Annotated in this window: 65 protein-coding genes, 2 tRNA genes and 2 pseudogenes (1 of these 69 only partly in view); 24 read left to right on the top strand and 45 right to left on the bottom strand. The window is 65.9% G+C overall.

Going from position 1 to position 55,287, the window contains the following annotated elements; translation table 11 throughout:
* The 3 genes in view from A9W95_RS19795 to A9W95_RS19785 are tightly spaced (at most 4 nt apart) and all read left to right on the top strand, a layout consistent with a single transcriptional unit that may run on beyond the window.
* A protein-coding gene (locus A9W95_RS19795) for a dienelactone hydrolase family protein (RefSeq protein ID WP_067416597.1) crosses the window boundary here: on the top strand, positions 1–49 show its end. The gene continues 791 nt to the left of window position 1, outside the view; 49 of the gene's 840 nt are visible here — the last part of the coding sequence; its start codon lies off the left edge, out of view; its stop codon occupies positions 47–49.
* A 4-nt stretch (positions 50–53) separates the two neighbouring features.
* A complete protein-coding gene (locus A9W95_RS19790; RefSeq protein WP_067416594.1) occupies positions 54–404 on the top strand; it encodes a nuclear transport factor 2 family protein in 351 nt (116 codons plus the stop codon).
* 2 nt (positions 405–406) lie between these two features.
* Complete coding sequence (locus A9W95_RS19785; protein WP_067416591.1) at positions 407–1,450, top strand: LLM class F420-dependent oxidoreductase; 1,044 nt, start codon at positions 407–409, stop codon at positions 1,448–1,450.
* Positions 1,451–1,453: 3 nt separating this feature from the next.
* Here the strand turns inward: A9W95_RS19785 and A9W95_RS19780 are convergent, their stop codons facing one another.
* The 10 genes and pseudogenes from A9W95_RS19780 to A9W95_RS19735 all read right to left on the bottom strand — a co-directional run bounded on the left by A9W95_RS19780 (position 1,454) and on the right by A9W95_RS19735 (position 10,281).
* A complete protein-coding gene (locus tag A9W95_RS19780; RefSeq protein ID WP_067416588.1) occupies positions 1,454–2,773 on the bottom strand; it encodes a hypothetical protein in 1,320 nt (439 codons plus the stop codon).
* Positions 2,774–2,775: 2 nt separating this feature from the next.
* Positions 2,776–3,090: a type VII secretion target gene (locus tag A9W95_RS19775; RefSeq protein WP_067416585.1), complete on the bottom strand. Its 315-nt coding sequence runs from the start codon at positions 3,088–3,090 to the stop codon at positions 2,776–2,778.
* Positions 3,091–3,131: 41 nt separating this feature from the next.
* Positions 3,132–4,469: a phosphoglucosamine mutase gene (gene glmM, locus A9W95_RS19770; RefSeq protein ID WP_067416582.1), complete on the bottom strand. Its 1,338-nt coding sequence runs from the start codon at positions 4,467–4,469 to the stop codon at positions 3,132–3,134.
* 129 nt (positions 4,470–4,598) lie between these two features.
* Positions 4,599–5,060, bottom strand: a complete 462-nt coding sequence (gene rpsI, locus A9W95_RS19765) for a 30S ribosomal protein S9 (protein WP_082983210.1) — start codon at positions 5,058–5,060, stop codon at positions 4,599–4,601.
* Complete coding sequence (gene rplM, locus A9W95_RS19760; protein ID WP_067416579.1) at positions 5,057–5,500, bottom strand: 50S ribosomal protein L13; 444 nt, start codon at positions 5,498–5,500, stop codon at positions 5,057–5,059. The genes rpsI and rplM overlap by 4 nt, the downstream gene beginning before the upstream one ends.
* Before the next feature lie 221 nt (positions 5,501–5,721).
* A complete protein-coding gene (locus A9W95_RS19755) occupies positions 5,722–6,018 on the bottom strand; it encodes a WXG100 family type VII secretion target (protein WP_067416576.1) in 297 nt (98 codons plus the stop codon).
* 16 nt (positions 6,019–6,034) lie between these two features.
* Complete coding sequence (locus A9W95_RS19750) at positions 6,035–6,343, bottom strand: WXG100 family type VII secretion target (protein ID WP_082983209.1); 309 nt, start codon at positions 6,341–6,343, stop codon at positions 6,035–6,037.
* 44 nt (positions 6,344–6,387) lie between these two features.
* Positions 6,388–7,536 carry a type VII secretion-associated protein gene (locus tag A9W95_RS19745; RefSeq protein ID WP_067416632.1) on the bottom strand — a complete coding sequence of 383 codons (1,149 nt, stop codon included), beginning with the start codon at positions 7,534–7,536 and terminating at the stop codon, positions 6,388–6,390.
* Positions 7,533–9,761, bottom strand: a pseudogene (gene eccCb / locus A9W95_RS19740) (type VII secretion protein EccCb); the annotation flags it as partial. The pseudogene eccCb and the gene A9W95_RS19745, both read right to left, overlap by 4 nt.
* 334 nt (positions 9,762–10,095) lie before the next feature.
* The gene (locus A9W95_RS19735; RefSeq protein ID WP_067416567.1) at positions 10,096–10,281 is read right to left on the bottom strand and encodes a hypothetical protein; all 186 of its coding nucleotides are present in this window, start codon (positions 10,279–10,281) and stop codon (positions 10,096–10,098) included.
* Between the two features lie 435 nt (positions 10,282–10,716).
* On the opposite strand from A9W95_RS19735, the gene A9W95_RS28455 reads away from it, so the two are divergent.
* From A9W95_RS28455 to A9W95_RS19705, 5 genes are all read left to right on the top strand, one after another.
* Positions 10,717–10,902, top strand: a complete 186-nt coding sequence (locus tag A9W95_RS28455; protein WP_067416563.1) for an excisionase family DNA-binding protein — start codon at positions 10,717–10,719, stop codon at positions 10,900–10,902.
* Between the two features lie 244 nt (positions 10,903–11,146).
* Positions 11,147–11,470, top strand: a complete 324-nt coding sequence (locus tag A9W95_RS19725; protein WP_067416560.1) for a hypothetical protein — start codon at positions 11,147–11,149, stop codon at positions 11,468–11,470.
* Between the two features lie 454 nt (positions 11,471–11,924).
* Entirely contained in the window at positions 11,925–12,737 is an 813-nt protein-coding gene (locus A9W95_RS19715) for a site-specific integrase (protein ID WP_082983208.1), read from the top strand.
* Positions 12,738–12,801: 64 nt separating this feature from the next.
* Positions 12,802–12,875 (top strand) — tRNA-Leu (locus A9W95_RS19710).
* A 5-nt stretch (positions 12,876–12,880) separates the two neighbouring features.
* Positions 12,881–12,954 (top strand) — tRNA-Leu (locus A9W95_RS19705).
* Here A9W95_RS19705 and A9W95_RS19700 read toward each other — a convergent pair.
* Positions 12,955–13,692: a TIGR02391 family protein gene (locus A9W95_RS19700; RefSeq protein WP_067416551.1), complete on the bottom strand. Its 738-nt coding sequence runs from the start codon at positions 13,690–13,692 to the stop codon at positions 12,955–12,957.
* Positions 13,693–13,780: 88 nt separating this feature from the next.
* Between A9W95_RS19700 and A9W95_RS19695 the strand changes: the two genes are divergently transcribed.
* Complete coding sequence (locus A9W95_RS19695) at positions 13,781–14,401, top strand: hypothetical protein (RefSeq protein WP_067416548.1); 621 nt, start codon at positions 13,781–13,783, stop codon at positions 14,399–14,401.
* A 5-nt stretch (positions 14,402–14,406) separates the two neighbouring features.
* On the opposite strand, the gene A9W95_RS19690 is transcribed toward A9W95_RS19695, so the two are convergent.
* The 16 genes from A9W95_RS19690 to A9W95_RS19630 all read right to left on the bottom strand — a co-directional run bounded on the left by A9W95_RS19690 (position 14,407) and on the right by A9W95_RS19630 (position 25,852).
* The gene (locus A9W95_RS19690; RefSeq protein ID WP_156746299.1) at positions 14,407–14,922 is read right to left on the bottom strand and encodes a hypothetical protein; all 516 of its coding nucleotides are present in this window, start codon (positions 14,920–14,922) and stop codon (positions 14,407–14,409) included.
* 24 nt (positions 14,923–14,946) lie between these two features.
* The gene (locus A9W95_RS19685; protein ID WP_067416543.1) at positions 14,947–15,630 is read right to left on the bottom strand and encodes a DUF433 domain-containing protein; all 684 of its coding nucleotides are present in this window, start codon (positions 15,628–15,630) and stop codon (positions 14,947–14,949) included.
* Positions 15,631–16,656: 1,026 nt separating this feature from the next.
* Positions 16,657–16,974 carry a hypothetical protein gene (locus A9W95_RS19675; protein WP_156746298.1) on the bottom strand — a complete coding sequence of 106 codons (318 nt, stop codon included), beginning with the start codon at positions 16,972–16,974 and terminating at the stop codon, positions 16,657–16,659.
* A gap of 141 nt (positions 16,975–17,115) precedes the next feature.
* Positions 17,116–17,508, bottom strand: a complete 393-nt coding sequence (locus tag A9W95_RS19670; protein WP_067416537.1) for an HNH endonuclease — start codon at positions 17,506–17,508, stop codon at positions 17,116–17,118.
* 10 nt (positions 17,509–17,518) lie between these two features.
* Complete coding sequence (locus A9W95_RS19665) at positions 17,519–17,989, bottom strand: hypothetical protein (protein WP_067416535.1); 471 nt, start codon at positions 17,987–17,989, stop codon at positions 17,519–17,521.
* Between the two features lie 9 nt (positions 17,990–17,998).
* Complete coding sequence (locus A9W95_RS28245; protein WP_256388921.1) at positions 17,999–18,121, bottom strand: hypothetical protein; 123 nt, start codon at positions 18,119–18,121, stop codon at positions 17,999–18,001.
* Between the two features lie 8 nt (positions 18,122–18,129).
* A complete protein-coding gene (locus tag A9W95_RS19660) occupies positions 18,130–18,540 on the bottom strand; it encodes a hypothetical protein (RefSeq protein WP_067416530.1) in 411 nt (136 codons plus the stop codon).
* Position 18,541: 1 nt separating this feature from the next.
* Positions 18,542–18,799, bottom strand: coding sequence for a hypothetical protein (locus A9W95_RS19655; protein ID WP_067416527.1), 258 nt, complete (start codon positions 18,797–18,799; stop codon positions 18,542–18,544).
* Between the two features lie 105 nt (positions 18,800–18,904).
* A complete protein-coding gene (locus tag A9W95_RS26975; protein WP_156746297.1) occupies positions 18,905–19,114 on the bottom strand; it encodes a hypothetical protein in 210 nt (69 codons plus the stop codon).
* Positions 19,115–19,267: 153 nt separating this feature from the next.
* A complete protein-coding gene (locus A9W95_RS19650) occupies positions 19,268–20,056 on the bottom strand; it encodes a hypothetical protein (protein WP_172826661.1) in 789 nt (262 codons plus the stop codon).
* 56 nt (positions 20,057–20,112) lie between these two features.
* The gene (locus tag A9W95_RS26970) at positions 20,113–20,280 is read right to left on the bottom strand and encodes a hypothetical protein (protein WP_156746296.1); all 168 of its coding nucleotides are present in this window, start codon (positions 20,278–20,280) and stop codon (positions 20,113–20,115) included.
* Complete coding sequence (locus tag A9W95_RS19645) at positions 20,277–20,474, bottom strand: hypothetical protein (RefSeq protein WP_067416522.1); 198 nt, start codon at positions 20,472–20,474, stop codon at positions 20,277–20,279. Before A9W95_RS19645 ends, A9W95_RS26970 begins: the two co-directional genes overlap by 4 nt.
* 498 nt (positions 20,475–20,972) lie before the next feature.
* Positions 20,973–22,100, bottom strand: a complete 1,128-nt coding sequence (locus A9W95_RS19640) for an AAA family ATPase (protein WP_067416520.1) — start codon at positions 22,098–22,100, stop codon at positions 20,973–20,975.
* Between the two features lie 709 nt (positions 22,101–22,809).
* Positions 22,810–23,160 (bottom strand): hypothetical protein, encoded by a 351-nt coding sequence (locus A9W95_RS26965; protein WP_156746295.1) that lies wholly within the window; start codon positions 23,158–23,160, stop codon positions 22,810–22,812.
* 5 nt (positions 23,161–23,165) lie between these two features.
* The gene (locus tag A9W95_RS19635) at positions 23,166–24,536 is read right to left on the bottom strand and encodes a recombinase family protein (protein ID WP_067416518.1); all 1,371 of its coding nucleotides are present in this window, start codon (positions 24,534–24,536) and stop codon (positions 23,166–23,168) included.
* The gene (locus A9W95_RS19630) at positions 24,482–25,852 is read right to left on the bottom strand and encodes an FtsK/SpoIIIE domain-containing protein (RefSeq protein ID WP_305799977.1); all 1,371 of its coding nucleotides are present in this window, start codon (positions 25,850–25,852) and stop codon (positions 24,482–24,484) included. The genes A9W95_RS19635 and A9W95_RS19630 overlap by 55 nt, the downstream gene beginning before the upstream one ends.
* A 122-nt stretch (positions 25,853–25,974) precedes the next feature.
* On the opposite strand from A9W95_RS19630, the gene eccD reads away from it, so the two are divergent.
* Both eccD and mycP read left to right on the top strand, forming a co-directional pair.
* The gene (gene eccD / locus A9W95_RS19625) at positions 25,975–27,297 is read left to right on the top strand and encodes a type VII secretion integral membrane protein EccD (protein WP_067416512.1); all 1,323 of its coding nucleotides are present in this window, start codon (positions 25,975–25,977) and stop codon (positions 27,295–27,297) included.
* Complete coding sequence (gene mycP, locus A9W95_RS19620) at positions 27,294–28,619, top strand: type VII secretion-associated serine protease mycosin (protein ID WP_067416509.1); 1,326 nt, start codon at positions 27,294–27,296, stop codon at positions 28,617–28,619. The genes eccD and mycP overlap by 4 nt, the downstream gene beginning before the upstream one ends.
* Here the strand turns inward: mycP and eccB are convergent.
* On the bottom strand, positions 28,587–29,954 hold the full coding sequence (gene eccB / locus A9W95_RS19615) for a type VII secretion protein EccB (RefSeq protein ID WP_067416506.1): 1,368 nt from the start codon (positions 29,952–29,954) through the stop codon (positions 28,587–28,589). The two genes, mycP and eccB, sit on opposite strands and share 33 nt — an antisense overlap.
* A gap of 120 nt (positions 29,955–30,074) precedes the next feature.
* On the opposite strand from eccB, the gene A9W95_RS19610 reads away from it, so the two are divergent.
* A complete protein-coding gene (locus A9W95_RS19610; RefSeq protein ID WP_067416503.1) occupies positions 30,075–30,905 on the top strand; it encodes a cutinase family protein in 831 nt (276 codons plus the stop codon).
* Positions 30,906–30,935: 30 nt separating this feature from the next.
* Entirely contained in the window at positions 30,936–31,586 is a 651-nt protein-coding gene (locus A9W95_RS19605; RefSeq protein ID WP_067416500.1) for a cutinase family protein, read from the top strand.
* Here the strand turns inward: A9W95_RS19605 and truA are convergent.
* The 8 genes from truA to infA all read right to left on the bottom strand — a co-directional run bounded on the left by truA (position 31,583) and on the right by infA (position 36,121).
* Entirely contained in the window at positions 31,583–32,473 is an 891-nt protein-coding gene (gene truA / locus A9W95_RS19600; protein WP_082983205.1) for a tRNA pseudouridine(38-40) synthase TruA, read from the bottom strand. The two genes, A9W95_RS19605 and truA, sit on opposite strands and share 4 nt — an antisense overlap.
* Positions 32,421–33,023: a 50S ribosomal protein L17 gene (gene rplQ / locus A9W95_RS19595; RefSeq protein WP_067416495.1), complete on the bottom strand. Its 603-nt coding sequence runs from the start codon at positions 33,021–33,023 to the stop codon at positions 32,421–32,423. The genes truA and rplQ overlap by 53 nt, the downstream gene beginning before the upstream one ends.
* Positions 33,024–33,051: 28 nt before the next feature.
* A complete protein-coding gene (locus A9W95_RS19590) occupies positions 33,052–34,095 on the bottom strand; it encodes a DNA-directed RNA polymerase subunit alpha (RefSeq protein ID WP_067416492.1) in 1,044 nt (347 codons plus the stop codon).
* An 84-nt stretch (positions 34,096–34,179) separates the two neighbouring features.
* Complete coding sequence (gene rpsD / locus A9W95_RS19585) at positions 34,180–34,785, bottom strand: 30S ribosomal protein S4 (protein WP_067416489.1); 606 nt, start codon at positions 34,783–34,785, stop codon at positions 34,180–34,182.
* Between the two features lie 10 nt (positions 34,786–34,795).
* The gene (gene rpsK, locus A9W95_RS19580) at positions 34,796–35,212 is read right to left on the bottom strand and encodes a 30S ribosomal protein S11 (protein WP_067416484.1); all 417 of its coding nucleotides are present in this window, start codon (positions 35,210–35,212) and stop codon (positions 34,796–34,798) included.
* A gap of 3 nt (positions 35,213–35,215) precedes the next feature.
* Positions 35,216–35,590, bottom strand: a complete 375-nt coding sequence (gene rpsM, locus A9W95_RS19575) for a 30S ribosomal protein S13 (protein WP_007167900.1) — start codon at positions 35,588–35,590, stop codon at positions 35,216–35,218.
* 163 nt (positions 35,591–35,753) lie between these two features.
* The gene (gene rpmJ / locus A9W95_RS26480) at positions 35,754–35,867 is read right to left on the bottom strand and encodes a 50S ribosomal protein L36 (protein ID WP_003886927.1); all 114 of its coding nucleotides are present in this window, start codon (positions 35,865–35,867) and stop codon (positions 35,754–35,756) included.
* A gap of 32 nt (positions 35,868–35,899) precedes the next feature.
* Positions 35,900–36,121 carry a translation initiation factor IF-1 gene (gene infA, locus A9W95_RS19570; protein WP_003418601.1) on the bottom strand — a complete coding sequence of 74 codons (222 nt, stop codon included), beginning with the start codon at positions 36,119–36,121 and terminating at the stop codon, positions 35,900–35,902.
* 242 nt (positions 36,122–36,363) lie between these two features.
* Here infA and A9W95_RS19565 point away from each other — a divergent pair, with 242 nt between their 5' ends.
* From A9W95_RS19565 to mmsB, 8 genes are all read left to right on the top strand, one after another.
* The gene (locus A9W95_RS19565; protein ID WP_067416481.1) at positions 36,364–37,215 is read left to right on the top strand and encodes an LLM class F420-dependent oxidoreductase; all 852 of its coding nucleotides are present in this window, start codon (positions 36,364–36,366) and stop codon (positions 37,213–37,215) included.
* Between the two features lie 30 nt (positions 37,216–37,245).
* Positions 37,246–38,106, top strand: a complete 861-nt coding sequence (locus A9W95_RS19560; protein ID WP_067416478.1) for an LLM class F420-dependent oxidoreductase — start codon at positions 37,246–37,248, stop codon at positions 38,104–38,106.
* A 10-nt stretch (positions 38,107–38,116) separates the two neighbouring features.
* Entirely contained in the window at positions 38,117–39,112 is a 996-nt protein-coding gene (rfbB, locus tag A9W95_RS19555) for a dTDP-glucose 4,6-dehydratase (RefSeq protein ID WP_067416476.1), read from the top strand.
* A 1-nt stretch (position 39,113) separates the two neighbouring features.
* Positions 39,114–39,728, top strand: a complete 615-nt coding sequence (rfbC, locus tag A9W95_RS19550; protein WP_067416472.1) for a dTDP-4-dehydrorhamnose 3,5-epimerase — start codon at positions 39,114–39,116, stop codon at positions 39,726–39,728.
* A gap of 555 nt (positions 39,729–40,283) precedes the next feature.
* Positions 40,284–41,726, top strand: a complete 1,443-nt coding sequence (locus A9W95_RS19545; RefSeq protein WP_067416469.1) for a PecA family PE domain-processing aspartic protease — start codon at positions 40,284–40,286, stop codon at positions 41,724–41,726.
* A gap of 120 nt (positions 41,727–41,846) precedes the next feature.
* Positions 41,847–43,367, top strand: a complete 1,521-nt coding sequence (locus A9W95_RS19540; RefSeq protein WP_067416467.1) for a CoA-acylating methylmalonate-semialdehyde dehydrogenase — start codon at positions 41,847–41,849, stop codon at positions 43,365–43,367.
* Between the two features lie 7 nt (positions 43,368–43,374).
* Positions 43,375–44,544, top strand: a complete 1,170-nt coding sequence (locus A9W95_RS19535) for an acyl-CoA dehydrogenase family protein (protein WP_067416464.1) — start codon at positions 43,375–43,377, stop codon at positions 44,542–44,544.
* A gap of 10 nt (positions 44,545–44,554) precedes the next feature.
* Positions 44,555–45,439 (top strand): 3-hydroxyisobutyrate dehydrogenase, encoded by an 885-nt coding sequence (gene mmsB, locus A9W95_RS19530; protein ID WP_067416461.1) that lies wholly within the window; start codon positions 44,555–44,557, stop codon positions 45,437–45,439.
* A gap of 3 nt (positions 45,440–45,442) precedes the next feature.
* On the opposite strand, the gene A9W95_RS19525 is transcribed toward mmsB, so the two are convergent.
* The 6 genes from A9W95_RS19525 to secY are packed head-to-tail and all read right to left on the bottom strand — an operon-like array spanning position 45,443 to position 50,058.
* Complete coding sequence (locus tag A9W95_RS19525) at positions 45,443–45,943, bottom strand: MarR family transcriptional regulator (RefSeq protein WP_067416458.1); 501 nt, start codon at positions 45,941–45,943, stop codon at positions 45,443–45,445.
* A gap of 18 nt (positions 45,944–45,961) precedes the next feature.
* Positions 45,962–46,735 carry a zf-HC2 domain-containing protein gene (locus A9W95_RS19520; RefSeq protein ID WP_067416455.1) on the bottom strand — a complete coding sequence of 258 codons (774 nt, stop codon included), beginning with the start codon at positions 46,733–46,735 and terminating at the stop codon, positions 45,962–45,964.
* Positions 46,736–46,789: 54 nt separating this feature from the next.
* Complete coding sequence (locus tag A9W95_RS19515) at positions 46,790–47,338, bottom strand: sigma-70 family RNA polymerase sigma factor (protein WP_082983204.1); 549 nt, start codon at positions 47,336–47,338, stop codon at positions 46,790–46,792.
* Positions 47,339–47,381: 43 nt separating this feature from the next.
* Positions 47,382–48,188, bottom strand: a complete 807-nt coding sequence (gene map, locus A9W95_RS19510; RefSeq protein ID WP_067416449.1) for a type I methionyl aminopeptidase — start codon at positions 48,186–48,188, stop codon at positions 47,382–47,384.
* 2 nt (positions 48,189–48,190) lie between these two features.
* Positions 48,191–48,736, bottom strand: a complete 546-nt coding sequence (locus tag A9W95_RS19505; protein ID WP_067416446.1) for an adenylate kinase — start codon at positions 48,734–48,736, stop codon at positions 48,191–48,193.
* The gene (gene secY, locus A9W95_RS19500; RefSeq protein WP_067416627.1) at positions 48,733–50,058 is read right to left on the bottom strand and encodes a preprotein translocase subunit SecY; all 1,326 of its coding nucleotides are present in this window, start codon (positions 50,056–50,058) and stop codon (positions 48,733–48,735) included. The genes A9W95_RS19505 and secY overlap by 4 nt, the downstream gene beginning before the upstream one ends.
* 190 nt (positions 50,059–50,248) lie before the next feature.
* On the opposite strand from secY, the gene A9W95_RS19495 reads away from it, so the two are divergent.
* Entirely contained in the window at positions 50,249–51,205 is a 957-nt protein-coding gene (locus A9W95_RS19495; RefSeq protein ID WP_067416443.1) for a class I SAM-dependent methyltransferase, read from the top strand.
* 9 nt (positions 51,206–51,214) lie between these two features.
* Entirely contained in the window at positions 51,215–52,114 is a 900-nt protein-coding gene (locus A9W95_RS19490; protein WP_067416439.1) for a class I SAM-dependent methyltransferase, read from the top strand.
* 3 nt (positions 52,115–52,117) lie between these two features.
* Here the strand turns inward: A9W95_RS19490 and A9W95_RS19485 are convergent, their stop codons facing one another.
* Together A9W95_RS19485 and A9W95_RS19480 are read right to left on the bottom strand one after the other, a co-directional pair.
* Positions 52,118–52,783, bottom strand: coding sequence for a GNAT family N-acetyltransferase (locus A9W95_RS19485; RefSeq protein ID WP_067416436.1), 666 nt, complete (start codon positions 52,781–52,783; stop codon positions 52,118–52,120).
* 47 nt (positions 52,784–52,830) lie between these two features.
* Entirely contained in the window at positions 52,831–54,168 is a 1,338-nt protein-coding gene (locus A9W95_RS19480) for an FGGY-family carbohydrate kinase (RefSeq protein ID WP_067416624.1), read from the bottom strand.
* Positions 54,169–54,198: 30 nt separating this feature from the next.
* Between A9W95_RS19480 and A9W95_RS19475 the strand changes: the two are divergent.
* Positions 54,199–54,975 (top strand): annotated as a pseudogene (locus tag A9W95_RS19475) (NAD(P)-dependent oxidoreductase); the annotation flags it as partial.
* Positions 54,976–55,006: 31 nt separating this feature from the next.
* Here A9W95_RS19475 and A9W95_RS19470 read toward each other — a convergent pair.
* Positions 55,007–55,287, bottom strand: a 281-nt coding sequence (locus tag A9W95_RS19470) for an NAD(P)-dependent oxidoreductase (RefSeq protein WP_305799976.1), incomplete at its 5' end; no start/stop codon positions are given.

Raw genomic sequence — 55,287 nt, 5'->3', positions numbered from 1 at the left:
GGTGATGGCTGTGACGCCGGAAGAGAAGATCGTCGCGCTGCTTAAGTAGAGCCATGCCGCACTTCACCGAGTTGTACGAGCGCTGGATCAACGAACTGTGGGCCGGGCGGCCGATCGCCGCGGAGATCGTCACCGAGGATTTCGTCGGGCATTGGCCCAATCGGGACGTGCACGGCCCCGCGGAGCTGCAGCAAATCGTCGACGAGACGCGAAACATGATGTCCGATTTGGCGTTTCGGATTGAGGTCGGCCCGTTCGGGGACGGCGATCTGGTCGCGGGCCGCTGGGTCGGCACCGGTCGCGGGCCTGAGGGGCCGGTTTCGTTCACCGGCAACGACATTCTGCGGTTGGCCAGTGACGGCCGGCGGTTCGCCGAGTACTGGACCGGCACGTCGGCGGGCTGAGCATGCGGATCGGCATCGGACTGGACTACTCCGGCGGCTTTCACGAGGCGGTCGAGCGCGTCGCGGAATTGGAGAAGGCCGGCGTCGACATCGCCGTGGTGGCCGAAGCGTATGCCTTCGACGCCATCAGCCAGCTGGGCTATCTGGCTGCCCGGACCACCTCGGTCGAACTGGCATCCGGGGTGTTGCCGATCTACATCCGCACGCCGTCGCTGTTGGCCATGACCGCCGCCGGCCTGGACTACGTCTCGGGCGGCCGCTTCCACCTCGGCATCGGCACTTCCGGCCCGCAGGTGGTCGAGGGCTTCCACGGGGTGGAGTTCGACGCGCCGTTGGGTCGCACGCGCGAAATCGTGGACATCTGCCGGCAGGTGTGGCGGCGCGAACGGGTCAACTACCCCGGCAAGCACTACCAGATCCCGTTGCCCGCCGACCGCGGCACCGGCCTGGGGAAGTCGCTGCAGCTCATCAATCACCCCGTGCGCGAACGCATTCCGATATCCATCGCCGCGCTCGGTCCGCGCAACGTCGAGCTCACCGCCGAGATCGCCGAAGGCTGGCAGCCGGCGTTCTTCTATCCGGAGAAAGCCGGCTCGGTGTGGGGTGACGCGCTGGCGGCCGGTGCGGCCAACCGCGATCCCGGCCTGGGCCCGCTGGATGTGATGGTGGGGACGTCGTTGGCCATCGGTGACCACGTCGAGGACCGGCTGGCCTTGGTCAAGCCGCAGCTGGCCCTTTACCTCGGCGGCATGGGCGCCAAGGGGCGCAACTTCTACCACCGCCTGGCCACCCGGTATGGATACGGCGAGGTGGCCGACCGCATCCAAGAGTTGTACCTGGCCGGCCGCAAGCGCGAAGCCATCGAGTCGGTGCCCGATGAATTGGTCCGCGGCATCTCGCTGATCGGTCCGCGCGGGTTCATCGCCGAACGGCTGGAGGTCTTCGCCGCCGCCGGCGTGACCACGCTGCTGGTACGTCCGGTGACCGCCGAACCCCGTGAAGCCGTCCGCTTCGTCGAGGACCTGCTCGATATGCGGCCATCCTGATTCTCACCGTCCCGCCTGCGGCAACTCGTCGGCCGCGATCTCGCACGGCGTCTTGCCGCCCGGTGCCGGGGGCACGGGAGTCGGCGGCGCGGCCGCCGGTTGCGGTGCGGTGACCTGCGGCGGTTCCGTGCCCGGTTGCGGCTGGCTTTCCGGGACGGCTTCGGCCACTGGTGCCATCGCCGCGTCCTGGCCCCTGATCTGTTCAGCCGGCTGCGGCTCATCGGCCTTGCCGGGCTCTTTCTTCGCGTCGGCCTTCTCGTGCTTATCGGCCGCGACGCGATCGTCGTCGTCCTCCGCGTCCTCTCCGAACGGGTCGCCCTCGTCGTCGAACCCGTCCGGCGATCCCAGCGCATCGCCCAGGGCGGAAACGATTCGGCTAGCCATGCCACCCAGCCCGCCTAGGCCACCGTCACCGGACGGCATGCCGCCGGAGGCGCCGCCCCACGACGCGCCGGAATCCGGCACCGGCTGCGCGCCGGGCGGGTTCGCCGGCGCCGCCGGTGCGGTCACCGGCGGAGCTCCGGCCGAACTCGGGTGCGCTGCTAATTGCGTTGCTGCCGTCGGGATTTCGGCACGGCTGAATCCGGTATCCGGCGCGGGCGCACGGGGCGGCGCGAGCCATCCTGGCGGGTCCGCCGGCCCGAGGTCGCCGGGTATGTCGAAGACTGGGCGCGCCGCGGCGGCCATTCGATCGGTGACCATGTCGTAGGAGGCCTGTACGCCCGTGCGCGCCGACTGCAGGACACCGCGCCACTCGGTGGCCAGGTCGTTGTCGACGTACGGCACCACTTGGCGGCGCACCACCTCTTCGGCCGTCGACCGGTCACTCGCACCGGACGTCACGGTTGCGGCCGCGGCCAACCACGTCGGCCGATGCGCCAGGGTGCGGTCGTCGATGGCGATAGTGGTGCCGACCTTCGCGTCGACCAGTTGCCACAGGTTGTCGCGCAACGACTCTGACCGTTGGGCAGCCGCGCGCAGTTCGGCGGCCATCGCCGTCCCGGTGTCGCAATGTCGCTCGAGGAACCGCACCGCGTTGTCGGCGGCGGGTCCCGTCCACGCCGTTGCCAGAGCGGCGAGTTGGGCGCGCTCGACCTGTAACGCCTCACCGACCGCGGCGCCGGCCGCCCTCAGTTGCGCGCAGTCGCCGTCGAGGACGTGCAGGTCGAGTCCGTCTTCACTGTCGTAGGCGTCGCGAAGCCGGGCGTTGAGGTCCGCAGGGTCGTATCCCACGGCCTGACAGGCCCGAATGTAGGTCTCGGCGTGATCGAGCGCCGGGCGACCTTCCGCGAGCCGTCCGGCGACGTCTAACCGGTCGGCCACGGTCAGGCGATCCGCGCCGCGGCGTAGCGGTCGGCGGCGACGTAGCGGTCGGCGGCCGACCGCAACGCGACCGCGATCTCGGTCGCCGCGCGCGCCCACTGGGACAGTTCGGCACCGAGCCGGTCCAGCGCCATGCGCAGCGCGTCACCGCGCGCCGCGTGCGCCCGACCGGCGTGGGCCGCGCCGAAACCGAGTCCGGCCAGGTGTTTGCTTACCGCTCCGTGGATCAACTCGGCGGCGTCGTCGATCCGTGCGGCCACCGTGTAGACGGCGGCGACGTCGATGCTGGCCGAGTTGTCTGCGTTATCGAGTCTCATACCAGGTTCGACGCCGAGTGCGGCGCCGCGGTTCCAGACTCTTAGCGCGCGGCGCTCACCGCGTCGGCGACTGTGGCGGCCAACCGCTGCGCGACGTCCTCCTCCGCGGCCTCCACCATCACCCGGATTACCGGCTCAGTGCCGGAGGGGCGCAACAGAATTCGGCCGGTGTCACCCAGCTCCGCCTCGGCCTGGCCGACCGCGGTCTGAACCGAGGGCGCGGCGGCGGCGGTGGCTTTGTCGGCGACCTCGACATTGATCAGCACCTGCGGCAGCGTCTGCATGGGCGCGGCCAGGTCAGCCAGCGACGATCCGGTCTGCACCATGCGGGTCATGAGCCGCAGCCCGGTGACGATGCCGTCGCCGGTGGAACCCCACGCCGGCATCACAATGTGGCCGGATTGTTCACCGCCCAGGCTGTAGTCGCCGGCGCGCAACTCTTCGAGGACGTAGCGGTCGCCGACGCCGGTGGTGCGCACCGAGATTCCGGAGGCGCGCATGGCCAGGTGCAGGCCGAGGTTGCTCATCACCGTGGTGACCAGCGTGCTGGAGGTCAGTTCGCCGGCCTGCTGCATGGCCAGCGCGAGCACCACCATGATGGCGTCGCCGTCGACCAGGTCGCCGTTGGCGTCGATGGCCAGGCACCGGTCGGCGTCCCCGTCGTGGGCCAGTCCGAGGTCGGCGCCGTACGCGATGACGGCGGCGCGAAGCGGGTCCAGGTGAGTCGATCCGCAGCCGTCGTTGATGTTCAGCCCGTTGGGTTCGGCGTTGATGGCGATGACGCGGGCGCCGGCCGCGCGGTAGGCGCGCGGCGCGACCGAGGATGCTGCGCCGTGGGCGCAGTCGACGACGACGGTCAGTCCGTCCAGCCGGTTGGTGCTGGCCTTGCTCACGTGGCGCAGATAGCGGTCGGCCGCATCCTCGGCGTCGACGACGCGTCCGATCCGGTCCCCGACCGGGCGCAGACCGGGTCCGGCGGCGACCAGGTTCTCGATCTCGTCCTCGGTGTCGTCGTCCAGCTTGTGGCCGCCGGGCCCGAAGATCTTGATGCCGTTATCGGGCATCGGGTTGTGCGACGCGGAGATCATCACCCCGAAGTCGGCGTCGTAGGCGCCGGTCAGGTAGGCCACCGCGGGCGTGGGCAGCACCCCGACCCGCAGCGCGTCGACCCCTTCACTGGTCAGGCCGGCGATCACCGCGGCTTCCAGCATTTCGCCGCTGGCCCGGGGGTCGCGGCCGACGACGGCGACCCGTCGGCCGTGCTTGGCCGCACCGGCCAGGTGCCGCGCCGCGGCGGCGCCGAGCGCCAGGGCCAACTCGGCGGTCAACTCGCGGTTGGCGACCCCACGGACGCCGTCGGTGCCGAACAGTCGACCCATACGGACAAACCTTTCACAGTTGACAGCCGTGCACATACCCACTTTTGGCCGCGAGCGTCCCTATCGGTCGGTCGACACGCCGACGAAGGCGCGCAAAATGCCCGCTCGCGGCCAAAATGTGAGCGCTGATCAGCGCTTGCTGTACTGAGGCGCCTTGCGCGCCTTCTTCAGGCCGTACTTCTTGCGCTCGGTGGAGCGCGGGTCGCGGGTGAGGAAGCCGGCCTTCTTCAGCGCGGGCCGGTCCTCCGGCGAAGCGATGATCAGCGCCCGGGCGATGCCCAGACGCAGCGCCCCGGCCTGGCCCGACGGACCGCCGCCGTGCAGCAGGGCGAAGACGTCGTAGTTCTCGGTGCGCTCGACGGTGACCAGCGGGGCCTTGATCAGCTGCTGGTGCACCTTGTTCGGGAAGTAGTCCTCCAGGCTGCGGCCGTTGAGGTCGAACTTGCCGGTGCCGGGCACTAGGCGCACCCGTACCACGGCCTCCTTGCGGCGGCCGACGGTTTGGATCGGGCGTTCGAACACGAACGATTCACTGGGGGCGGCCAGCTGGCCCTCGTCCTCGGTAACCTGGGTCGTCTCGGTGCTGGTCATTGCGCCACCTGCTTGATTTCGAATGGAACCGGCTGCTGGGCGGTGTGGGGGTGCTCCGGGCCGGCGTACACGCGCAGCTTCTTCTGGATCTGACGGCTCAGCTTGTTCTTCGGCAGCATCCCGACGATGGCCTTCTCCACCACCCGGTCGGGGTGCTTTTCCATCAGCTCGCCGATGGTGCGCTTACGCAGGCCGCCGGGGTAGCCCGAGTGGCGGTAAGCCATCTTGTTCTGCAGTTTGTCGCCGCCGATGGCGACCTTGTCGGCGTTGATGACGATGACGAAGTCACCACCGTCGACATTGGGGGCGAACGTCGGCTTGTGCTTACCGCGCAGCAGGGTGGCTGCTGCTACGGCAAGGCGGCCAAGCACCACGTCCGTGGCGTCGATGACGTACCACGACCGCGTGGTGTCACCCGCCTTGGGCGCATATGTGGGCACAGCGCTTACCTTCTACTCTCTCTCGGGCGGACCCCGGTACCAGCCGGGTGCCGGTCAGGCGTGGACGGCGGGGATGGTCTCGGCGACCGACATTGACCCGAGGCCCCAGCTTCCCGTACGCCAACCGAGCAGCTTACCGACGCCCGTCCCCGCAGGTCAAAACGACTGTGTGGTCCCGGCGGCTCTCCTCCGCCGGGACCACACAGAGCAGGTGGGGACGGTTATCGCGCCCAGGCGCCGGCCGCGCGGCGGTCCGCGCCCGCGACTTCCTCGGCGCCGTCGCGCACCGCGTTGCCCAGTTGGACCAGGATGTCGTTGAGCGCCGTCGCGGTCTGGTGCCACTTGAGCTGCTCTGCCTGATAGGCGGCCGCGGCTTCGCGGGTCCACAAGTGCTGCAGCGGCGCGATCTGTGACCTCAGCTCCTCCAGCGCTGCATTCATGCGCGCCGAGGTGGTGTGGATGTCTTGGCGCACCGAGTGTTCGATGGCCTCAAAGTTGTACGACAGCACTGGGTCCACGGGCGATCCTTCCCGCTCAGAGGTGTCCGCCGGCGGCGGCGATGTGGTGGGCGTGAGTTTCACCGGCTTCACGCAGCACAGCCTCGTTGTTCCGGATGGTGGCGCCGATCTCCGCCAGGACGTGATAGAGCCTGGTCGACTCCGCGTTCCAGCGGTCCACCACGTCTTTGAAGCGTGCCGCGGCAAGTCCACCCCACATGGACGATGGGACACCGCTCATCCGGCCGATGAACGCGTGCAGCATCACCCGGATCTCTTCGTTGCGGGCGTCGGTCGTGGCGGCGACCGACCGCATCAGGTCGAAGTCGGTGTGCAGCGTGCTCATACCTGGTTCGACGGCGCGTCGACGCATTCGGTTCCGCTCGATATTCAGATCGCGTGAGCCGAACGGACCGCCTGCTCGCAGGCGGCGCGCACGGCGTCCTGCGCGCCGGGCCGGCTCTGGCATCCGATGCCGATCCGCACGTCGCCGTCGAGCAGCACCGCCCACCGGACCTGGTGAGCCGGACGCACTTCGCGGTAACTCACCGCGGTCCGCCCGGCCATGGCACCCGACGCATTGAAGTCGACGAACACACCGGCCGGCTCCGCGGCGATCGCCCGCTGCAGACGCTCGGCGGTGCCGGCCAGCGTCTCCCCGGGCACCGGGGACTGCGTGAGGTGTAACGCCACCTCGGGGTCGGTCGGCGACGTGACTTTGATCCGCGCCGAACCGGGGCCGCCGACGACCCGTTGCGCCGACCAGTCGGCGGGCACCGTCATTGCCACGCGGCCCTCCACGAGCACCGTCGTGGGCGTGCTCTGCGTCGGCGTCGGGCGGTGGGCGGGGCCCAGAGCCGGGACTGCGACGGCCACTAGCGCGAGGACGACCGCGGCGCCGACGCGCGCAGTGGGGCGCGGCGGGGCGGGTTTGGCCGGTTGGTCGGCCGGGATCGCCGCGGCGCGGCGAGCCAGTCGAAGCAAGCGCGCGTCGTCGACTTCGACGACGGTTCGCCCGGGGCTCAGCGCGGCGGTGAGCGAAGCCGCGCGGCGCCGGGCGGTCGTGACGGTGCTCGGCACATCGATCACGACCGCGCCGGCCGCGAGCAGGTCCGCGATCTGCTCGGCGGCCGCCGGGTGTGGCACCGCGACGACGCCTGCTCCGGTGACCGCCGTCAAGTGCTCGGTGATCTCGACGACTGCTGCATCGGGTGCGGCGTGCCTGAGCAACCAGGACCGTGGACGCGTGTGCACAGCGATGCCCAGGGTGACCACAGCTGTTGTTACGCGGCTGACCCGTGCTGTTGACCACCACGACGGGTGTATGACGAGCATGCCGTCCGGGTGCCCGCCGGCCAACTCCTGCAGGACGCTTGACCACAGCGACGCGACGGCGACCGGGGTCTCGTCGACCAGCGTCACGTCGTCGTCGATCGCGGCGAGCGCGGCGTCTGCTTTCCCATCCAAACTGTCTGCTACACAACAGATTCGGCGGATCACGTCCGGGCCGGTCTCGACCACCGCGCGATGCGCGCTCACGCGGGCGGGCTCCAGCACACTTGCACGACGCGCTCCTCGCCCGACTTGGTCGTCAACACCCCGCGACCTGGCGGCAGCGGGCCTGAACAACTCGGTCCCAGCAGGGCGCCGTCGTCCGGAGCGGTGCTCATCACCAGCCCCGTGCAACCGAACTCGCGCAAGCCGGCAAGCAACGGCTCGAACAAGGCGCGCGCCGCACCGCCGCTGCGTCGGGCCACGATCAGGTGCAGGCCCACATCGGACGCGTACGGCAGGTAGTCGAGCAGCGCCGAGAGCGGGTTGCCGGCCGTCGTCGCGACCAGGTCGTAGTCGTCGACGACGAGGTAGACGTCCGGGCCCGACCACCACGACCTGGTCCGCAGTTGCGCCGGTGTGACATCCGGCGGTGCCATGCGCTGCCGCAACAGGGTCAGCAGGTCGGCCACCACGACCGAGAGCGCCGCGGGCGACCCCGCGTAGCCGCTCAGGTGATCCGTTTCGGCGACGCCGAGCAAGGTGCGTCGGTAGTCGACGATGACAAGCCGCGCTTGGGCGGGGGTCGTGGTACGGATGATCTCGCGGCACAGGGCACGCAGAGTGGACGTCTTGCCGCACTCGCCCTCGCCGAGCACCAGCAGATGCTGGTGACGCTGGAAATCCATTGCCACGGGCCGCAATCGGCGTTCTTCGATGCCGAGCACGATGTGGGTCGCCAGTTCCTCCCCCGCTGAACGCACCACGGCTTCGTGCTCCACCCGTTCGGGCAGCAGCGGTATCGACGGTGCGGCCAATGCGGAGTCGCGACAGGGCAACTCGATCCCGTCCAGCTCGGGTCGGGCGATCAGCATCTGCAGCCCGTCATGTGACAGGCCACGGCCCGGCCGGCCTAGGGGAACCCGCTGTGCCTGCTTGCGATCCAGTGCCGAATCCGCCGGATCCCCCAGCCGCAACTCGATGCGAGTCCCAATCTGGTCTTTGAGGGCGGGTCTGATCTCGGCCCAGCGCGTCGCGGACAGCACCACATGCACGCCCTGCGAAAGCCCCTGCGCGGCAAGCGCGGTGACGGGGTCTTCCAATGCGGGGAACTCCTGACGCAGCACCGCCCAGCCGTCGATCACCAGGAACAGCGCCGGCAACTCACCAGCGTCGCCGTGCTGACGGCGGAAAGCCTCGCGGTCGTGCAGGCTGGCCTCGAGCTCGGCCACCATGCGCCGGACCAGATGGCGTTCGGCTCGGCCCGCCACCGTGCCGACGTGCGGTATTTCCCCCAGCGAGGCGAGCGCTCCACCACCGAAATCCAGGCAGTAGAAGTGCGCGTCGGCGGCATCGTGCGTAGCGGCCAGCGCCATGATCAGTGTGCGCGCTGCGGTCGACTTCCCCGATTGCGGGCCGCCCACGATCGCGACATTGCCGGCCGCGCCGGCCAAGTCGACCGTCAACGGTGTTCGGCGCTGTTCGAAGGGTCGATCGACGATGCCGATGGGAACCGTTGCGGCCCAAACCGCCTCGGACAGCAGGTCACCCAACGATGGGGAGGCGTCCAGCGGCGGCAGCCATACTGGGTGCGCGGGCGGCCCCTGTGCGGCCAGCCGGCTGAGCACGGCTCGCAGCACGGTCGGCCCGCAGGCCGGTGTCCGGCGGAACGGCTGCGCGGTCTGGCTGGTGAACAGTCGCACCTCGGGGGTAGTCGTCTCGGGCGCCGGTGCCGGAAGCGCCGTGGAGACGACCGCGGCCTGGAAGCGGACGGGCTGGCCACCCGGGGGCTTGAGCAGTCCCGCACCTGGCGTGTTGGGCAATTCGTAGGCGTCGGTGCTCCCCAGCACGCTTCGCGAATCGCTGGGCAATAACGTTTTGAGACACAGCCGATAGGACAGGTGGGCTTCCAGCCCGCGTAGCCTTCCCTCGTCGAGGCGCTGACTGGCCAGCAACAGGTGCATGCCCAGCGACCGGCCCAGCCGGCCGATGGCGACGAAGGTGTCCGCGAAATCCGGTTGCTGATGCAGCAATTCGGAGAATTCGTCGACGATGATGAACAATGTCGGCAGCGCCGGTAACGGCGCCCCGCCGCGTCGGGCTTGCTGGTATGCCGCGACGCTGACGAAATTGCCCGCTGAGCGCAGTAGGCGCTGTCTGCGATTGATCTCTCCGGACAGCGCGTCCTTCATCCGGGCTACCAGCGGCGCTTCCTCGGCGAGGTTGGTGACGACGGCGGACACGTGCGGCGCCGAGGCCAGCTCGAAGAATGTACGACTAAGACACCCTTATAGGGCTCTCACAAATCGTGATCGGTAGAGCCACCTAAGCCAGGTCACACTCGAACAGGCACCAGCATGCAGCTCTTCAACTCGCGCGCACCACCACGAAGGCAACCGTGACCCCATCGGTAACGGTTGCCTTCCCTCTTTTCAGGGTTGAGTGACGCGAGGCACTTACCCGCAAATGACCGAAGGCGGCTCCCCTGCCAGGGAACCGCCTTCTGACTTCCAAGCCCCCTGCCAGGGGCGAAAGCACTACACCACAGAGGAGCGTACTCCTATGCGCGAAAACAGCGCAACAGAACTAACAATTTCTACCGTTCACTTACCGGTCGGCGCGCGCGCCGATAAGTGGGAGCCCGGACGACGCCTTGATCGGGATGAGACCCGTGCGTGGCGCTTGGTCCACGGCACCGAGAGGCTCGTAATTGACCACGACGCCTGCGTTCGGCTGCGGGCTGTTCAGTTCTCCGACGGCAGCCTCGATGACGTCGAGGTCACTGTTGAGCACGGTGACGATTCGTTCAATAGCGACCAGGCTCGCGAGTTTGCGGCGGCGCTGTTGGAGGCTGCCGCTGAGACGGATAAGTGGGCTGGCCGATGACTATAGATACCGGCGCGGGCTTCGACGCAATGGTGGCCACCGCGTGGAATAGCTCTGTGTGCTGCCAGACCGCACAAAGTCATCACGCCTGTCAGAACGCGGCTAGGTGGTTGGCAATTGATCACGCATGCAAGCGTGTAACGCTTTGCACCTTCCACAAGAACCGCTGGCTCTCACGAGCATGGGTCGCCATTGCCAATTCGGGCGACATCGGGTGTCCCCGCTGCACTCAACGGTTCGCAGCTCCTTATCACCGCGTCTCATTCAGGCCGCTATGACCTAGACGACCTGCATCAACCCGTAACAATTCGACGGCGCCGCGAGGTGGCAAGCTCACGGGCCATGAACCCAACTGTTTGGCTCACCGTCCAAGGCGCCGCCGAGTACTTGAAGGTCTCCACCGATATCATTCGGCGCGCCGTTAAGGCGGGAGACTTGCCTGCATACGCCATCGGTAAGGGACGTGACTATCGCTTAACTGCGGACGACCTTGATTGGTGGATGAAATCGAGAGCCTATGAACCGTAATGATTTTGTGGGCCCGTTGAGCATCGGCGCACCGGCCGGTAGAGTCGCAATCTTCCCTCCGCGGAAGTCACCACTGGGAGCACATAATGCCCAACCATCACCCTTCGCGATCATGGCGCGGCTGCGCGATGTGCAAGCCTCAGAAGCGGCGCGGCGCCGGCCGCTCATCAAAAGATCCGGTCGCAGTGAAGCGGCGTCTCGGTGTAATTCGGCGATACTCCCGTCGAACCCTCGAGCGGCGCTCATGAGCGCCGACTCGAACTCGGGCGCAGCTGCGGCCGCCATCAAGACATACAGCCTCGACGAGGTCGCAGCGATGGTGCTCCCGCCGGAGTGGACGGGCGGCCGTCGCTGGCTGGCATACCGGCTGAATCGCGGCGAGATTGGCGGATACAAGCTGGGGCGCACCTGGCGGATGACCCACGCCGACGTAGTCGATCTTATCGACCGCAGCAGCAACAATGTTGAAGCGCGGGAACGGGCCATCGACGATGGTCCACCGCTTTCGGTTATCGACGGCTTGTCGCCTCGCTCACGTCGCCGCGCCCGCAGCCCAGGTGGCCGATAGCGCCATTACAGAGATCGAAGGGAATTGGGGATGAAGGACCATGCCTGCCTGCGTTGCGGTTTCGATTGCCGTCGCGATAGCTGGGCCGAGCGGCATCCGACCGCGACCGCGGTGATCGCGGTGCCGACGATCTGGACCGTCATCAGCGTGACACTGGCGTACCCGTGGTTCTTCATCCCGGTGCTTATCGTGGCGGCCGCATGGTGGGTTGATCGCCGACAGCGTCGGCGCACGGCGATTGCGGCCCGCGCCGACTACGAACACCGAGTCCTGATTGCGCGGGAGCTAGCCCAACGAGAGCCGCGTCAACGCCGCCGTGGCGCCGATCAACGTTCACCAACACAGCCGCTTCGGAGGACCGCGTGACGCCAGACGGAAAATTGACAGAGTCGTGTATCACCGCTCAGATTCTGTATACGCAAGCGAAGGAAGCCAGAGCGTTCCTCATGCGAGCATGAGCAACAGTCCGACTACCTTCGGTGAGTACGCCGAATCATGGCTCGCGTGGCGCGATGTCAGCGGTCGAACACGCGATCACTACCGCAGGTTGCTGCGAACGCGAATCCTCCCGACGTTCGGCGATACCGCCCTCTGCGACATTAGAGTCGACGCCGTATCTGAGTGGCACGCCACCACCTCGATCTCTACCCCTGTCATGCGAATTCAGGCTTACTCGTTGTTTCGTTCGATCATGGCTGACGCGTTGACCGCCGGCTTGATTAAGGCCAATCCCTGCCAAGTGGAAGGCGTCTCGACATCCGTCCATGCGACGGAGGGGGCTGCGCCATCGGCGCTGGACATTGAGCGCGTCGCTGCAGCAATGCCGAAGGCTTATAGAACTCTGGTGTCTATGGGAGCGTGGTTAGCGATCCCGTTCAGCGAGTTGACCGAGTTGCGCCGCAAGGACGTCGATCTGGTCCGCCAGATGGTGCGCGTTCGACGGTCAGTCGGGTTGTTCCAGGGCGTCTTTCGTGTGACGACGCCCAACAGCTCTGAAGGCATCAGAGACATCGCGATCCCCGAGCCTGTGATGTCCACGGTTAAAGCCCACCTCGACGAACACGTCTATCCGGGTCGCGAGTCACTGCTATTTCCGTCGGTGAACGACTCTGACCGTCATCTATCTCCCTCCACGCTGTATCCGATGATTCGTAGAGCGTGTGTGGCGGCCGGGCGGCCCGAACTGCGTGTTTCTGACCTGCAGCGATACCGGTCCTTCGTCAGTCAGCGGCATATGACGACCGGACAAAATGGCGACTCGCTATGATGATTCCCATGTACCAGCCTCACCCGAAGCTGCATTCGGCAACACGATTGTTGCCGTAATCGCTGCTTGGGTACGCCAATTGGCAGAGCGGCCAGCCTTAAAAGTTGGTGGCTGTGGGTTCGAATCCCTCCCCAAGCATCACCGCTGGGGTAGGCAAACAGGCAAAGCCGCCAAGCTCAAACCTTGGTGTTTGTGAGTTCGAATCTCACCCTCAGCACTACCTCCTCGACGGCGAACCGTTACGTGCCTCAGCGCGTCGCACTATTCGGAGTAACAGATCCGCGAGTTGCACGACCTCGACGGCCTCGACCGGATCTGCGAAATCTACATCGCGGTGACTAGACGGATTCTTGAAAGCACCTATCGCGCCAGCGAAAAGCTCCATCAAGGCCACTCGCTCACCGGGTTCAGCCGCTGAGTCGCTGAGTGGCCCTCCCTCCGGCTTGAACGCCTCCCGCATCAGCGCAACGCCAACCTTTGAGTTGCCGAATCCGCCGGCAGCACGGACAGCGACCTCGACCTCTTTCATCGCCGCGAAGCATGCAGTCTCGTAATCGCCTGAGTTGATGAGCAGGCGCACCTTCGCCTCGAGGGCAGCATCGAGTTCGCCAGCGAGACGATCAGCGGCGAAAAGCTTCGCCAGCGCGGCGCCGTCCGCGGCTATCTCGCGGCCAAGAGTTGTCAACCGCCCCCAACCGCCTTGATTTCCCACGCGACCAAATAATCCCCGGCTCTCAATCCAGGCCACAGCGTCGGACAAGCGGTCACAGAGCACTTTGCGATCCGGCTCGTACGCGTAACCTGCTTCGGCACTGTTCAGCACATTTCCGAGGTGTACCTGATCTGGGTTTCCCGCAAGTTTGGCCAGTAGGATCATCGCCAGCCCTTCAGTCGGGAGATCTCGGACCTGCTCGGGCGGGACCGGCCCCTGCTGTCCACCAGAGAGTTGCGTCATGCGTTAAACGTAAGTAGGCAAGAGCGACTCTGGAAGCGCGGATTGGTGCTTTCTCGCTGTGCCATCTCAGGCGGTACCGTTTGACAGCATGCTTCAGTGGATCAAGGACTGGGCGCCGATCCTTGGAACGATCGGCGCTTTACTTGGAGTAATCATTACCGTCGGTCGAGCCAGGAATACCTATACTCACGGCCTCATCGAAAAGCGGAAAGATCACCAAAGAGAGCTGATTGCTGACCTGATCGCTAACACGCGGCAGTGGTGCGATGGGGCAGAAATCGTCAATATGGCGATATGCAAAATGACCGCGACGGATCTTATTGAATACGCGGATACCGACAGCGTCCGCAATCAAGGCGAGTTGGCCAAAGCAGTGCGCATCGGATTGATAAAATCTTTATGTGAAATTGGTGACAGCCGGATTCTACCGCTGGTCGCAGAACTGGAACTGCAATATCGCGGGGTAATGGAGGGAGATGACGCGGCGCCGTTGTTCAATCCGAACGCCGCAGGTGAAGCTCGATTCGCAGCATTGAAGATTGTACTACAACGGATCTGGGCGGTCGCACGCACTTGCAGCAAGTTGCAGATTGCGGCGATCGAAGCGCTTCAAGTAGAGATCGATTCAATCCCGTTTAGACGGCGACTCTGGAATTGGTTGCGTGGGGCCAACGTGGTTAAGGCCGAAGCCATCGTTAAGCACTATTGAGCGGGTCAGAACAGGCGGGGGTCCGTGCTGGTCTGCCTCGGGCCTCGGCGACGCTCGCGCCCAGAGCGAATGCCTTCTATCGCCTTCTCTATGTCTACATGTCTGAAACCCGTGCGAGTCGCAGCGATGATGAGTGGCCCGTGGCGGTCGACGAGCGACTCGATGTTGCGCCACTGCGGAATTACGATGCCAAGCTGGCGCGACGGGGTACCGGCGTCGCTACCGGTCAGCGTCACCAGGCGCAGTTGAAATTCTTGTACCAGTTGAAGCAAGCTCAAGTGGTTTTGAATGTCGGCGTCGCGGGTGATCGCGACCCAGCCCCGGCTGGCGACGATCGGTATCCATTCCCGGTCGGGAGTTTTCGTCTCGCGAACAATGCATTCGCCGCGAATGTGTCGTTTGATCTTCTTGCCTTTGTCGCCTGGGAACGTGCAGTCCGGCCGTAGCGCACACACGACATGGGCGAGGCCGAGAATATCGGCGTCGAAGTAGAAGCGGACCTCTGCGTCCTTCACTGTCACCGCCTGACCCGAAATCAGTTATCCTCAGGCAGGTTTCGACTCAAGTTCGTATGCGACCGCAAGTTCAACGTCACGAACTGTGATATCAAACTGCTCAGCAATTTCGTCGTAGTCGTAACCATCGTCTGAATATTCCTTCAGCACAGATGTGCTGATCCCATCCACCGACGGCCGACCAAAGCGGATGTCCGGATCGATGACAACAGGCGACGTCTGGCCTTTTGGTCGCCACAACACAGCCTCGTCACGCTCGAATTCGACTCGATCGAGGAAGTCCTGCGCTGCCGGCAGCGGCAGCACCAGCTGACCGTCGGTCGGGGCATAGAATAGCCAGTACTTTGGCGACAATCCGCTAGCAGCCTGCGCTTCAAGCAGCAACCGTCCATTCATCGCCCAAGGACGTTCGTGTGCAAGCGGATACGGCTCACCAGTTTTATCGCGGAGCATCGCGATGAATTGGCGGACCTCTTCAAGCGTGACGTTGTGAGCACGATATTGACCCAACAGGCCGGCCTCGACGAACTCGGCCCAGGTGACCGTTCGTGATCCGGTTGGTGCTGGACGGATTACCGGCTGATACGTGTGGCCGCTGCGAATGGTCTTACCCTCGAGCCAGTAGTTGAGGGTCTGCTGAGGCACCCGCAGTAACCGTGCAGCCTCGGCTTCCGAGTACATCTCACGGTCGAGAACCGACGCTCCGGCTGGCATGTCGCGATTGTTCCAGACATCGGTGACGCCGTTCAGAGTATGCCAAACTGTGTTTGACCTGGGATGTCAGCGAAACACACGGAAATGTCGTCGGCGCGGTGTCACAACCCCACACTGACAGATACCTCGTAGCGAGTAGCTAACATCTTTGCGAGCGGAGGCAGCCGCGAGTCGACCAAGCTCGGCAAACGCAGGTCAACGATTTGCGCTGTTGAGCCGCGCAACTCACCGAAGCGCCCATAATTGACCAACCCCTGGTGAACCCAAAAGTTCGGTGCCAGATACTTGACCGCATTTTCTACGCGCACCCGCCCGACCACAACGAGAGGCGCCAGCTCGTCGCCGCGGTGATTCGCTAGCCACGTCGCGGCCCTGGCGCAGGTATCACCGAGCGTGAGATCAGCGTGGACCCCGCAGACACAGCCTGGCGCCGGCGGCTCATGCATCTGCTCGCATTCCGCACGGAACTCTTTCGTCGACCACCGATGAATCCGCGTCCACGTCGCCACAGGCGAGCAAAGCAAATCAAACTCGTTGGAGCAGAGTGCCCAGAACCGCCAACCGTAAGCAGCTGCGCCTCCGTCCTGCCCCGCAGGACTCGACACCAACTGCTGCACTGGCATATTCAGCCCGGGCGCCTGACCGGCACCACTAGGTCGTCAGAGTGCACCACGAGGACCACCCATTTCCCGTGTTGACCTTGCAACCCATCTATCGCTTCCGCGAGCCCAGGCAGAGCGTCGCCCAAATCCGGAAACTCGGCACGTCCGAGGTGACGGCACCACCCCGGCAGCGGCACCGGATCACCAGCCTCCAACGCATGCAGTATCAGCGAATTCCTCGGCTGCCCATAACCCGGTGGGCACGGATCACCGCGGCGGCCGGCCTCCGTGAACCGCCAACGCGGGTCTGGCTCGGTCACCCGCTCGTGCTCGAAAATCCGCGCGTAAAGACCAGGAACCCTAATACCCGGCCCGCAAGGACCACCGCCCCTGGCCGCGGAGTCGTCATCGCTAAACCAGGGCACTACGACTCCGTCCTCCACCGCACATTCGCCGCATGCCGCGCTTTGCGCGTCCTGACGCTCGGCGCCGCCTCTGCCGGCATATCCACTTTCACACGCCGCAACATGCGATCGATCGACGCCTCAAGCAACCGAATCTCGGTCGATATCTTCAGCTTCTCCTTGACTGTCTCCGCGCGCCCGTACAACCGCTTCAACCCGGCCTTGCGGTCAATTTCATCGCAAACCATGCCCACAACAGCAGCCTCAGACGGGGTAAAAGCGACCGTCCGGCCGTGCCGACGCGACGCCACCGCAAGCTGCGACTCCAACTCCGCCAACAACTTCCGCGACTCAGCCGACCTAGCCATGCCAAACCGGCCTTTGCACCGGCCCAAAACCCTGCAATTTATGCATGCAGGCAGCAAAAGTTGCAGAACTGCACGGCGCTCGCCCTTGGGGGTAGGGACCACCTAGACCCCCTACCCGGGGGGCAGTCTTGCTGACGTGCGCGGCGGCTCGGGCAGGCCGCGGTCGGCGGTGAGTGCCTTGTGGTCGTTGCATTGTTGGCAAGCTCCCCTGCAATTGAGCGGGTCTGTTGCGAGGTCGGGTCGCTGTGCGGCGGGGATGATCTTGTCGACGACGGTCGCGGTGCCGGTGCAGATGCCTTCGTAGCGGATCTGGCAGCGGTATTGGTCGCGCTTGAGGATGGCGGGTTTGATGCGTTCGCGCCATTGTCGTGTGCCGGTGATGCGGCTCGATGCGGTGCGTTCGCCGGCCCATGATTCGGTGTGTTCGTCGCAGTATCGTCGGTTGCGGATGAGGTTGTCGCATTTGCCGTTGTCTCCTGGGCATCGTCGCGGTGCTCGTGGCATGTGGTTGGGGTTAGGGGAATGGGATGACGGCGATTCGGCGGTTTGCGGCAGTCCCGGTAGCGCCAACCGATTTGTACTTCGCCTTGAAGGTGGTCGATCCGGCGGCCAGTCCGGTGAGGAGGAAAGCAACGCCACCACCAATGGTGTAGAAGCTGCCTGTGATTCTCTGACTATCGGACGCCGCTTGAGAGTTCGCGCCTGACAGGGCGAACCCCATCGAAGCGACACCTCCGGATGCAGCCGCCGAGATGTCGGCGCTGAGGAACACCAATGCTTTTCCGCTGGAACCGATGTTGACCGTCACCTGGTCTGTTGTGGTGGCGAGGTCGGTGTAGGTCGTCGATGAGGTTGACTCGCTGGTGGCGACGAAAGCTGCGGTAGCCCCGTTGACGATCGCGTTGATGGCGGCGTCGATGGCGTTCGCGTCCGCCGCCGCGAATTGGCCGCCGGTCGCGAAGTTCGTTGGTAACGAGAAAGCCACGCTTGCTCCTTATTTGAGGGTGAACGGGAATACTGAGGCGGCGAGTCGGTCGTCGCCGTTCGGCGTCTGCTGAGGCTGTACGCCGTGATCAGGTGAGTCGGCCTGTTCGATGCGGATGTCGTTGTCTTCCATGGTTTCTCCTAAGCGAGGTTGAAGGGGAAGGTGTATGGAAACTGCGTATTGTGAACAGCACCGACCATCCCGATGCTTGGTGTCAGCGCCAGGGTGAACGCCGCACGGTTGATTCCCGACATCGTGATGGTCGGCGACAGTGACAGGCTGGCCGTGCGGGCGTAGCGTGGGCGGGCCATCATGCCGATCGCCGGGGCCAGTGACAGCCCGGCGGCGCCCGGGTAGGCGCGGCGCACAAATCCGAATGCTGGTGTCAGCGAGAGGTTCAGCCCAGCATGCATGTGGGAGCCGGCGCCCATGCCTATCACCGGGGTCAATGTCAGGCTGGCCTTGGCTGATCGGACGCCGTGGGCTACCAGTGTCGGAAACAGTGACAGCGTGAAGGTTCTGCGGACCTCGGGCCACCAACCGAGTGCCATATCAGATCTCTCCTAGTTCGTTGTGGCGCGCCCATTCAGCGCGGAGGTGCTCGAGGTTGTCGACCATCATCGACAGGTTGGCGATGACGGCGCGGACTTCGTCGACGGTGAACGCGATCGAAAAGTGGCCAACTCGGGCCGTGTTGATGAGCAGCGACAACAGTTCTTCGCCGCCGTGTTGCTCGTAGATGACGTCAACTTCTGTCGGCCCGACTGAGATGGTGTCGTCGGGTGCGTGAATCAAGCGGGCGGTGCTCACCGGTCCACCGTTCGTCGAGTCGTGTTGGCGGCGGCCGGGCGCAGGTACGCGACGAAAGGATGTCCGTGGTCGTGGACACCCTCGGCGGCCGTCGCCTGGCTCATGTCAGTCGGCGCTTTCGAGTGCGATGACTCGGGTTTCGAGGCTGTGGATCGCGTCGAGGATTCGCCGCATTGTCGTTTCCAATGGGACTGGATAGATGGCTCCGGAGAATCCGGTTTCGCGGAGCCAGGTGTCGCGGATGGCTGCGGTGAGTGGCGGTAGTCCGCTGGAGTCCACGCGGCTGCTGTCGAAGGTGTCTGGACTGTCAGGCATTGGAACCCCTCTGTGCTGGTTGGTGCGGGTATTAGAAGATCGCTGCGATGGGTGTTTTGTCGCCGATGTTGGATGGATCGAGATTCGGCGATCAACTTCATCGCCTCGTGAGATCGGGTGTTGACCTCGCCATGGCCGGCGCCTGGTCCATCTTCAGCCCACCACCTGCTGCGCTATGAGGTGCGGCAATGGCGTGGCAGGCGAGTTGGTGAAGTGTTCGCGGAGTTCATCCGGTGTCGGGCACCACATTCCTGAATCGCTGCGGGTGAACCAGACAAGTCGCTCGACTGGGTCTGCTGGCCATGGGTAGGTGGCGTCCAGGATCACGCCGTGGTCGTTGCGGCCGCCTCGCCAGTTCGGGGCGATCGCGGCGATATGCCGGTGAAAGTAGACGCGCGCTTCGGTGCTCGTGACTGCGGGATCTTGGTCGCCGCACCGTAGTTCGTCGAAGAAGATGGTGGTGCAACCGCGGTACAGGCGGAGTTGGACGGCGCGGATGTCGGCGTATTCGTCAGCCATGTCGGCTATCGCCTTCCAGGCCGCGGTGGCCAGTGGTCCGGATGCGATGGCGGCGGCTGCGGTGTTCACGTCTTCACCGAGTTCGGCTACGGCGTCGGCGAGCCGGTCGACGAGGTCATCGAATTGCGCTGCCAGTGCGGCGATCAGGTCGGTAGCGCGGGTTTCGATCAGGTCGTAGATCTCGTCGCGGGCATTCCGTTCCAGATCTGCTATGACGGCGAGCCGGCTCTCATGATCGCTCACTGCGCGTCGGCGGGCGACCTCGGCTTCCATCCATTCATCGGATATCTCGTCCACGGTGGTGGGCCAAGCCGCGGCCGCGGGCGTGGCTCCGCGGGTTGCTACAGCAAGCTCACGGGCACGCGCGGAGATGGCCACCAATATCGGGCATTCCGGGATAACCTCGCTGAGAAGTTTTCTCATCCGAGGGCTCGACTCCGCGAAGATCGCGACCTTGTGTCGGGGTGGCAGTGGTGCGGTCATTTGATGGGTTCGCCTTTCTCGTCGATGTAGCCGCGTCGCCACAGCTCGGTGAGCACGCCGTCGCTGGGGAACGGGCTGCGTCGTCCGTTGCGATCTCTCTGAATCTTGTTCGTTTCTTCAAGGGCGCGGTGGAGCTCGGCGTCGTCGATGCTGGGCGGGCTCATTGGATGTAGCCGCGGCGCTTGGCCTCGGCCAGACCCTCGTTGCGGCCGGTACCGATGCGCCCGGACTGCTCAACCTCATTGGGCAGTGGTATGTGGGATTCCGGGTTGGGTGGTCTCACTTCGGCGACAAGCTGGTTCCACTCATCGTCGCTCAGGCTCCGGAGATGGTCCCGGAATGCTTCTGCAATGCCCATTTCGCCTTTCCTGCGCGTACTCGATCACGGTTGACCGTTTGAAAACCATTCGGCCGCCGACGGTCTCGCCGTCGAGGTCTGAGCGGAGGCGGCGCACCTGTCTGGTCGACAGGCCCAGCAGATGCGCCGCCTCCTTGGACCCGACATGGAGATCCGACTCCAATCCTTCACTGTCGGTGCAAGATTCATGTCCGCTAGGGGACATTTCGCTGGTCAGGGACGCAAGGTTGAATCGCTGGCCGAGTTGATGCATCCAGGGCGGCACGCAAATCCCCGCACGCCGGCGCCGATCGATAGTCTCGACCACGCAATACAACGCGTACTCGATGTCGTCGCCGGACAGGTTCATGGTGACAACTCGCTTTCTGAGAAGAGGGTGCGTGCGCGAATTAGTTTGTCCGCGTTTGTCCACCCGGCTGTTGGGACCCCTTTTAGGGGTCCCAACGGGTGGACAAATAGGTGGACAAGGTGGACAAAGGGTGGACAAGGTGGACAGATTCATTGGCTGGCCGCTTTGTAGAACGGCCGCTTCTCGGTGCCGGTGTTGACGAGGTCGCCGCTTCTGACGAGGTCAGATAGGGCGCGGTGGAAGGTTGCGGGCGGCATGTCGGCGATGGTGCGAAGCTCAGCTTTGCTAGCCCCGGTGTCCATGAAGTAGTGGACAAAGGTGGACAAGAGCTTGTCTGCGCGCTCTGTTTGTCCACCTGTGCGGTGGACAGATATGACGCACGACCCAGTGCCCTCAATGGGGTCGAGTCTCAGCCGGTGAATGTCACTGAGCGGTCCGTCTTTCCGCTTCTCTCTGCTGAGAACTATCGCGCCGTCGTCTTCGTCGTGGAGTACGGCGTACACCGTGTCTGCGCCAGCCTCGAAGACTGATGAGCCGCGAAATGTCTTGCCGTCCTTTCCCGCATGATGAACCCCCAGCACGGTGCCGCGGCCGCCTGGGGTGTGCTCTCTGACGCGGTGAAGGATGTCGACGACGAGGCCACAGTCCTTCGCGCTGTTTTCGTCGGCGCCGACCATGCAACGAGAGAGGGTATCCAGTTCGACGAAGTCGTAGCCGTTCCAGCTCACGATCGCGAGAAGATTCGCGACATCTACTGCGCGGGTCAGGTTCACCGGTTGGGGCAAGATATGAAAGGCGTTATCTGGAACTGTCAGCCCCCACCCTGTCTCCCAGGCGTCGGTACGTCCCCTTAACCCGAATGCGCCTTCGGCGGCAACGTAAAGGACGCGGCCGCGCACGCTGGTTCGGTTCTGCCAGCGCCGTTGGGTGGCGACCGAAAACCCCCAGTCCTGGGCGATGAAAGACTTCCCTGTACCCCACTTGCCGTAGAGGAGCGCAACCGTCCCTTTATCGAGAACGCCAGCGATAAGTGGCTCCGGGTCCGGAAGTGCGCGCAGTGCTGAACGGCAAAGCAACCTGTCGGCGTACGCCGGCTGTTCGGCTACGCCGATAAGGCGGCCACTCTCTCGCGATCGTGACCGCGACCATTCAGGCTCGAGCGGCCCGGGATCGTCCAGTGGCCAGTCGGGCTCGACAGCCTCAGACGAGATTGCACCGCCACTATTCCGCGCGACTGCATCGAGCGCACGCGTCCTAACGTCGGAGGAATCGGTCACGCGACAGCACCGCCTGTGAGTGTCCACACTTGTTCGGCGAGAGCACGATCATCACCGCCGCGGCGCCAAAGTGCCTTCAAAACCTCAAACTTGAGCATCGGTACTTGGCCAGTAGCCAATAGATGGCGCGCGGCGTCGCGTCCGGCGTCGATCATTCTCTCCGAAAGAGGCGGTTCCGAGCAGCGGCACGGCCACGGATCAGGACATCCGCAGTCCAGTGGAGCCACCCGTTGTGACGCGTCGCGGCGCCGACGTAGTTGGCCGGCGGTATCTTGCGGGTGCTGCCGAGTGCATGGCATGCACATGGGCCGACCAGGCGGTACACTCTTCATTACTGCTGCTGTTTGGGATGCCGCCTCGTTGCCCGCGGGGCGGCTTTCTCGTTCTGGCGGGCTGCTCACACTGCACCTCCGACTCGTAGCAGTGCGGCGATGCGGTCGAGCTGCTCGCCGCTGAGCGGGGGTGCTTGGGCGAGTACACGATTGACGTGCTCTTCGAGACGGAGCGCACGTAGATTGCGGCGGGCTTCTGTGAGTTCTGGGTCGTCGGCAGGTCGCTCGCCATTGTTGATAGCGCGGGTGAGTGAGGCGACTCGGGCGCGTTCATGCGTCCATGACATCGGAAAAGCCTCCTGGGAAGGGGTGATTACCCCTCCCGCTGAGGAGGCTTAATTCGGTGGATTACCCCGCCACCGCCCAGGGGGAACCTGCTAGGTCCTTCTTGATGCTAACAGGGTTAGCATGCGCAACGGGACAGTTGGAACTTCGCGTGTCTCGCCTAACTCGAGAAGTACGCGCACAGCTGCGTCGAGCACCCGCTGCATATCGCCGTTCTCCTTGAACTCCAACCTTTTGTCGGGGCAGAGGTTGCATGCCACGTCGAAACGGTAACCATCACGTTCAGGATCGTCATACAGGCCGGTACGGCTCGGGCCACACGGGTCTAGGCGCCATGCGCCTTCGTCATCACGGGTGAACACCCAGGTGCTTTTCTTTCCGGGACTTTTGGGATGGTCGTCGCAGATGACCTTGAGCGTGTTGATTGAGCGGCGTTCGGTCATGGGACTTACACCTTCCACCCGATGTCGACGTAGTTGGGATCAAATCGGCGCAGACCGCGCGGCGATCGGTTGACGGTCACTGTCAGCAGTTGGTCGATCACCTTGCCGCGGATATCAGGTGCTGTTACCGCCCAACGCTTCTCCAAACCAAAGCCACTCTGCGAGCCGTCCACAAGAGTACTTACCGGATTGCCTCGGGTCGCAGCCGCGAGTTCAGACTCCAACGCGTCAATGTTGTTGGCCAACTGGGTGGTTCCACGTTTGAGCTGGGGCGCCGTAATCGAACCTTCGGCGAATAGACTCGCCAGTTCGTCCATGCGTACCCGCAGTGCTGTGCGCTGCGCATGCAACCTGGCCACGTCCACGTCGGCGGGCTCGATCAGCTTCTCGATGTCAGTCCGCGATAACCATTCGACGACGATCGCGTCGATGTACTTATCGAGCGCTTCGCCCTGCCGGCGGACATGCCTCTGCGTACACGAGTACGCCCGTGGCCTTGCCCCGGCGGGAACGAAGTGAACTAACGCGGCACCGCATACGCCGCAACGGTAGACACCGGACCCCTGATATTTTCGTTCGAAGCCAACGTAGTTGATTCTCGTCGGGTCACTCAGATAGGCAACAATTCCGTGGTGAGTGTCCTCGTCGATCAGAGCCTTCCACTTCCCCGGACCGACTATTTTGCCTTGATGCACCACCAGTGCCGCATACCTCGGATTCATCAGCACGCGCCGAACCATCGGCGATCGCCATGTCGTCGCGCTGCCCGTCGTTCGCGGCCCACATTCGTTCCACTCGCGCGCGACTGCGCGCACGCTTTTACCGGCCAAGACGTCGGTGATCGCTTGCCGGATCGCTGACGCCTCCGGCTCAAGGGGAGTGCCGTCCATTGTGTAGCCAAGAGGGCGGCGCGCAACGACCCACTGCCCGCTCGCAGCTCGCTGTACGTTGGCGCGTTTGCGCCGTTCACTGCTGTGTTCGCTCTCCTGCCTTGCGACCGAGCCCAGGATGCGTGCAACCATCCGTCCGGCACTCGTCGAGAGGTCTAGGGTCCCGCCTTGAACAGTGCGAATCTCGATCCGCTTGGCGTCAGCAAGCTCGATGACCCGTTCCAGGTCGCGCATGTTGCGGTAGAGCCGGTCGGTATGCCAGCACAATAGGGCGTCGAATTGCCCGGCCGCCATTGCCTTGAGCATCGCTTCGAAACCGGGCCTCGTCTTACCGCTGTAAGCCGAAATGTCATTGTCGTCATAGGTTGTCGTGACGTTCCAACCCTGCTTGTCAGCCAACGCTTGGCAGTCTTCGAGCTGCCGTGCAACCCCTAAGCCGCGGCCGGTCTGGTCGTCGCTGATGCGTGTATAGATCGCTGCGCGCACCCCTGCAGCATAACGTGTACTTGTTGACTTTCCTTGTCGAGGAAGGTGGCGCCGCCTTTGAAATCGACCAGCAGTAGGTTCAGCACCGCTGGGGAGTTGCGGGCCATCATGCCCAACGCCACGGTCCGCAACAATTCGGATTTGCCCGAGCCGGTGGCGCCGACGCACAACCCGTGTGGACCCATGCCGCCCTCGGCGGACTCCTTGATATCCAGCTCGACGGCCATACCCTCGGGGGTCAACCCGATTGAGACGCAGAGCCGGTCGTCTTGTTCCTCCCACAGGCTGGAGTGCACACCGCCACGCGCACTGGGTATGTGTGCGGCCAAGCGGCGGGCACACACCACCGCGTCCAACACACTCATCTGATCCGGGCAATCGAGCGTCTGGGTCTGATCCGGGCGCCGGATCGTCGGCGGTCCGCCCGGCACGCCCACCCTGAGGATGGCCCGTCCGGTGCGGCAGTCGTCATGCTCGTCAGAGTCCACGATCACCACCGCGGCCGACGCTGCCTCGCCGAGCACGAGGTGCGCCTGCTCCAGCGTCGAGAACACCATCGGGGCGGGATCGGCCGCAGCGGTGGCGACCGGACCTTGGTTGTGCGGCAACCACTTCAGCCAGTCCCACTCCGCGCGGCTGCCCTCACAGACCACCGCGGCGATCAGCGCCTGATCCGGTGCGTGCAGCACGGCCAGCTGACAGACCATGGCGCGCAGTAATGCGCGCACCGTGGTCGGATCCCCGTCGATCGTCATCGGGCCGTCGAGCGGGATCGCGATGGGCGCGTCGACCAACGTGGAATGTGCGCGCAGGAACCGGCGCAACGCGGTGTCGGTCACCGGGTCCGGGCGGCACGCGGGCGTTCCTGGAGGAACCGTCAACCGGGTGGCCAACGGTCGACTCCCACGGCCGACCCGCACGTGGTAGAACTGCGGGTCACCCGGCCGCCGCGCCCACATGCGCGCTCCGCCGATCAACGTCCACAACGTGTACGGGTCGGGATGCGCGTCGGCCAGCGAAACGTGTTGCGCCGTGGCCAGGTCGGCGACGATGCCGCGCAGACCACTGAGGTAGTCGAGGTAATCGAGTCGATCGGCGACGATGTCGTGACGGCCCCGGCCGCCCAACACACTCACCAGCAATGAACCCAGCATCATCGCCGGAAACGCCAGAAAGGTCGGGCTGCGCGCCACCGGCGAGCCCGACGCCAACGCTGCCGCCATCACCCCGATCGTGGCAACCGACATGCCGACGGGCACCAACCGCAGCAGCACACCCGAGGGCACCGACCGGGGCACCTCCGGCGGTGCGGTCACCTCGATTTCCGTCGGTCGTTCCATGACGATCGACGACGTTAGGGAGGCCCACTCGGCGGGCGCAACTCACCTGTGGATAGCCGCACAACTGTCATATCGGACTCCGATTACTCTGCCGAGCAATGAGATTAGAGACAACAGATCACGGTTTGCGGCGCGTTTGCATTCATGCCGGAGCTGTCGCCGCGGATGTCTGTGTGCCCGCCGCGGTACCTGTCGCTACCTTGATTCCCGCGCTCGTCGACCTGCTGGGTGACCAGTGCGGGCAGCCGCCGAGGTCCTACCACCTCGCCCCGTTGGGCGCCGCTTCACTGCCGGTCTCGACCACGTTGGCGCAAAACGATATTCGCGATGGCGCGGTGTTGGTCCTGAGCCACGAGGTCAGCAGGCCGCCGACCCCACGCAACGACGACCTCGCCGAGACGGTGTCGACCACACTCGTACACAAAGACATCCGCACCGCCACCCGGCTCGGCGCGGCCGTGACGGCGGGTGTCACCACCGCGGTGGCTGCGGTGATTGTGGTTCTGCACGGGCCGGCGGTGCAAAGCGTCGGCGTAACCGCAGCTGTCGCCGCCACCACCGCCGTCATCGTCCTGTCACTGGCCGGGGTCGCCCAGCGGACGTATCGAGAGTCACTGGCCGCACAAACGCTGGCTCTGATCGCCGTCGTCAACGCCGCCGTGGCCGGGTTCGTGGCCGTTCCTGGGCCGCCGAGCCTGCTCAATGTGCTGCCGGCCGCGACGTCGGCCGCGGTCGCCGCCCGGCTCGCCGCTCGGTTAATGCGCTGCGACACGACAATTTTTAGGGCAGTGACGGTCTTTGCAGCGGTGACGGCGCTCAGCGCACTGACGGGTGTGCTTACCGAAGCGCGGCCGCCGACGGTGGGGGTGCTGGGTGCGCTGGGCTCGTTGGCCGCACTCGAGCTGTCGCCGCGCATCGCCCTGGTCGCCGCGAGGTTGTCACCGGCCGACGACCAAACTCTCGCGGAAGCTGTTACCGAGAAAGTGGTGCGCGCCGACCGCTGGCTCACCTGCCTGTCCGCCGCGTTCTGCGCCTCGGCCGCAGCCGGCGCCGCCGTCGCAGCGCTCAGCACACCGCGGGGCCTCACCTTGTCGGGCATCACCGGCGCCCTCTTCTTGCTGCAGACCCGAAACAGGAGGCAGTCTCTGGTGTTTGCCGTCACCGGAACCGTCACGGCCGCAGCGACCTGCGCCCTTGCCGCCATGCGCGTGCCCCACCACAGCCCGTGGATCGCGGCGTCGGCCGCCGTGCTGAGCGCGCTGGCTATGTACCTCGGGTTCGTCGGACCCGGGATTCCACTGTCGCCGCTGGCACGGCGCAGTATCGACGCACTGGAATGCCTGGCGTTGATCGCGGTAGTCCCGGTGAGTTGCTGGGTCAGCGGCGCCTTCGACACCGTGCGCGCTCTTCACCTCGGATGAGCACGGCCGGCACACGTGCCTCGCGCCTGGGCGCAGTTGCGGTGATCACGGCGCTGGCCCAGTGCGGCACACCGTCGGCCTACGCCGTATCCCCACCCCCGATCGACGAAAATCGCCTTCCCGCAACGGCATTCCCGGCCCCGTCGCGACCGACCGTGCAGCGCGAGACGTGCACCCCAGCGCCGGCCGCGACAGCGACCCCGGACCCGCCGGCCCAACTGACCGGCTTGGATCTGCCGCGCGTCTGGCAACTGACCCGTGGCGCCGGTCAACGGGTCGCGATCATCGACACCGGAGTGTCGCGGCATCGGCGGCTGCCCAAGCTGATCCCCGGAGGTGACTACGTGTTCACCGGCGACGGCACCCAGGACTGCGACGCGCACGGCACCCTGGTCGCCGGAATCATCGGCGGCGCGCCCGATCCCGGCACCGACCCGTTCAGCGGCGTGGCACCCGATGTCACGCTGATCAGCATCCGTCAGTCCAGCGCCAAGTTCGCGGCCCAGGGACACGGCAGCGGCGTCGGTGACGTGGACACCATGGCCAAAGCCGTTCGCACCGCCGCGGATCTGGGCGCATCGGTCATCAACATCTCCTCGGTGGCGTGCGTTCCGACCGCGACCGCGTTCGACGACCGCGCCCTGGGTGCCGCGCTCGCCTATGCGGTCGACGTCAAGAACGCCGTCGTGGTCGTCGCGGCGGGGAACACCGGCGGCGCGGCGCACTGCCCGCAGCAACGGTCCGACGCCACCCGCGACACCGCCACCGTGATCGTCAGCCCGGCGTGGTACGACGACTATGTCTTGACCGTCGGGTCGGTGAACGCCGCGGGAGCACCGTCGACGTTTACCCTCGCCGGGCCGTGGGTCGACGTGGCAGCGACCGGTGAGGCGGTGACCTCGCTCAGTCCGGTCGGTGACGGCCTAGTCTGCCGCGTTGGGAACGAACCGATTTCGGCGACCAGTTTCGCCGCGCCGGTGGTCAGCGCGCTCGCCGCGCTCATCCGCGCCCGCTTCCCGACCTGGACCGCGCGGCAGGTGATGCACCGCATCGAAGCGACCGCGCACCACCCCGCGGCCGGGTGGGATCCGCTCGTCGGCAACGGCACGGTGGATGCCATGGCCGCCGTCAGCACCGAGACCGAACCCGCCCACCCGCTACCTGCGACACGGCCGATCAGCACACCTTCCGCGCCGCCCCCACGACGGGCCTCGGCGGACCGCGGCACCGCCGTCGGCGGCGCGGCGATCGGCCTCGTGGTGTTGGCGCTGATTGGGGTTTCCGGTCGATTACGGCGTCGCGACGACGTCGCGGGCCACTGAGGCCTGCTCCCGGCTCAGTTCGGGTCCGGCGGGCAGCGTCGCCAGGATCGGCCATGGCGCCGGGACCGGTGCTGCGGACATACCGAGATGATGTGCGGCTTCGTCGTCGTGGACCGGGAACCGGGCACCGGTGTCGGTGACGAGGTACCGGCTGCCGGTGCCGTCCCCGGACAGATTGCGGGCGACCACATAAGCGCTGCGGCCCGGCGGAAGGTAGAACGCGTCCACTGCCGGTCCGCGGCCGTCGGCCTGGGTCAAGGTGACCGGCTGGTGCGCGAGCGGCGGTCCGTTGCCCGCCGAGATTGCGCTCTCGGCGGCGCCGGCTCGGGGCGACGTCCACGTCACACACAGCGTCGCCGCGTCCGCGATGTCGGGTGCCCGCTCGGGGAAGGTGGACACCGGCAACGTCTCGACCACCGCCGCGGCGCGGATAACTTCGGGCGCCACGGTGACGATGTCGGCGCTGCCCCGCGAATTGCCGCGCAACAGATCGGCGGTCACCTGACCGATGCGCTGCACGCCGTTGCCCAGCACGACGTAGTAGTCCTCGCCTTGCGCGCGTGTGATGCGCAGCACAGTTCCCACCGCGACGCCGGCGAGCCCCGACGCGCTGCGCCCGGCTACCGCGCTGATGGCCGGAGCGGTGATGGGCGGCGCCTCGGGGATGCTGGCGAGCAAAGGCTGAGACACCGGTCGCGGAGTTCGTCCGTCGAGCCGCAGCGCCCGCACCACGGCCCGATCCGCGAGATTCACCACCGCCCGATGCCCCCGGTAGAGCAGATAGGCCGGCGCACCGGACGCCGGCGCCACCAGCACGGCCTGCTCGGCGCCCAGGTGGTCAACCGCCGCCGCACCGACCAGCACCGTAGTGGTCGGGTCGCGTGTGCTGTCACAAATGGTCCACGGCAATCCCGGGCCCGGCAGCGGCGCATCGATGCTGGCGGGCGCTCCCGGGATGCCTAGCAGCGAACCACGACTCGTGCCACGCAACTCCGAGGCATGCACCGGCCTGGGATCGGCGTTCGTCGCCGCGATCAACCGGGCCGATGCCAGATTGAGCACCGGATGCCAGGTCTGGCCGACCCGCACATACAGCGCCCCGGACTCTTGGCTCAGCACTATTCGCGCGTCACCGAGGCCGGTACGCGGCTGCCACACCGCCAGTGCGGCGCTGCCGGCCACCAAGACGGCCGCCACCACACAGCCGATCGTCAACGACACCGAGTGCGCGCGGCCCAGGCTCCCGGGATCCCGACCGAGCAAAGCCGCTTCGAGGCGCCGAACCAGTAAACGGTGACCGCTGACGTGCAGCCAAGTCGTCCCCTGCCGCGACACATGACCCCCACGAGTCCTCGAATCGGCCCCCACGTTAAGGCGCCCACGCAGCGCAGGTCACCGCTCATCCACAGGTTCGGAAATTTTTCCCGGTCGGCCACTGTGGGTAAAATTTTCGGGATGTTCCAGCTCCGCATCCGCCGCCTGGCCGGTCGGGCCGGCCTAGGCGCCGCCGCACTGGCCGCCGCCGCCGTCGGAAACCCCGCCGCGGCCGTTCCGGTGGCGTCGGCCGCCGACTGCCACGACGCCGAGGTCGTGTTCGCGCGGGGAACCAACGAGCCGCCTGGCATGGGCCGCGTCGGCGACGCGTTCGTCGACTCGCTGCGCCAACAGACCAACGGCATGGACATCGGCACGTACGGGGTCAATTACGCCGCCAGCAAACTGCAGTTGCACGGCGGCGACGGCGCCAACGACGTGATCAACCATGTCAAGCAGACGGTGTCCAACTGCCCGAACACCCAGATCGTGCTGGGCGGCTACTCGCAGGGCGCATCGGTGATCGACATCGTCGCCGGCGTGCCGATCGGCGGAATCAGTTGGGGCAGTTCGCTACCGCCCGAATACGCCAGCAACATCGCCGCGGTCGCCACCTTCGGTGACGTCGCCGACCGCGCCGGCGGGGCGGTGCCCAACGCCAGTCCCCTGTTGGGTTCCAAGGCCATCGACCTGTGCAACCCGCAGGACCCGATCTGTCACGCGGGGGCAGGGAACGAATGGAGCGGCCACACCGAGGGTTACGTCCCCGCCTACACCACCCAGGCGGCCACGTTCGTGGCCAGCAGGCTGCTGGCCGGGTCCTCCTCGCACCTTCCCGGGCAGAGCCCGCTGGTGCCCGGATTGGGTCCGCAAGTGCCGCAGTCGCCGGGCACCGCACCGATTCCCGGTCTGGGCCCGCAGGTCCCGGGAACGCCTGTGCAGGGTCCGGGTTCGGTTGTCGCGGTGCACTGACGCGCTGTCAATAACCCGTAATATCGCGGCATGAGATCGATCGGGCGAAAACTCTGCCCTTCGGCGGCCGCTGTGTTGATCGCAGCGGCCGCAATGTTCATCTCGGCCCCGCACGCCCCGAGAGCCGTGGCGGCATCCTGTCCCGATGTCGAGGTGGTCTTCGCCCGCGGAACCGACGAGCCGCCCGGCCTGGGCCGGGTGGGCGCGGCGATGGTGAGTTCGCTGCGCCAGCAGAGCAAGAAGAACGTCGGGGCATACGGCGTGAATTATCCGGCGAATAAGGACTTTCTGGCCGCCACCGACGGCGCCAACGACGCCAGCGACCACGTGCAGCACATGGCCAACAATTGCCCCGAAACCAAGCTGGTGCTCGGCGGGTATTCACAAGGCGCCGCGGTCATGGACATCGTCACCGCCGCACCGCTGCCCGGCTTGGGTTTCACCGCGCCGTTGCCGGCCGACGCGGCCGATCACGTCGCCGCGGTCACCCTGTTCGGCAACCCGTCTGGGCGCGCCGGTGGCCTGATGAACGCGCTCAGTCCCCGTTTCGGCGCCAAGATCCTCAACCTGTGCAACCAGGGCGATCCGATCTGCTCCGACGGCGACCAGTGGAAAGCCCACTTGGGCTACGTGCCGGGACTGACCAACGAGGCCGCCAACTTCGTGGCGGGTCGGCTTTAACGGGTCCGCAGATCCCGGGTGATCAGCACCCGCGACGCCAGCTCGTCGTCGGGCGGGTAATCCACCCCTACCATCGTCAATCCGTGCGGCGGCGCGGCCGCGAAGTCACTGGAACGTGCAGTGGCAGAGAGCAATTCACGGCACCACTGCGCCGAACGCCGGCGTTCGCCGACCACCAGTAGCGCCCCCACCAGTGAGCGCACCATTGACCAGCAGAACGCGTCGGCGCTGACCTGCGCCGTGACGAGATCCCCGTCTCGTGACCAATCCAGCCGCTGCAACTCGCGGATGGTGGTGGCGCCTTCGCGATGACGGCAGAACGCGGCGAAGTCGTGCAGGCCCAGCAGGTCCTGCGCAGCAGCCGACATCGCCGCCACGTCCAGCTCCCGCGGCCAGGCGGTCACATAGCGGGCCTGCTGCGGCTCGACACCGTAGGGCGCCGTGGATAGCCGATAGACGTAGTGCCGGCGCAGGGCGGAGAAGCGGGCGTCGAAACCTGAAGGGGCGCGGGTGATGTCGATGACTCGGACGTCGGCGGCCAAGAACCTCGCCAACCGCCGTACCAGTGGCCGGAATTCGGGGTCACCCGGTTGAGCCGAGCGGGAATAGGCGTGGGGCACCGCTTCGACCGGCACGTCGGCGTGGGCCACCTGGCCGGTGGCGTGCACGCCGGCATCGGTGCGCCCCGCCGCACGAAGCCGCACCGGAACGCGAAAGACGGTCGTCAGCGCCTCATCGAGGACGCCGGCGACCGTCCGCTGTCCCGCTTGCGCGGCCCAGCCCGCGAAATCCGTTCCGTCGTAGGCAATGTCGAGCCGCAGACGGACAACTGCACTAATTCTCCGGAGCCTCGTCGGCTTCTTCGACGCCCGCCTGCGGCGTGGCAGCGGCCGCCTCGGGCGTGGCCTCGGTGTCTGCCGCGGTCTCCTCGGCTGCCGAATCGTCCACGGCCTCCGGTTCGACCGACGCCTGCGGCGCCGCGGCCGCCGCTTCCGGAGCCGCCTCCGACGCCGCAGCCTCCGGCGCGGCCTTCTTGGCCGGTTTGGCCCGCCGCGCCCGATCCGCTTCCGAGGTCACCGTCTTCTCCCGCACCAACTCGATCACAGCCATCGGGGCGTTGTCGCCCTTGCGTGGCTCGACTTTGATGATGCGGGTGTAACCGCCGTTGCGGTCGGAGAAGAACGGCCCGATCTCGGCGAACAAGGCGTGCACCACATCTTTGTCCCGGATCTTCTTGAGCACCTCACGCCGATTGTGCAAGGTGCCCTTCTTGGCGTGGGTGATCAGCTTCTCCGCGTACGGCCGCAACGCCCGCGCCTTGGGCTCAGTGGTCTTGATCCGGCCGTGCTCGAACAACGAGGTAGCCAGGTTGGCCAACAGCGCCTTCTGGTGCGAAGACGACCCGCCGAGGCGAGGGCCCTTGGTGGGCTTGGGCATTGGAGACGCTCCTTAGGTCAAAAGCGGGTTACAGCTGTTCGGTTTCGGCGTAGTCCTGGTCGTCGTAGGCGCCCTCGGTGGACCAGGTACCGGTGGCGACGTCGTAGCCGGCGACCTCCGACGGGTCGAAGGTGGGCGGGCTGTCCTTGAGCGACAGACCCAGCTGGTGCAGCTTGACCTTGACCTCGTCGATGGACTTCTGCCCGAAGTTGCGGATGTCGAGCAGGTCGGACTCGGTGCGTGACACCAACTCTCCGACGGTGTGCACGCCCTCGCGCTTGAGGCAGTTGTAGGACCGCACGGTCAGGTCCAGGTCGTCGATCGGCAGCGCGAACGACGCGATGTGGTCGGCCTCGGCGGGCGACGGCCCGATCTCGATGCCCTCGGCCTCGACGTTGAGTTCGCGTGCCAGACCGAACAATTCGACCAGCGTCTTACCCGCCGACGCCAGCGCGTCGCGGGGGCTGATCGAGCTCTTGGTCTCCACGTCCAGGATCAGCTTGTCGAAGTCGGTGCGCTGCTCGACCCGGGTGGCGTCCACCTTGTAGGTGACCTTCAGCACCGGCGAGTAGATGGAATCGACTGGAATGCGGCCGATTTCGGCTCCGGAGGCGCGGTTCTGCACGGCCGGCACGTAGCCACGGCCCCGCTCCACGACCAGCTCGACCTCGAGCTTGCCCTTGTCGTTCAGCGTCGCGATGTGCATCGACGGGTTGTGCACGGTGACACCGGCCGGCGGAACGATGTCACCAGCGGTGACCTGGCCCGGGCCCTGCTTGCGCAGGTACATGGTGACCGGCTCGTCCTCCTCGGAGGACACGACCAGGCCCTTAAGGTTCAGGATGATGTCGGTGACATCTTCCTTGACGCCGGGGACCGTGGTGAATTCATGCAGCACACCGTCGATGCGGATGCTGGTGACGGCCGCGCCGGGAATCGACGACAGCAGCGTCCGGCGCAGCGAATTGCCCAGGGTGTAACCGAATCCGGGCTCCAGCGGTTCGATGACGAACTGGGACCGGCTGTCGGTGATGACTTCCTCGGACAGGGTGGGTCGCTGAGAAATCAGCATGGTGTTTCTTCTTCTCCTTCTCGGCACCCGCTATTTGATGCCGTTTGGGTGTTCCGCGGCTGCGGCCGCAGCGGCGGAAGTCTGTTACTTCGAGTAGAACTCGACGATCAACTGCTCGGCCAGCGGCACGTCGATCTGCGCGCGCTCCGGCAACTGGTGGACCAGGATGCGCTGGCGCTCCCCCACCACCTGCAACCAGCTCGGGATCGGGCGGTCGCCGGCGGTTTCCCGCGAGATCTGGAACGGCACCGTGTTCAGCGACTTGTCCCGCACATCGATGATGTCGTACTGCGACACCCGGTAGCTGGGGACGTTGACGTGCACGCCGTTGACGCTGAAGTGGCCGTGGCTGACCAGCTGGCGGGCCATCCGGCGGGTGCGCGCCAGCCCGGCGCGGTACACGACGTTGTCCAGCCGGCTTTCTAGGATGCGCAGCAGTTCCTCACCCGTCTTGCCGGGCTGCCGCACCGCCTCTTCGTAGTAGCGGCGGAACTGCTTTTCCATCACGCCATAGGTGAAGCGGGCCTTCTGCTTCTCCTGCAGCTGCAGCAGGTATTCGCTTTCCTTGATGCGTGCGCGACCGTGCTGGCCGGGCGGGTACGGGCGCTTCTCGAATGCCGCGTCGCCACCGACGAGGTCGGTGCGCAACCGGCGCGATTTGCGCGTAACGGGTCCGGTGTAACGAGCCATCAGTTATCTCCTAGACGCGCCGACGCTTGGGCGGACGGACGCCGTTGTGCGGCTGGGGGGTGACATCGGAGATCGCCCCGACCTCCAGGCCAGCGGCCTGCAACGAGCGGATGGCGGTCTCCCGGCCCGAACCCGGGCCCTTGACGAACACGTCAACCTTGCGCACGCCGTGCTCCTGGGCCTTGCGGGCAGCGTTCTCCGCGGCCAGCTGGGCGGCGAACGGCGTCGACTTGCGGGATCCCTTGAAGCCGACGTGACCCGACGACGCCCAGGCGATGACGTTGCCCTGCGGGTCGGTGATGGTCACGATCGTGTTGTTGAACGTGCTCTTGATGTGCGCCGCACCATGCGGAACGTTTTTCTTTTCCCGCCGGCGGGTCTTCTGTCCCTTCTTGGGACCGGACGCGCTTGCCTTCTTCGGTGGCATCGGTTACCTGGCCTTCTTCTTGCCCGCGATGGTGCGCTTGGGACCCTTGCGGGTACGCGCATTGGTCTTGGTCCGTTGGCCGCGCACCGGCAGGCCGCGACGGTGCCGCAGACCCTGGTAGCAGCCGATTTCGATCTTGCGACGGATGTCGGCCTGTACCTCGCGGCGCAGGTCACCCTCCACCTTCAGGTTGGCTTCGATGTAGTCGCGCAGATGAGTGAGTTGGTCATCGGTCAGGTCCCTGGTACGCAGGTCCTTGTCGATGCCGGTGGCCGCCAGAATCTCGTTCGAGCGGGTCCGGCCGACGCCGAAGATGTAGGTCAGCGCGATCTCCATCCGCTTGTCGCGCGGCAGATCGACGCCTACTAGTCGAGCCATAGGTGGCGTTTCCTCTTTCTCAAGCGGAGGTCTTTTCCCAGTCCGTTCCTCGCCTGGGGCGAGGGCCCGGCCTCCGTCCGGGCGTGGATGAACGGCCTATCCGTTCATTGGTGCTGGGAGGTCTGCATTCAGTTGTCAGCGCGCCGCGCTTGCGGCCGGACAGCTAGCCCTGGCGCTGCTTGTGGCGAGGATCCTGGCAGATCACCATGACCCGCCCATGCCGACGGATCACCCTGCACTTGTCACAGATCGGCTTGACGCTTGGGTTCACCTTCACGGCTGTTCTTGGTCCTGTTCTCGTTCGTGTTCTTACTTGTACCGGTAGACAATGCGGCCCCGCGACAAGTCGTAGGGCGACAACTCCACTACCACCCGGTCCTCAGGCAGGATGCGGATGTAGTGCTGCCGCATCTTGCCGCTGATGTGGGCGAGCACCTTGTGACCGTTCTCCAGCTCAATGCGAAACATGGCATTGGGCAGAGGTTCGACCACGCGACCCTCGACCTCTATGGCACCGTCCTTCTTGGCCATTACGTTGTGGCGATCCTTCTCTATGCTCGTCGGTGCACCCGGTTCGGCGCAGCACGTACTACGACTACTCAACGTGGGCCGGTGATGGAAATTCCGCGAGAACCTCGGAGAATTTCAGGACTGGGCACGCCAGAAGCCGGCACGGACGCCGCGCCGTCGTCCCACAATACTCGCTTGGTCACTCTGCACGCAAAACGAAGCCGGCCGGAATACCGCGCCTGAGCTGGTGGGTTAGAGCAACCATGACCGATGCTGCTGCTAGTAAGCCAAATCTGGGCCGGTTCGGGTCGTTCGGAATGGGTGTGACGCCCCAGCAAGCTCAGGAGATCGAGGCCCTGGGTTACGGGGCGGTGTGGGTCGGCGGTTCGCCACCGGCTGAACTCGCCTGGGTCGAGCCGATCCTGGCGGCGACGACGACGTTGCAGGTAGCCACCGGCATCGTCAATATCTGGACGGCGCCCGCCAAGCCGGTCGCCGAGTCCTTTCACCGCATCGACCAGGCCTACCCCAACCGCTTCCTGCTGGGCATCGGCGTCGGGCATCCCGAGGCGCACAGCGAGTACCGCAAGCCCTATGACGCGCTGGTGCAATACCTCGACCAGCTCGACGACCACGGTGTGCCCGCCAACCGGCGCGTGGTGGCCGCGTTGGGCCCGCGGGTGTTGCAGCTCTCGGCGCAGCGCAGCGCGGGCGCCCACCCCTACCTGACCACCCCGGAACACACCGCGCAGGCCCGCGAGCTGATCGGACCGTCGGCGTTCCTGGCACCGGAACACAAAGTGGTGCTGACCACGGACGCGCAGAAGGCGCGGACCGTGGGCCGCAAAGCGCTCGACGTCTACTTCAATCTGGCGAACTACCGCAACAACTGGAAGCGACTCGGCTACGGCGAGGATGAGGTGGTCCGCCCCGGCAGCGACCGGCTGGTCGACTCAGTCATCGCCTACGGCACCACCGACGCCATCGCCGCGCGCCTGCGTGAGCACTTGGACGCCGGAGCCGACCACGTGCCCGTGCAAGTCTTGACCAGGAGTGAAAACCTGGTACCTGCCCTGGCCGAACTGGCGGGCCCGCTCGGACTGAACCAGTCCTGAGCCGCCACCGAACTCAAACAAGGGGGACCGATGACCGAAGCCGCATCACTCAAACCCGACCTGGGCCGCTTCGGCGTCTGGCTGGGTACCCGCAGCATTACCCCCGAGTTGGCCGGTGAGATCGAAGGGGCCGGCTACGGCGCCGCGTGGATAGGCGGGTCGCCGGATGCGGATCTGTCATGGGTGGAACCCGCCCTGGAAGACACCACCTCACTGCAGCTGGCGACCGGCATTGTCAATGTGTGGTCGGCGCCTGCCGGTGCGGTCGCCGAGTCCTACCAGCGCATCGAAAGCGCGCATCCGGGACGGTTCTTGCTCGGCGTGGGAGTCGGCCACCCCGAGGCCACGCAGGAATACGCCAAACCGTATGACGCTTTGGTGGGTTATCTCGATGAGCTCGACGCTGCCCGGGTGCCCACCAGCCGTCGGGTACTCGCCGCGCTCGGGCCCAAGGTGCTGCGGCTTTCAGCCGAACGCGCGGCCGGTGCCCATCCCTATCTGACGACCCCCGAGCACACGGCCAAGGCCCGCGAACTTCTGGGCAACTCGGTGTTCTTGGCGCCCGAACACAAGGTGGTGCTGACCACCGATCGCGACGAAGCCCGCGCGACCGGCCGCAAGTTCGTCGACTTCTATCTGGGGCTGAGCAACTACGTGAACAACTGGTTGCGGCTCGGCTTCACCCCCGACGATGTGCGCAAGCCCGGCAGCGACAAGCTGATCGACGCGCTGGTCGCCTACGGCAGTCCGGAGACCATTGCCCAGCGTCTCAACGAGCACGTGGAAGCGGGTGCCGACCATGTCGCCATCCAAGTGCTGGGCGCCTTCAAGGCGGAGAAGCTGCTGCCCGTACTAACCGAACTGGCCGGACCGCTGGGGCTGAGCCGTTAGGGTTTGACCCATGCGGCTGCTAGTCACCGGTGGGGCGGGATTCATCGGCGCCAACTTCGTGCACAGCACGGTGCGCGACTACCCCGACGACCAAGTCACCGTCATCGACGCCTTGACCTACGCCAGCAGGCGGGAGTCGTTGGCCGACGTAGCCGACGACATCCGACTCGTCGAGGGCGACATCACCGACGCCGAGCTGGTGTCCCAACTGGTGGCCGAGTCGGACGCGGTGGTCCACTTCGCGGCCGAGTCACACGTCGACAATGCACTGGACAACCCCGAGCCGTTCCTGCACACCAACGTGATCGGGACCTTCACCATCCTGGAAGCGGTCCGCCGCCACGGCGTGCGGCTGCACCACATCTCCACCGACGAGGTCTACGGCGACCTGGAGCTCGACGACCCGCAACGGTTCACCGAAGCCACCCCCTACAACCCGTCGAGTCCGTACTCGGCGACCAAGGCCGGCGGCGACATGCTGGTGCGGGCGTGGGTGCGGTCCTACGGCGTACGCGCGACGCTGTCCAACTGCTCCAACAACTACGGGCCTTACCAGCACGTGGAAAAGTTCATCCCGCGCCAGATCACCAACGTGCTCACCGGCCGCCGGCCCAAGCTCTACGGCAGCGGGCACAACGTGCGCGACTGGATCCACGTCGAAGACCACAACAGCGCGGTCCGGCGCATCCTCGAGCAAGGCCAAATCGGTCGTACCTACCTGATCAGCTCCGAGGGTGAGCGCGACAACCTGACCGTGCTACGCACGGTGCTGCAATTGATGGGCCGCGACGCCGACGACTTCGACCACGTCACCGACCGGGTCGGGCACGACCTGCGCTACGCCATCGACCCGTCCACGCTCTACAACGAATTGAGTTGGGCGCCAAAGCATACCGACTTCGAAGAAGGTCTGCGCAGCACCATTGACTGGTATCGCGACAACGAGGACTGGTGGCGACCCCTCAAGGACGCCGCCGAGGCGCGCTACGAGAAGCGCGGCCAGTGACATGAAGGTACGTGAACTCAAGGTCCCCGGCGCCTGGGAGATCACCCCCACCATCCACGGCGACGCCCGCGGACTGTTCTTCGAATGGCTCACCGATCGCGGATTCACCGCGTTCGCCGGACATCATCTCGACGTCCGGCAAGCCAACTGCTCGGTGTCGGCAGCCGGTGTGCTGCGCGGCATCCATTTCGCTCAACTGCCGCCGAGTCAGGCCAAGTATGTGACCTGCGTGGCCGGTGCGGTGTTCGACGTCGTCGTCGACATCCGGGTCGGTTCACCGACTTTCGGCCAGTGGGACTCGGTCCTGCTTGACGACCAAGATCGGCGGACCATTTACCTCTCCGAGGGCCTCGGTCACGGTTTCCTTGCCTTGCAAGACAATTCGACGGTGATGTACCTGTGCTCGGCGGAGTACAACCCGCAGCGGGAGCACACCATCCGCGCCACCGACCCGGCGCTGGGAATCAAGTGGCCGCTGGTCGACGGTGCCGAGCCCAGCCTGTCCGACCGCGACGCGGTAGCGCCTGGCTTCGACGAAGTGCGCGCGTCGGGCCTGTTGCCCACCTGGGAGGAAGCACAAAGCTTCGCGGCCAGTCTGCGCTCCTCCGACAAGTAACGCCCACAGCAACGTCCCGCCGCTCGAATCCGACGGCAAGAGTTTCGTCGACCGAGTCGCGAAATCTGGCTGCGGGAAATGGCGACGGACGCAGCGACAAACTCCCCATCTACTTCTCCTACACACCCATCGGCGTAGGGACGATCTTCTTCAATACGCCGTCCGACCGAACGCCCGCCAACATTTCATTCCCCTTCCCCGTCATAGGCCGGCGCCGCCGACTTCTTGACGCGGCGTCGCCCCGCATCGAAGGGGGCTACCTAATTTCCGATCGCACCCCAAACTTCTGGAACGAAACTCACTGGAATAGACAGACTTCCGGTATTCGCCGGGGCGAACGATCACCAGACGACCGAAGGCGGCTCGCGATTATGTTCCCGCTCAACGCATTTCGATTCCATTCCGGGATCGGCGCAGCCGATGAAAGCGCGTGCGGCACCGAAACTTAGAGGCAAACCTTCGAATTTGACTCGGGTGCAATTAGATACCGCTAGCATCCGCATTGTCGCCGCTCGGGCCGCGACCTTCGCTCTTTGGTGAACGCTGGAGGTGGGGATGTCGTTCGTGTTGGCGGTGCCGGACGTCATGGCGGAAGCCGCAGGCGCGTTGGCGGGTTTGGAATCGAGCATCGAAGCCGCGCACGCCGCGGCGTCGGCGCAAACGGCGGCGCTGCTGCCGATGGCTGCCGACGAGGTGTCGACGGCCATTGCCGAACTGTTCTCCGCACATGGGTCGGCGTATCAGGCGCTCAGCGCGCAAGCCGCGGCGTTCCATACCCAGTTCGTGCAGAGTCTCAATTCGGCGGCGGGTGCCTACGCCGCCGCCGAGGCCGCCAGCGTCGATCCGCTGCAGACCTTGCAGCAGAATTTTCTGGCCTTGATCAATGCGCCCACCACCACGTTGTTGGGGCGCCCTCTGATCGGCGACGGGGCCAACGGCATAACCAACGCCCAAGGAGTGGGGACGCCCGGCGGGCCGGCGGGTCTGCTGTGGGGCAACGGCGGCAACGGCGGCAACAGCACCGCGGTGGGGGCACCGGGCGGCGCCGGTGGTCCCGCCGGTCTCCTCTTCGGCAACGGCGGAAACGGCGGGACCGGTGGTCCTGTCGCACTGGGCGGCGCCGGCGGCCCAGCCGGGCTGTTATGGGGTAGCGCCGGGGCCACCGGCGCCCCCGGCCTGGCCACCGTCCCGTTGAACTTCGACGGCACACGCCTGCTCGTGAATCTCTCGGTGGGCGGCGGGCCGATTTCCTCGGTCATCGTCGACACCGGATCCCGGGGGCTCATCCTGCCGCCTCAGGCCGTCGATTTCGCCACCCTCGGGCCGGTCACCGGCACCGGCAATGTCACCTACGGTCAGTTCGGCAATTATCTGACGGAGTACTACAACACCTATACGTCGACGGTCAATTTCGGCAATGGTGTCGTGACCGCCCCCACCACCGTTGCCGTGGTCACCTCCGTCGTCCAGAACGGCTTCTTCTCGTATCCGGCTTCCCAGGCGCCTGCGATTCTGGGCATCGGAGCCAACGCGTACGGGCCGCTGGGCACCAGTCCGGTGACCGCGTTGCCGGGTGCCTTCGGTCAGGGTGTTCTCATCAACGCGCCGGGCCACGTCATGCAATTCGGCCCGAACCCATTGCCCGCCTACGCCTCAGTCACCGGATCGCCGGTCACCACACTGAACATCCAGATCAACAACGGTCCCATGCAGCAGACGAGCGGCGCCTTCATCGATTCCGGCGGCCTCTTCGGATCCATCCCCGACATCCTCAACCCGCCCAATGTCGGCGGCTACCTGCCGGCGGGCACCACCGTTTCGGTCTACACGCCCAACGGGACATTGCTTTACACCACGACGGTCGGAGCGCAACAAACCAGCGTGGTGCCCTATTGGCTGGGCGGCGTGTTCAACAGCGGAATCACCCCGTTCCTGGAAGGTCCGATCTACCTGTCCTACAGTCCGACCGGTTCTGGAACAACGATTTTCGATTTCTGAAACCGCGCCCAAGTCCCCGACCGCACGTCGCGACCCACCTCGCTTGCCACGCCGAACCCTGGTTACTAGGATATCCAAGTATCGCCTCGACACTCCCCTCCTAGTTTCTTTGGGATCACCATGACTGCATCAATCCCGCACTTCATCGACGGCCAGCGCACCGACGGTCAGTCCACCCGCACCGCCGACGTCTTCAACCCCAGCACCGGTGAGGTGCAGGCGACGGTGGCGATGGCGTCGGCAGCCGACATCGACGCCGCCGTGGCATCCGCGGCCGAGGCCCAAAAGGGCTGGGCCGCCTGGAATCCGCAACGCCGCGCCCGGGTCTTGATGAAGTTCGTCGAGCTCGTCAACGCCAACATGGACGAGCTCGCCGAGCTGCTGTCCCTCGAGCACGGCAAGACGCTGGCCGACGCCCGCGGCGACATCCAACGCGGCATCGAGGTGATCGAGTTCTGCATGGGCATCCCGCACCTGCTCAAGGGCGAGTACACCGAAGGTGCCGGACCCGGCATCGACGTGTATTCGCTGCGGCAGCCCCTGGGCGTGGTCGCCGGCATCACCCCGTTCAACTTCCCGGCCATGATCCCGCTGTGGAAAGCCGGTCCCGCGCTGGCCTGCGGAAACGCCTTCATCCTCAAGCCGAGTGAACGCGACCCGTCGGTGCCGGTGCGCCTGGCTGAGCTGTTCACCGAGGCGGGCCTGCCGGCGGGCGTGTTCCAGGTCGTGCATGGCGACAAGGAAGCCGTCGACGCCATCCTCAACCACCCCGACATCCAGGCGGTCGGTTTCGTCGGCAGCTCGGACATCGCGCAGTACATCTATGCGGGCGCGGCGGCCAACGGCAAGCGGTCACAATGCTTCGGCGGCGCCAAGAACCACATGATCGTCATGCCCGACGCCGACCTCGACCAGGCCGTCGACGCGCTGATCGGCGCCGGCTACGGCAGCGCCGGCGAACGCTGCATGGCGATCAGCGTCGCCGTCCCGGTCGGCGAACAAACCGCAGAACGGTTGCGCGCCAGGCTGATCGAGCGGATCAACAACCTGCGAGTCGGCCACAGCCTGGACCCCAAGGCCGACTACGGCCCCCTGGTCACCGAGGCCGCACTGCACCGGGTGCGCGACTACATCGCTCAGGGCGTGGACGCCGGCGCCGAGATCGTCATCGACGGCCGCGAACGGGCCAGCGACGACCTGACCTTTGGTGACGCCAACCTCGAAGGCGGGTTCTTCATCGGCCCCACCCTGTTCGACCACGTCACCCCGGACATGTCGATCTACACCGACGAGATCTTCGGTCCAGTTCTGTGCATCGTCCGGGCCCACGATTACGAAGAAGCGTTGCGGCTGCCCTCAGAACACGAATATGGCAACGGCGTCGCGGTGTTCACCCGCGACGGCGACACCGCCCGCGACTTCGTGTCCCGCGTCCAGGTCGGCATGGTGGGCGTCAACGTGCCGATCCCGGTGCCGGTGGCCTACCACACCTTCGGCGGCTGGAAGCGGTCCGGCTTCGGCGACCTCAACCAGCACGGCCCGACGTCGATCCAGTTCTACACCAAGGTCAAGACGGTGACCTCGCGGTGGCCGTCCGGCATCAAAGACGGCGCCGAGTTCGTCATTCCCACGATGAATTAGAGCAACCATGTTCACCCTCAACGACGAAGAACGCGTCATCACCGAGACGGCGGCCGCCTTCGCCGAAAAACGCCTCGCCCCGCATGCCCTGGACTGGGACGCTGCCAAGCACTTTCCGACCGACGTGCTGCGTGAGGCCGCCGAACTCGGGATGGCCGCCATCTACTGCCGCGACGACGTCGGCGGCAGCGGGTTACGCCGCCTCGACGGCGTTCGCATCTTCGAGCAGCTGGCCATCGCCGACCCAACGACCGCGGCCTTCCTGTCCATCCACAACATGTGCGCCTGGATGATCGACAGCTACGGCACCGCCGAACAGCGCAAGATCTGGGTCCCTCGGCTGGCGACGATGGATGCCATCGCCAGCTACTGCCTGACCGAACCCGGCGCCGGGTCCGACGCGGCCGCGCTGACCACCCGGGCCGTGCGCGAGGGTTCGGATTACGTGTTGGACGGGGTCAAGCAGTTCATCTCCGGCGCCGGCGCCTCCGACGTCTATGTCGTGATGGCTCGCACCGGTGGGACCGAACAGCCTGGGCCACGCGGTATTTCGACCTTCGTCGTCGAAAAGGGCAGCCCCGGATTAAGTTTCGGTCCGCCCGAACAGAAGATGGGCTGGCACGCGCAACCGACCGCGCAGGTCATCTTCGAAGGCGTACGAGTGCCCGCCGACGCCATGTTGGGTGGCGCCGAGGGAGAAGGCGCCGGTTTCGGCATCGCGATGAACGGCCTCAACAGTGGCCGGCTCAACATCGCGGCCTGCTCATTGGGCGGTGCGCAGTCCGCGTTCAGCAAAGCGGGCGCCTATGTACGTGAGCGCCAGGCGTTCGGCGCCACGCTGCTCGACGAGCCGACCATCCGGTTCACCCTGGCCGACATGGCCACCGGCCTGGAGACATCGCGAATGATGTTGTGGCGCGCGGCGAACGCGCTCGACGAAGACGCGCCCGACAAGGTCGAGTTGTGCGCCATGGCCAAGCGCTATGTCACCGACACCTGCTTCGACATCGCCGACCAGGCGCTGCAGTTGCACGGCGGTTACGGGTATCTGCGCGAGTATGGTCTGGAAAAGATAGTGCGCGACCTGCGGGTGCATCGGATCCTGGAAGGGACCAACGAGATCATGCGGGTGGTCATCGGCCGGGCCGAGGCTGCGCGGTTCCGCGCCAGCGCGTAGAAGGGCAGCCATGACAGCGATTGCGTTTCTGGGCTTGGGCAATATGGGTGCGCCGATGTCGGCGAATCTCATTGGCGCGGGCCATGTCGTGCGCGGTTTCGATCCCATGCCGGCGGCGGCCGCGGCTGCGGCCGACCACGGTGCGACGGTGTACGACAGCGCCGCCGCAGCGGTGGCCGAGGCCGACGTGGTCATCACCATGTTGCCCAACGGCGAGGTGGTCAAGCGCTGTTACCACGAGGTGCTGCCGGCCGCGCGCGCCGGTGCGCTGTTCATCGACAGCTCGACGATCTCGGTCCACGACGCCCGCGAGGTGCACGCCCTGGCCGAAGCGGCGGGCATGCAACAACTCGACGCACCGGTTTCCGGTGGGGTCAAGGGTGCTGCGGCGGGTTCGCTGGCCTTCATGGTGGGCGGTGACGAATCGGCGTTACAGCGGGCACGTCCGGTACTGGAACCCATGGCGGGCAAGATCATTCATTGCGGCGCGGCCGGCGCCGGACAGGCCGCCAAGGTGTGCAACAACATGGTGCTCGCCGTGCAGCAGATTGCCATCGGCGAGGCGTTCGTCCTGGCCGAGAAGCTGGGGCTGTCGGCGCAAAGCCTGTTCGACGTCATCACCGGCGCCACCGGCAATTGCTGGGCGGTACACACCAACTGCCCCGTTCCCGGGCCGGTACCGACCTCACCGGCCAACAATGATTTCAAGCCCGGATTCGCCACCGCGCTGATGAACAAGGACCTCGGCCTGGCCATGGACGCGGTGGCCTCGACGGGGTCGGCCGCGCCGCTGGGCAGCCACGCCGCGGAGATCTACGCTGAGTTCATTGCGTCCGACGCCTCCCACGCCGACCAGGATTTCAGCGCGGTCATCGAGATGCTCCGCAAGGGCTGACGTTCAGAAATCGCCGGCGTTACGGCGCAACGTCTCGATCGACGTCACCAGCGCCTGCGCCTCGCCATCGGCCATGCCGATGTCGGCGAACACCTGCTCGTTGAGCGTGACGGTCGCGTCCTCGACCGTGGAGCGGCCCAACTCGGTGATCTGCACCAGCGTGGTTCGACCGTCTGTCGGGTGCGGCACCCGCTGCACCAACCCGTCGGCTTCCAGGCGCCGGATCGCGTGGGTGACGCTGGTGACGTGAACTTGCAACCGGTCGGAAGCCTTGGTGATCGGCAACGCGCCGGTGCGGCTGAATGCCAACAGCCGCAACAGTTCATAGCGCGAAAAGCTCAGGTCGTAGGGACGCAGCGCCGCTTCGACCCGGGCCAGCAGGATCTGATGCGCGCGCATCACCGACGTCACCGCGACCATGCCTTGGGATACCTCGCCCCAGCCGGCGCGCTCCCAATTCGCACGTGCCACGGCGATGGGGTCACGTTTCCCGGAGCCGGCCACGCCCCTTCTTACCAGCTGTTACAGGGAATGTTCCAGCAGGATCTGGCCGCTGTCGGCGGAAACCACTTGCACCGACGCGATTTGGTCCATGGGCGTCGAGATGCTTCCCGCCGGTGTCGCGGTGTGGCCCGGCTCGGCGACCCAGGTCGCCAGCCGGGTCTGGCTGCCGTCGCGACCCACCACCACCATGGCCAGCGTGTCGTGCTGGGCGCTCGGCGGCGACAGGCAGAAGCACTGCAGGTTGATGAACGTCCCCCACTGGTGGCTGCTCACCGAAACCGTCGACGTCAGGTGCTTGGTCCCGACTTGTGCCATCGGCTGCGCCGACACGGTCACCGGTGGCGGGGTGGCGTGATGGCCGTACACCCCGACCAGCACACCGATCCCCAACACCACCGCTGCCGCCGAGGAGGCGACCCAAGTCGTCAAGCGGGTGCGCCGACGTCGCCAGCGCACCGTGGCCAACAGCGACGGCAACAACTGCGGCGAAGGCTCCGACGCCCGGGCCGTGCCACTGGAGTCGTTGATGGCAGCAACGTCTCCGGCGTCCAGCCGCGACAGCAAGGCCGGTACCCCGCTGAGCTCGGCCACCGCCTCTCGGCAGTGCCGACAGCCGGCCATGTGTGTCTCAAACTCGCGCCGCTCCGCGGTCGACAATGACCCCAACACATAGGCGGCGTCCCACATCCCGTAGGAGTCGTGATCACTGGTGGACACGTCGCACACCTCTTTGTGCAGGGGGTAGTCGCCGGGCGGGCCAAGTCCTCCTAGCGGCATCCTCATGTCATTCATCTCCTGTCACCCTCAAGCATTCGGAGCCGATGGACAGCTGGATGGGCTGCGCTGTCATCGAGTTACTCCGAGTTCCTGCAGAGTGAGCCGCAAAGCCCGCACCGCATAGTGTAGGCGCGACTTCACGGTCCCTTCTGCGATTCCCAGGTCGGTAGCAATCTGCGCGGTGGTCCAGCCGCGGTAGTACGACCGCTCGATCACCGCGCGGTGTTCGGCGGACAGCTGGACCAGCGCGTCGGCGATCAGCAGCCGATCCAATGCGCTGTTCACTTCGTCGGGCGTCGACTGCTCCGGCGCCCCTGCCTCATCGGTGGATCCGACGACATTGCGGTATCGGGCGCTGCGCCGGTCGTCGATGATCATGTTGCGGGCCACGGTGAACAGCCATGCCCGCGCCGATCGTTCCGTGTCGCCGATCACTTCCGGGTGCTGCCAGGCCCGCAACAGCGTCTCTTGCACGACATCCTCGGCGTGGCTGGCGTCCCCGGTCAGTCGCAACGCGTAGCGCCACAGCACCGCGGCGTGCTCGTCGTAGAGCGCCTTCATCAGAGCGGCTTCGGCAGCAGCCCCAGATGTTTTCCACGTCCCGGCCGCACGAGCCACTCGATCACCTCCGCAACGGACACGAGGCGAACAGCCGTTTGGTTCAGCGCGCCGCGACAGTGAGGATGCGAGGCCCGCTCTCTGTCACGGCCACGGTGTGCTCCCAGTGTGCCGCACGTGAGCCGTCGACGGTGGTGACCGTCCACTTGTCATCCAGAACGGACGTCTTGCCACTGCCCAGGGTCAGCATCGGCTCGATGGCCAGCACCGAACCCGGCGCCAGCAGCGGACCCCGGCCCGGGGCGCCCTCGTTGGGCAGGAACGGGTCCATGTGCATCTGCCGGCCGATTCCGTGGCCGCCGTAACCCTCGACGATTCCGAACGCGCGGCCGTACCGCTCTTCGGCCGTGCGGGTGCCCAGTTCGATGGCATGCGCCACGTCGGTCAGCCGATTGCCGACCACCATCGCGGCGATCCCGGCCTCCAGCGAATCCCTGGTCGCCGCCGACAGCGCGTCGTCGGCCGGGCTGAGCGTCCCTACCCCGAAGGTGACCGCGGCATCGCCATGCCAGCCGTCCAGCACGGCGCCGCAGTCGATTGAGACCAGGTCGCCAACCGTTAACACTTCGGCGGCCGACGGGATGCCGTGCACCACTCGGTCGTTGACCGACGAGCAGATCGACGCCGGATAGCCGTGATAACCGAGGAACGACGGGATGGCGCCGGCTTCCCGGATCACCGACTCGGCGATCTGGTCCAGGCTCAGCGTGGACGCTCCTGCGACGGCGGCCGCCCGCACTGCCGCCAACGCATCGGCGACCACCGCACCGGCTGCCGCCATGGCGTCGAGTTCATCCGGAGTGCGCTGCGGCACGACTTTGCGACTGCGCAGCCGCGCCAGCGGGCGCATGTTTACTTACCCAGCGCCTGCAACGCGCGGGCGAACACCTCATCCATCGAGCCCACGGCGTCGACGGTCTTCAACTCGGAGCTGTAGTACTCCAGCAGCGGCGCGGTTTCGTCGCGGTAAACCTTCATCCGGTTGTGGATAATCTCTTCGGTGTCGTCGGCGCGCCCGCGGCCCTTGAGCCGTTCTAGCAACTCCTCCTCGGACACCCGGAATTCCACTACCGCGTCGATGTCTGTGCCCCGGCGCCCGAGCATGTCGTGCAGCGCCTTGGCCTGCTCCAACGAGCGGGGATAGCCGTCGAGAATGAATCCTTTGGCGGCGTCGGGTTCGTTGAGCCGCTGGTCGACCAATTCGTTGGTCAGCTCCGAGGGCACCAGATCACCGGCGTCCAGGTAGCGCTTGGCCTCTTTACCGAGTTTGGTGCCTTCTTCGATATTGCGGCGAAACAGTTCGCCAGTGGAGATCTGTGGAATCCCGAGTTTCTCGGCCAGCTTCTGCGCCTGCGTTCCCTTACCCGCCCCGGGCGGTCCCAGCAAAACCACTCTCACTTGAGGAATCCTTCGTAGTTGCGCTGCATGAGCTGACTCTCGATCTGCTTGACCGTATCCAACCCGACGCCAATCATGATCAAAACCGCGGTACCCCCGAAGGGCAAATTCTGCACCGCGCCGCCATTGCCGATCTGCAAGAACAAGTTCGGCAACACCGAGATCACGCCCAGGTAGATCGAGCCAGGCAGGGTAATCCGGCTCAGCACAAAGCGCAGGTAATCGGCGGTCGGCCGGCCCGGTCGAATACCGGGAATGAAACCGCCGAACTTCTTCATCTCATCGGCACGCTCGTCGGGATTGAAGGTGATCGAGACGTAGAAGTAAGTGAAGAAAATGATCAGACCGAAATAGATGCTGATGTAGACCGGGCTGCTGGGGTCGGACAAGTAACTGCCCACGAATTTGTCCCACCAGCTGTGCCCCACACCGCCGCTGCCGCTGCGCACCAATTGCGTGATCAAATGCGGAATGTAGATCAGCGAGGACGCGAAGATGACCGGGATAACACCGGCCTGATTCACCTTCAGCGGCAGGTAAGTCGACGTCCCGCCATACATCCGCCGGCCCACCATGCGCTTGGCGTATTGCACGGGGATACGGCGCTGGCCCTGCTCGACGAACACCACGCCGACGATGATGAGCAGCGCGGCCGCGCACACGGCCGCCAGAATCAGGCCGCCGCGGCTCTGCAAAATCTCGTTGCCTTCGGCCGGTATGCGCGCGGCAATGCCGACGAAGATCAGCAACGACATGCCGTTGCCGATGCCGCGCTCGGTGATCAGCTCGCCCATCCACATCACCAGCGCCGCGCCACCGGTCATCACCATCACGATGACCACCAGCGTGAAAATGCTCTGGTCGGCGATGATCTCTAGCGAGCAGCCCTGCAACAACCCGCCATTGGCCGCCAGCGCCACGATGCTGGTCGCCTGCAGGATCGCCAGCGCGATAGCCAGGTAGCGGGTGTACTGCGTCATCTTGGCCTGACCCGACTGGCCCTCCTTGCGCAGCTCTTCGAACCGCGGGATCACCACGGTGAGCAGCTGCACGATGATGCTCGCGGTGATGTAGGGCATGACTCCTACCGCGAAGACCGTCAATTTGAGCAACGCACCGCCGGAGAACAAGTTGATCAGCGAATAGATCTGCCCTGCCTCGCCGCCGCTGGCTTCCTTGATGCACTGCTGCACATTGGGGAAGTTCACGCCGGGCGACGGCAATGCGGCTCCCACGCGGTATAGGACAACAATGCCCAGCGTGAAGAGGATCTTCCGTCTCAAATCGACTGTTCGCAGCGATGAGATGAAAGCCGAAAGCACTACTTCCTCCTGCGCAGCGGGGGTCATCCTGCATTACGCGCCCAACACTCGCAGGCCAGGACGTACGGCGTCGCGCGTCAAACCGTGTACGAGACTAACAGCTGGTCTGCTCTGGCCCTGCCTCGGGCGCGTACAGTCGTGGTTAGCTCTTTACATTTGCTAAATAACGGACTTACCCGGGGAGCGATGAATGACCCAGCTCGGCAGCGCGCGGTTTGAGGGCGACACGTGGGACTTGGCGTCCAGTGTCGGGCTGACGGCGACCATGGTGGCCGCGGCGCGCGCCGTGGCCGCTCGCGACTCGCACGGGGCCGCCGCGGTGGCGACCGACCGCTTCGCCGAACCTCTGGTCCGCGCGGTGGGTGTCGACTTCTTCACCCGGATGGCCAGCGGCGAGTTGAACGAGGCGGAGCTCGAGGAGGATTCGGCCAAGGGGGTGCGGCACTTCGCCGACGCGATGGCCGTGCGCACTCGCTTCTTCGACGACTTCTTCGCCGACGCGACCGGCGCCGGCATCCGACAGGCGGTCATCTTGGCGGCGGGCCTGGATTCCAGGGCCTATCGGTTGGCGTGGCCCGTGGGCACCAAGGTGTTCGAGGTCGACCAGCCGCAGGTGATCGAATTCAAGACCCGCACCCTGGCGGAGTTGGGCGCCGAGCCGACGGCGGACCGGCACGCGGTGGCGGCCGATCTGCGCGATGACTGGCCGGCGGCGCTACGCCAAGCCGGGTTCGACCCGTCGCAGCCGACGGCCTGGATTGCCGAGGGACTGCTGGGGTACCTGCCGGCCGAGGCCCAAGACCGGCTGCTCGACCAGATCACTGCGCACAGCGTCCCCGGGAGCCGCTTTGCCACCGAAGGGCTGCTCGACATCAACGAGCTCAACGAAGACGACCTGCGGCGCCGCATGCAGTTGCAGAAGGAGCGGTGGAACCGGCACGGCTTCGATCTGGACATGGCCGCGCTGGTCTACTTCGACGACCGCACCGATGCGGGCACTTATCTGTCGGCTCACGGTTGGCGGGTCGGCAGAGCGAGTAGCTCTGAGCTTTTCGCCGAGCACGGACTGCCGCCGGTCGACGACGACGATGCCCCGTTCGGCGAAGTGATCTATGTGAAGGCGGAATTAGCACCCCAACCCGAGTAAGGAGCGCCGATGGCACGCACTGACCAAGACACCTGGGATCTGGCATCCAGCGTGGGGGCGACGGCCACGATGGTCGCCGCGGCTCGTGCGCTGGCCAGCACGGAGGCCAACGCGATCATCAACGATCCGTTCGCGGCGCCGTTGGTCCGGTCGGTGGGTCTGGACTTCTTCACCCGACTGGTCGACGGCGAGATTTCGCCGCCCGAAGGCGCGGAAGGGGATTTGGCCCTGGAAACCGATTCGATTGCGGTGCGCACCCGCTTCTTCGACGAGTTCTTCCTCGACGCCGCCCGCGGCGGTATCCAGCAAGCGGTGATTCTGGCTGCCGGCCTCGATGCCCGTGCCTACCGGTTGCCTTGGCCGAATGGCAGCGTGGTCTATGAGGTCGACCAGCCCGACGTCATCGAGTTCAAGACCAACGAAATGGCGGCGTTGAGCGCCAAGCCTGCGGCCGAACGGCGAACCGTCAGCGTCGATCTGCGCGACGACTGGCCAGCGGCTCTGCGGGCCAGCGGATTCGACGACAGCAAGCCCACCGCCTGGAGCGCTGAAGGCCTGCTGATGTATCTACCGCCCGAAGCGCAGGACCGTCTCTTCGACCACATCACCGCGCTCAGCGCTCCCGGCAGCAAGCTGGCCACCGAGTACCACCCGGACTCCGGGGCGACGATGAGTGAGCGGGCCCAGGAGTTCAATCAGCGGTGGGTCAATCTCGGCTGCGACATCGACCTGTCCGGGCTGTTCTTCGACGGCGAGCGCAACAACGTCGTCGACTATCTGACCGGTCAAGGATGGCAGGTCGCCACCCGGCCGCGCCGGGAGCTGTTCGGCGAGTACGGGATTCAGTTCCCCGAGGATGAGATGGCGCAGTTGCGCAACATCACCGCGGTGACCGCCACTCTGCGCTAGGCGCTAGGCGGGGTTGGCCGCGGGCGCGCGAACCACCATCGGCACCGCGGGGAACGCCCAGGCCATCTCCGAGCGCGACTTGCGCAGCGCCGCGGTCCCGTACCCCTTCTTGCGGTGCTCGGGATGAATCCAGATCCGAACGTCCACCTCGCCGTTGACCAGCTCACCGAAGACCATTCCGACCTTCTCGCCGGAATCGATGGCGACGAACCACGCCGCCTCTTCGTCGTCGAGACGCCGCAGCGCAGCGGTGATCTCGTCGTCCACCTCGCCGGCCGGGCCCCCGGATCCGTCGCCGGCGAAGCCGATGTCCGCGGTCCGCGCGGCGAAGATGTCGCGGTCCTGTTCGGCCGAGAAGGAGCGCAGCTCCAGACTCTCCCCCAGGCTCGCCGGGCGCTCGATGGAGGTGAAACTGAGCTGCTTGTTCAAGTCGTCCAGCTCGGCCAGGATCTTCGCCCGCGCGTCCTGGGTCAGCTGCTCGAAAGACATGCTCATCACCGCCTCGGCGGCCGCATGGGAGGTGCCCAACAGCGCCACGATCGCCTCCACCGCGGCGGCCTTGTTCTTGGCCTCGACGATCGCGTCGGCGACCTCGTGCCGGCGTTCCAGCGCGGCAAGTAACGCATCTGCGATCTCTCGACGGGTGGCGGTCTGGTCGTGGTCTGTCATTGCATAAGGGTAGAACGACACGCGCCGCTGCGCGCCTCCTGAGTCCGCTAGGCCAATCGTGATCCGCTGAGCTCCAGGAAGCGGCGATAGCGCTCCCGGGTCGGGCCCAGCCAATCGGGACGGGGCGGCACGACGCGATTCACCGAAGCCCAGCGCGCGGCATCGGCGATCGACGTCTCCATGCCGACGGCCAAGCGCGCCAGGAACGCCGCGCCCAGCGCCGCGCCTTCGGACACTCTGGACACCTCCACGGGCCGGCCGGTCACGTCGGCGATGGCCTGCATCCACGGCTGTACCCGGGTGCCGCCGCCCGCGGCCACGATGCGCCCCACCGGGGCACCGCTGAGTTCGATCAGCTGGCGCACCACGAACCCCGACGCCTCGTAGGCCGCCCGCCGCACTGACGCGGCGTCCTGCGTGAGGTCCAGCCCGTCGAGCACGGCGCGACGGTCCGGATCATGAAACGGCGTGCGCTCGCCGCGGATGTAGGGCAGCCACACCGGCACCCTGCGCGGGTCGGCCCCTTCCGAATCCGCCGGTGCGACAATGCGATCCACCCAGTTGAGGAACAGCCCACCAGCGTTGCTCGCTCCCCCGATCTGGCTTTTGCCCGCGGCGGTATGCGGGATGGTCCACAGGCCGGGGACCTGCCGGAACTCCGAGATCGTCGTCCACACGATCAAGGTGGCCCCACACAGCACGATCACGTCTCCGTCACGGTCGGCGCCGGCCACGACCTGTTCACACAACGCGTCGATGGCCCCGACCGCCAGTACCGCATCCCTCCCGCGGACCTGCCCGGCGGCGGCACCGAACGTCTCCACCCGCGGCATCTGCGCCACGGTGGCGCCGCAGTCGGCGCACGCCGCCGCGTTCCACCCGTTCCCGTCGAACAACGGCGCGCTCGTGACGGCGGTGGCGAAATCGATCACCGCCTCACCGGCCAGGGCATGGTTGGCCACCGCGGGCGCCGGCCAGTACCCGGCCGCCTGCGGTGCCGCGGTCGCCGTCCAGCGCAGGAACTGGGCGGCTTCGCCCACCGCGGGCAGCGGCTGGTGTTCGGCGCCGGGCACTCGGCCGCGGCTGTCGCCGTAAAGCAGTCCCGGGCTGATCGGGCGCCCGTCGGTGTCGACCGCGGTCAACGACGGCACCATCGACGAGACGCCGACGGCCTTGGCGTGCGGTTGCCCCAGGCGTTCGAGCGCCGCCACCGGAGCCTGGCGCCACGCCCGGTCGGCGTCGTGCTCCAACCGGTCGGGGCTGGGTACCCGCAACTCGTGCGGAATGCGCACCCGCGACGTGACGTGTCCGTCCTGGTCGGCGGCTACCGCTTTGACCGCGGTGGTCCCGATGTCGATGCCGATTGTGACGTCATCGCGTGACACGGGCGCCACCGTACGCCAGCATTGGCATTCGTGACGTCTCGACCGCGCGCCCTGGTGACGGCTCCGTTGCGAGGACCCGGCTTCGCCAAACTGCAGCAGTTGGCCGACGTGGTCTACGACCCGTGGATCGACAAGTCGCCGCTGCGCATCTACAGCGCCGAACAGCTGGCCGACCGGATCGCCGCAGAGTCGGCGAATATTGTTGTGGTGGAAATTGATTCGGTTGGCGGACCGGTGTTCGAGGCGGGCTTGACCGCGGTGGCGTCCACCCGCGGGGACCCGAACAACGTCGACGTCGCCGCGGCTACCGCGGCGGGTATCCCGGTGCTTAACACGCCGGCCCGCAACGCCGACGCGGTCGCCGAGATGACGATCGCGCTGCTGCTGGCCGCCACCCGCCACCTGGTGACCGCGGACGCGGATGTGCGCGGCGGCAACATCTTCCGCGACGGCTCGCTGCCCTACCAGCGGTTGCGCGGCTGGGAGATCGCCGGGCTCACCGCCGGGTTGGTGGGCTTGGGCGCCGTGGGACGGGCCACCGCCTGGCGACTGCAAGGGCTGGGCCTGCGGGTCGTCGCCTGCGACCCGTACCACGACGACGCGCAGCACAGCCTCGAGGAACTGCTGGCCATCTCCGACGTCGTCTCTCTGCACGCGCCCGTCACCGACGACACGGTCGGCATGATCGGCGCCGAGCAGTTCGCGGCCATGCGCGACGGCGTGGTCTTCCTCAACACCGCCCGCGCCCAATTGCATGACACCGATGCCCTCGTCGAGGCGCTGCGCGCGGGCAAGGTGGCCGCCGCCAATACCGCGACTTCCGGATCGTCGACATACTTCATCGGCCCAGCACCTCCGGATTGACGATATGGGCGGGCCTGGCGCCGGACAACAGCGCGTCCAGATCGTCGGCGACCATCTGTGCCTGCCGCGCTTCGGTGTTCCACGTGGCCCCACCGATGTGCGGGGTGAGCACGACGTTGGTCATCTCCGTCAGCGGGTGATCGGTGGGCAGCCACTCCCCGACGAAGTGGTCTAACCCGGCGGCGGCCACCTTGCCCGCGCGCAGCGCCTCGACGAGGGCATCGGTGTCATGCAATTGGGCGCGGGCGGTGTTGA

Origin of the sequence: Mycobacterium sp. 1423905.2, assembly GCF_001673155.1 — a bacterium.
In the GTDB taxonomy this organism is placed as follows: Bacteria; Actinomycetota; Actinomycetes; order Mycobacteriales; family Mycobacteriaceae; genus Mycobacterium.
Note: the sequence above shows the minus strand (reverse complement) of the source record. Positions and strands in the feature narration are given on the sequence as shown.

Excerpts from the sequence above, each read along its gene's own strand:
- A9W95_RS19695 (WP_067416548.1), top strand. The coding sequence starts at position 13,781 with ATGCTTCAGTGGATCAAGGACTGGGCGCCGATCCTTGGAACGATCGGC.
- rpsK (WP_067416484.1), bottom strand. The coding sequence starts at position 35,212 with ATGCCACCGAAGAAGGCAAGCGCGTCCGGTCCCAAGAAGGGACAGAAG.
- A9W95_RS19750 (WP_082983209.1), bottom strand. The coding sequence starts at position 6,343 with ATGAGCACGCTGCACACCGACTTCGACCTGATGCGGTCGGTCGCCGCC.
- rpsD (WP_067416489.1), bottom strand. The coding sequence starts at position 34,785 with ATGGCTCGTTACACCGGACCCGTTACGCGCAAATCGCGCCGGTTGCGC.
- A9W95_RS28455 (WP_067416563.1), top strand. The coding sequence starts at position 10,717 with ATGAACCCAACTGTTTGGCTCACCGTCCAAGGCGCCGCCGAGTACTTG.
- A9W95_RS19605 (WP_067416500.1), top strand. The coding sequence starts at position 30,936 with ATGAGATCGATCGGGCGAAAACTCTGCCCTTCGGCGGCCGCTGTGTTG.
- A9W95_RS19540 (WP_067416467.1), top strand. The coding sequence starts at position 41,847 with ATGACTGCATCAATCCCGCACTTCATCGACGGCCAGCGCACCGACGGT.
- A9W95_RS19485 (WP_067416436.1), bottom strand. The coding sequence starts at position 52,783 with ATGACAGACCACGACCAGACCGCCACCCGTCGAGAGATCGCAGATGCG.
- mycP (WP_067416509.1), top strand. The coding sequence starts at position 27,294 with ATGAGCACGGCCGGCACACGTGCCTCGCGCCTGGGCGCAGTTGCGGTG.
- A9W95_RS19495 (WP_067416443.1), top strand. The coding sequence starts at position 50,249 with ATGACCCAGCTCGGCAGCGCGCGGTTTGAGGGCGACACGTGGGACTTG.
- A9W95_RS19645 (WP_067416522.1), bottom strand. The coding sequence starts at position 20,474 with ATGGGCATTGCAGAAGCATTCCGGGACCATCTCCGGAGCCTGAGCGAC.
- A9W95_RS19490 (WP_067416439.1), top strand. The coding sequence starts at position 51,215 with ATGGCACGCACTGACCAAGACACCTGGGATCTGGCATCCAGCGTGGGG.
- map (WP_067416449.1), bottom strand. The coding sequence starts at position 48,188 with ATGCGCCCGCTGGCGCGGCTGCGCAGTCGCAAAGTCGTGCCGCAGCGC.
- A9W95_RS19670 (WP_067416537.1), bottom strand. The coding sequence starts at position 17,508 with ATGCCACGAGCACCGCGACGATGCCCAGGAGACAACGGCAAATGCGAC.
- A9W95_RS19725 (WP_067416560.1), top strand. The coding sequence starts at position 11,147 with ATGAGCGCCGACTCGAACTCGGGCGCAGCTGCGGCCGCCATCAAGACA.
- A9W95_RS19590 (WP_067416492.1), bottom strand. The coding sequence starts at position 34,095 with ATGCTGATTTCTCAGCGACCCACCCTGTCCGAGGAAGTCATCACCGAC.
- A9W95_RS26975 (WP_156746297.1), bottom strand. The coding sequence starts at position 19,114 with ATGCCTGACAGTCCAGACACCTTCGACAGCAGCCGCGTGGACTCCAGC.
- A9W95_RS26965 (WP_156746295.1), bottom strand. The coding sequence starts at position 23,160 with ATGACCGAACGCCGCTCAATCAACACGCTCAAGGTCATCTGCGACGAC.
- A9W95_RS19660 (WP_067416530.1), bottom strand. The coding sequence starts at position 18,540 with ATGGCACTCGGTTGGTGGCCCGAGGTCCGCAGAACCTTCACGCTGTCA.
- A9W95_RS28245 (WP_256388921.1), bottom strand. The coding sequence starts at position 18,121 with ATGGAAGACAACGACATCCGCATCGAACAGGCCGACTCACCTGATCAC.
- A9W95_RS19560 (WP_067416478.1), top strand. The coding sequence starts at position 37,246 with ATGACCGAAGCCGCATCACTCAAACCCGACCTGGGCCGCTTCGGCGTC.
- A9W95_RS19565 (WP_067416481.1), top strand. The coding sequence starts at position 36,364 with ATGACCGATGCTGCTGCTAGTAAGCCAAATCTGGGCCGGTTCGGGTCG.
- mmsB (WP_067416461.1), top strand. The coding sequence starts at position 44,555 with ATGACAGCGATTGCGTTTCTGGGCTTGGGCAATATGGGTGCGCCGATG.
- A9W95_RS19610 (WP_067416503.1), top strand. The coding sequence starts at position 30,075 with ATGTTCCAGCTCCGCATCCGCCGCCTGGCCGGTCGGGCCGGCCTAGGC.
- rpsM (WP_007167900.1), bottom strand. The coding sequence starts at position 35,590 with ATGGCTCGACTAGTAGGCGTCGATCTGCCGCGCGACAAGCGGATGGAG.
- rplQ (WP_067416495.1), bottom strand. The coding sequence starts at position 33,023 with ATGCCCAAGCCCACCAAGGGCCCTCGCCTCGGCGGGTCGTCTTCGCAC.
- A9W95_RS19535 (WP_067416464.1), top strand. The coding sequence starts at position 43,375 with ATGTTCACCCTCAACGACGAAGAACGCGTCATCACCGAGACGGCGGCC.
- rfbB (WP_067416476.1), top strand. The coding sequence starts at position 38,117 with ATGCGGCTGCTAGTCACCGGTGGGGCGGGATTCATCGGCGCCAACTTC.
- rfbC (WP_067416472.1), top strand. The coding sequence starts at position 39,114 with ATGAAGGTACGTGAACTCAAGGTCCCCGGCGCCTGGGAGATCACCCCC.
- A9W95_RS26970 (WP_156746296.1), bottom strand. The coding sequence starts at position 20,280 with ATGAGCCCGCCCAGCATCGACGACGCCGAGCTCCACCGCGCCCTTGAA.
- A9W95_RS19685 (WP_067416543.1), bottom strand. The coding sequence starts at position 15,630 with ATGCCAGCCGGAGCGTCGGTTCTCGACCGTGAGATGTACTCGGAAGCC.
- A9W95_RS19520 (WP_067416455.1), bottom strand. The coding sequence starts at position 46,735 with ATGAATGACATGAGGATGCCGCTAGGAGGACTTGGCCCGCCCGGCGAC.
- A9W95_RS19650 (WP_172826661.1), bottom strand. The coding sequence starts at position 20,056 with ATGAGAAAACTTCTCAGCGAGGTTATCCCGGAATGCCCGATATTGGTG.
- A9W95_RS19785 (WP_067416591.1), top strand. The coding sequence starts at position 407 with ATGCGGATCGGCATCGGACTGGACTACTCCGGCGGCTTTCACGAGGCG.
- A9W95_RS19700 (WP_067416551.1), bottom strand. The coding sequence starts at position 13,692 with ATGACGCAACTCTCTGGTGGACAGCAGGGGCCGGTCCCGCCCGAGCAG.
- eccD (WP_067416512.1), top strand. The coding sequence starts at position 25,975 with ATGAGATTAGAGACAACAGATCACGGTTTGCGGCGCGTTTGCATTCAT.
- A9W95_RS19715 (WP_082983208.1), top strand. The coding sequence starts at position 11,925 with ATGAGCAACAGTCCGACTACCTTCGGTGAGTACGCCGAATCATGGCTC.
- A9W95_RS19775 (WP_067416585.1), bottom strand. The coding sequence starts at position 3,090 with ATGAGACTCGATAACGCAGACAACTCGGCCAGCATCGACGTCGCCGCC.
- glmM (WP_067416582.1), bottom strand. The coding sequence starts at position 4,469 with ATGGGTCGACTGTTCGGCACCGACGGCGTCCGTGGGGTCGCCAACCGC.
- rpsI (WP_082983210.1), bottom strand. The coding sequence starts at position 5,060 with ATGACCAGCACCGAGACGACCCAGGTTACCGAGGACGAGGGCCAGCTG.
- infA (WP_003418601.1), bottom strand. The coding sequence starts at position 36,121 with ATGGCCAAGAAGGACGGTGCCATAGAGGTCGAGGGTCGCGTGGTCGAA.
- A9W95_RS19790 (WP_067416594.1), top strand. The coding sequence starts at position 54 with ATGCCGCACTTCACCGAGTTGTACGAGCGCTGGATCAACGAACTGTGG.
- A9W95_RS19545 (WP_067416469.1), top strand. The coding sequence starts at position 40,284 with ATGTCGTTCGTGTTGGCGGTGCCGGACGTCATGGCGGAAGCCGCAGGC.